This is a genomic window from Clostridioides sp. ES-S-0005-03, assembly GCF_020658455.1.
Classification (GTDB): Bacteria; Bacillota; Clostridia; order Peptostreptococcales; family Peptostreptococcaceae; genus Clostridioides.
Map to the genome: position 1 here is coordinate 749,728 of NZ_JACVWI010000001.1, position 57,671 is coordinate 807,398.

Sequence of the window (57,671 nt, forward strand, 5' to 3'; positions counted from 1 at the left end):
TGCACTCCTGATAAAAGTGAAAGTTGTTGGAGATTTGATATAATTTAAAGAAAATTTAAGTCTTTTTGAATATGTTTTAGATATAAAAAAATCGGTGCATAGTTTGTACCGATTTTTTATATTTATTAGTAGAGAACTCGTTTTTTTGCTTCTGCTATAGCTCTAGCAGCACTTTTTGCCTCAACTCTTTTTTCTTCCTCTCTTTTAAAAGCATTTATTGTATCATTTAAATTTTTATCGTGTTCATTTTTTTCTTTGTCTTCGTTTTCTCTGTAAACTAATACATAATCTATTATTGATTCATTTATTATTTGAGATATACTTTTATTTTCATTAATTCCTATTCTTTTAACTTCTTTAAGTAATGTTTCATCAATGTGAACTGTTGTTTGTTTTGTATTTTTTGCCATCTTAATCACCTCTTAAAAAAATTTTAACATTAAAATTTTTTCTAGTCAATAAATTTTAATGTTAAAATTCTTTAAAAGTTTTTATTTGTTTTTCTAAAACTTTCTATTTTGTTTATCATATTTTTTTTAATATTTTCTCCTAATACAGAAGATTTTAGTCTAGGATTTTCAATATGGTCATAAATTGGTTCTAGGAATTCAACTTCAACAGGAACAGAGTTAATTTTACCAATAGGTTGATATCCTTCATAAGTATCTTTTGAATTTTTTATGACTAATGGAACAATAGGACACTTTGCTTTATATGCTATTTTTAAGGCTCCACTTCTAAAATCTGATACTAGAGAATTTGGTTCTTTAATCCAGGTTAAATCTCCTTCTGGAAACACTGCCATACTCTGACCTGTAAGTATATTTTGTGAGGCTTCAGCAATACTTTTAATCCCTTCTCTATTATTTTTTCTGTTTACATATACACATCGTAACAACTTCGCCCATTCTTTAAATATAGGTATATTTCTCCAAACTGGCTCATCTGCAATTACACACCCAATTGGTCTTTCTACACTTGCTGCTAGGATAAAACTATCAAGCATACTTGAATGATTTACAACAAATAAGATTGGTTCTTTTGGTAATGTTTCTTTGCCAAGTATATTAAGGTCTATATTTACTATATCTAAAGATTTTTTAGCTTGTTTTTGCATAAATTCAAATTTTTCTTTTAAGCTAAATTTATCTGGATTTTTTTTGATTTTTATAAGTTTAGGTATAGAAGATGTAAAGCCTATGAGCTGATATGTAGCAAATTTTAAGTAATTATTCATAAAATTATCTCCTTAAAATAAAATTGTTTATTACTGTAAAGATTTTAACATAAAATGAAATTTAAGTCTATTTTAATTGGGATTTATAACTTACATTTAAAATAGACTTATTCTGAAGTTTTTATACTTATAATTTTATTAATAAAATTATATCAATAATGTAGTATTCTATTAGATTAGCTAAATAACCTTTAAATATTATTTTGTACAAATATAAGAATCCAATATAGTATTGTTTTAAATCTTATATTATGCTAAAATTTATTTGTATTTTATAAATTACAAAAATATATAGTTTAGTTTTCTAGGGTTCCGCATTTTATAATGGTCAGGTCCAAGAGAAAACGCACAGTTATTGTGTACACGGAAGGATAAAAGCCTGGGAGATATTTAATAATATTTCTGTAGGCTTTTTTATTTTTATATATTTTAAAGTTGAGGAGGTATTCTAATGAAAAAATTTGTTGTTGAGGATGAGTTTTGGAACCTATTTCCTAGTTCAAAGATAGGAGTTGTTATTTGTAAGGACATAGACAACTCTATAAAGGATAAAGAAGAATACAAGGAAATGATTTTGCAGGGAGAAAAAGAGGCATTAAAACACTTGAAGGATTTAGAATTTAGCAATAACCAAGTAATTAAAGTATGGAGAGAAGCATTCAAAAAATTTAAAACGAAAAAAGGAGCAAGGTCATCTATTGAGGCATTGCTAAAAAGAGTTCATAATGGAAATCATATAGCAACTATTAACCCCTTAGTGGATATTTACAATTCTATTTCGCTAAAATATGCATTGCCTTGTGGTGGAGAAGACATAGACAAATTTATGGGAGATATTAGGTTGACTAGAGCAGTTGGAAATGAAGAATTTATACCATTAGGAACAGAAGAAAACTCATCTCCATATGAAGGTGAGATAGTCTATAAAGATAATGAAGGTGCAATTTGTAGATGTTGGAATTGGCGTGAAGCAGTGAGGACAATGCTTACTGAAAATACAAATAATGCATTTTTATGTATTGAATTAGTAGATGAAAGTAGATTTGAAGAATTTGAGAATGCCTTGAATTATTTGGCGAAAACAGTTCAAGAAAATTTAGGTGGAACATGTAAAATTTCAATTTTAGATATTAATAATAAAGAAGTATCAATAAATTAATTTTGAGAGGATAGAGTAATGAGTGGTTTTAGTTATAAAGATATTTATATTGAGGATGGAAAAAGAGTATTAGAAGTAAATATACTTCCTGAAAAGTATTGTAACTTTGATTGTATATTCTGTCCTATTGGAAGGTCATATAATAAAGTGGATACACTTCAATCATTTGACAAGATGGATGACTCACTTAGAGAATTAGAAAGTATAATAGAAAAGCATAAGGCAGAACTAGTTTTCATTAATTCAAAAGGAGAATCACTATTGAATGATAAAATTTGTGATGTAATCGAGTTAGTAAAGCGCAAAAGAGTGCCTGTACGATTACTTTCTAATGGATATTTATTAGGTAAAGACGAATATATAGAAATAGCCAATATGTGTGATGAAGTCATTGGAGAGATAAAAACAATATCGGAAAAAGATTTTCAAAAAATTCAGAGACCAATTATAGGATATACTCTAGAAGAATATATTTCAAATATGATTTTATTTAATAAACAGTATAAAGGAAAATTTATTTTAGAAGTAACAATTATAAAGGAATATAATGATAATGAGGAATCTATTAATAAGATAAAAAGTATTATTTATGAATTATCTCCAGATAAAGTAATTGTTGAAAGAATGAACGATGAAAAATTTAAGCAAAAATTTGATATATCTAGTGAAAAATTTGATAAAATTTCAAAAACGTTATTAAACTTTTGAAAACATTAATGAAAAATATTTATATATGAAATAAAAATCTAATAGAGCTAATCTATTGGATTTTTTATATATAATATACTATATATCTTTACTGAATTAACCCTTATTTATGAAGAGTATTTTATATTTAGGAGAGGTTTTTTTTTATTTGTCCAAATAATATTATTTACTTAATTAATAATTATATTGTATATTACCAATAAAAAAAGACTCTTAAAAGAGTCTTTTCCGAAAAAATCTATATAATTATAATATAGTTATGTTTTCTGCTTGCTGACCTCTAGCACCTTTAACTATATCAAAGCTTACTTTTTGACCTTCTTCTAATGATTTAAATCCTGAAGTTTGTATAGCTGAGAAATGAGCAAATACATCATCTCCACCTTCTACTGTTATAAAACCAAATCCTTTTTCGTTGTTAAACCATTTCACTATTCCATTATTCATTAAAAATACTCCTATTAACCTATATCAAGATATACTTGATTTAATTGTGTATTACCACAAATACTATTGTATCATAGATTAATACAAATGTCTACTTAATTGTAATTTTTAGTTAACATTTTTTGCTTATGCTTAACCATAAAAAATTGAAAAGCTTTGTGTTACTATATATTGGTGTAAATGCAGATAAAATACTTTACTAACATTTAATTGACATAAATATTAAAATATAAAATTAAGAGATTTAAAAATCAATGTTTATTTGTGAAAAAAATAGATAGCTATTATTTTATATTGAATAATAGCTATCTATCTTAGAGAATATACAATTATGTATTAAGGTATTAATATTTTAATTTATATACAATATAAAATATATAAATATGATACTATTATAAAGCTAGAGAAGCCCATTTTTCACATTGAGAAATTCTTTTTCCATCATCACCTTGTTTTTTATCATATGCAAATTGAGTTAATATTTCACATGGAAATGTGTCACATAGGCCACAATGTGTAAGATTTTTATTCTCACAACATGATTTTACAGGACATTCTTCAGACCAAAAAGGTTTATCAATATTTGTACATCCAGCGCAATTTACATCTTCCTTATACTTACATTCACAACACAAAATTCCACATCTTGATTCTATCATTTTAAATCCTCCTCAAATATAAACTTTAATATAATCATATGTTAAAATTTATATTTCTCATTGTAAAAATCAGACAAATTTTTTATATAGGTTGTTGGATTAACACCACAAATAGATTTAAAATCATTTATAAAGTGAGATTGGTCATAATAACCTATATTTTGAGCTAAAGTTGTAAATGATATATTATTACTTTGTATTTCTTGTAGTACTGTATTTATACGTAATAATCTAAGGTATGTCTTAACACTCATACCAAGAGAATTATTAAAAATCCTATTTAAATGGCGTTCACTATAACAACTAATTTGAGCAATATTTTTAACAGACATAATAGAGTTTTGTTTCCTAGCATCTATAAGAATTGGTATTGTTAAATCTTTTATATTAGATTTAAATAAGTACGATAAAAATAACCTATCGAATTGTTTAATGAGTTCTTTAAGAGTATTGGACTTTTCAAAGATAGAATTAGTTTCGAAATCAAGTTGAGTGTTAAAGTCTTTAACAGGGATTATTAAATCGGCTGATTCTATCTGAGGAAAACCTGTTAAATAGTATACTCCACATGGAAGAAATTCAACAAATACTCTAAATAGTACATTTTCTATATCATTTTTTACAATAATAGTTTTTGTTGTAGCACCCCAAAATTTGCTAGTTATACCTTTTTTACTAAATTCAAATACGATACATCCACTGGCATCAGGTATCAATGTCAGGTTTTCTATAGAATTTTTATCTGGAAAAGTTATTGTATAGTGAGCTATATATGGTCTTAATAATTTGTGTGGTGAAATATATATATCATGATTGTGATTTTTTAGCATGTTTTTAATTTTTTCTATCATAAGTATATCCCCCTGATACTATTTAGTGATAAATAGATTAGTTTAATTTTAGTATTTTATGTAATAAAATATTCTGATAAAAAAGTTTTATTGAGAGTATAAAGTATATAGAATAATTATAAAATAAAGTCTAAAAATGTACAATTATTAAAAAAAATATATGCACTCATGAAACTTGTATATTAGATAGAGTTAGGTATAAACTAAACACAGAAAATAATGGTGTTACTTTTATAATAGATACATATAAAGATATTTTTAAGAATAAAATTTATTATTAAATAAAAAATAAGGGAGAGTGATTTAATAGAATGGCATCAAAACAAATACCAAGAAATAATTTAGAAAAGTTTTTAAGAATAAGAGTTCTATCACATACAGGCGACAAAATACATATAAAATTACCTGTAAATTTTGCAAAGAGAATGATTGAAAACAATGCTTTAGATTTATTTAATGGAAAAGATGATGTAGTTGATGGTAAAAAAGTTACTGAAATACTAGTTAAGGCATTTGACTATGATTTAACTGGAGAAGTGGTTCATCTAGAAAGAAAAAATGGGGATATTATTAAAGTATCAATTGTGCAATAAAATTAATTTATAGGAATTTCAATTTGATGTAATTATAAAAGGATTATATAAAAAATAAATTATTTTACCATGTTAAAAGCTATATAAATTTGTTATTTTGCAAATTTATATAGCTTTTTAAGTATTCTTATTATGTGTGATAGATATAAAATAATAGTATATTTATATAAGTTAAGTTTTCTGTATTCTCACTTGTAATATATATTTTAGAAGTATTTTGAAAGTTAAACAATTGGCAGTATATTCTATTTTTCTATTGAAAATGATATAATATAGCTACTAAGAGGGAGGAGGACAAAATTTTGAAGTTAAAAACCTATCAATTAATTCTGATTGTTTGTATGATTTTTCTTTCTTTTCCAATAAAAATTAACTCTGCTTCAGATAGGGTTCCAGTTAAAGTCGGGTATTATGATGATGGCGATTATATGAGTCGAAATGAAAATGGAGAGTATATAGGATTTAATTTTGAATACTTACAAGAAATTACTAAGTACACTAACTGGAAATATGAAATAGTAGATTGTAAAAGTTGGGAAAATGCTCTTGAAATGTTAAAATCAGGTGAGATAGATGTTCTTCCTAGTGTCTATTATACAAAAGAACGTACAAAAGAAATGCTTTTTCCAACACTACCAATGTGTAATATCTATACAACTTTAAATGTAAAAGTGGATGATACTCGTTATGATTATGAGGATTTTGATTCATTTCAGGATATGAAAGTAGGTGTTATTAGTAATAGTAAGGATGCTGAAAACTTTAAAGAATATTGTAAAACAAATGATTTTGAAGTTAAAATTATATCTTATAAAGAAACAGATGATTTATTAAGAGATTTAAAAAATGGAAATCTTGATGGTGTTGCTATAACACATCTTGGTCGGACTAGTACATTTAAAAGTGTAGCACAATTTTCTCCAGAGCCACTCTATACTGTGGTTTCAAATAAGAAACTGGATTTATTATCTCAACTGAATTCTGCTTTGAATACATTGACACTTAGGAATTCAAGTTATGAAACAAAATTATATAATAAATATTTTTCTATAAGTACTGCTCAGAAGCCAGTATTTACGAAAGATGAGCAAGAATATATACAACAATCTGGTGAAATTTCAGCTGTTTATGATTCTACAAAGATACCACTAGAATATGGTGATTCAAAAACAGGTGAGTTTTCTGGTGTGGTTGCTGATTTATTTAAGGAAATTACAAATAACACTGGTTTAAAATTTAGATTTGTTTCTGCAAAAAGTTATAGTGAAGCACTTCAAGTATCAAAAGATTCTAGAATATCTATAGTTTGTGGTATGGAAAACGATTATATTAACAACCAAAAAAACAATATAAGAACAACGCAGTATTATTTACGTGCTCCAGTAGTTTTAGTTAGTGGAGAAAAAGAAAATGAAATTAAAAAAGTGGCAGCTGTAAATGGTTCTTTAATTGGACAAAATATTACTGAAGATGGGAAACTAGATAGAACTATAGAGTATTATAATTCTCCAAAAGAATGTTTTGAGGCTGTATTAAAGGATAAAGTGGATGCTGTTTATGTAAATACATATATTGCAGATTATCTATTGTCCAATCCTCGTTATGAAAAATTTTCTGTTTCGACCTTGACAAACTATGCAGAAGAAATAAGTATTGGTATTTCTGATTCTGCAGATTCGAGGTTATTTTCTATACTAGATAAATGTATTCAATATATGTCAACAGAACAAATGGACAGAATAATTTTAAAAAATACGATAATTCAATATGATATAACTTGGCAAGATATTATCCACCAGCATCCAATGGCAATTATTGGAGGCGTTATTATAGTATCAGCTATTATTATTATACTTTTGAGTTTTCTACTTTTATTAAAGTCAAAAAATAATAAACGTATTGAGAGTTTGTTATACCGAGATAGTCTTACAGGAATTTGGAATTTAAATAAATTTTGTAAAGAAGCTATTAAGAGTTTAAGAAGTGCAGAAAGTGGTTCATATGTGATTGTTTATTTAGATATAAAACAATTTCGAATGATTAATGACACTTTAGGTTTTTCAGAAGGAGATGAAATACTTTGTGCATTAGCTAAAGCTTTACAAGATTCTGTATCTTTTGAAGAATCTTGTGCTCGCGTTTCTGCAGACCAATTTGTTATGTTATTAAAATACGATAGTTGGGAGTGCTTAGAAGAACGTCTCTTCAAGATTGATAATCAATTAAATGGTTGGGTAGAAAAAATGAGAAAAACTTACCAACTTATTCTTGTATTTGGTGTATATATAGTAGATGAAGTTGAAAAACATGATATATCTCTCATGCTTGACCTAGCAAATTATGCAAGAAGAAATACAGAAATAACTCACAAAAGTTGTGTTGTACTTTATGATATGACTATGAGAGAGGAAGGGTTACATCAAAGAAACTTAACAGATAGAATGCAAATAGCCTTAGAACATGGAGAGTTTGTTCCATACTTTCAACCAAAGGTAGATATGAATACAAATAAATTGGTAGGAAGTGAAGCATTGGTAAGATGGAATTATCCACATAAAGGTATAATAAGTCCTGCAAAATTCATTCCTTATTTTGAAAAAAATGGATTTGTGGTAGAAATTGACTTTTATATCTATGAAGAAGTCTGCAAAATGTTAAAGAGATGGATGGATTTGGGATTAAATATTAGTCCAGTATCCTGCAATTTTTCCAGAATTCATTTTAATAATGAAAGCTTCTCAGAAAAATTGATAGAAATAGCGGATTCCTATAAAATACCTCACAAATACCTTGAAATAGAAGTCACAGAAAGTATTTTTGTTGAAAATCTCAATCAGATTTTGAGTCATTTTAATCAACTAAGAGAATCAGAATTTCCTATTTCTATAGATGATTTTGGTTCTGGATATTCCTCTCTTGGCTTATTACAACAATTTTCTGTTGATATAATTAAGTTGGACCGTACATTTATACAAAAAGGAATGCATGGTAGTCGTGAACAAGCTGTCGTGCGTGGAGTGGTAAATATGGCAAAAGAATTAAATATGAAAGTTATATGTGAAGGGGTAGAAAGTATAGAACAAGTGAGAATACTAAAAAAAATTGGATGTTATTTGGCACAAGGATATTTTTATGCAAAGCCAATGCCACAAGATGATTTTGAGCAATTATTAAAAAATCCTGTGCTTAAAATTAAATCAAATGTTTAAGGTACTCGTTTATTATATAAGAGAAAAAGAAAAATACCTATTCTAAATTTATATTAACTAAATTGAAAAAGCTATAAATAATAGAATTATTATTTATAGCTTTTTATTATATTAAGTAGTTAATTAAAATTAAATACAAATTGTAGTCATTATATTTTCTGTTTAAGTTTTAAAACTTGTTTTACTATATTTGTTGAATGGTCAGAAATTCTTTCTAAGTTAGTAAGTAAGTCAAGGTAAAGTACACCAGCATCAATTGTACAACTACCATTATTTAATCTAATCATATGAGAATTTCTAAAAGTTTTTTCTAAGTAATTTACTTCATTTTCAACTTCTAAAACTTTGTTTGCTAATTCAAAATCTTTTACATCTAAAACTACTAAAGCATCCTTAAAGTTAGTCATAGTTTTATTGTATATTTCATAGATTTCTTTTATTGCACTATCAGAAAAGTTAACATTCATTTCTTTAACAGTCATAGCCAACTCAGCTATATTTTCAGCATGGTCAGATACTCTTTCGATATCATTTACTGTATTGAAAAGTAAATCTGTTCTAAATTGTTCATCATCTCTGAGTGGTTCTTTAGAAAGTTTTAACAAGTAATTTAATATATCTTTTTGCAATTTATTAACAACTTTTTCAGACTCAAAAGTTTTCTTAATATCCTCACTACTTTTATTTAAAAAACCTGCAATTGAATGTTCTAAAGAGTTTGTAGCTTTATGGCCCATTCTAACAACTTCTTGTACAGTATTACCAAGTGCTATAGATGGAGTACTAAACATTCTTTCATCTAAGTACTTAGTATTGTTTACAATTTCTGACTCAGTTTCCTTAATAGGTATAAGTTTATTTGCTAATTTAACTATGTATTTAGAAAATGGCAATAATATTATAACATTTGTAAGATTAAATAAAGTATGTGCATTTGCTATTTGTCTAGCTGTGTCAGTTGGGTCAAAATGAGTAACTATTGCTGATATAGGTTTATTTAAGACAAGCATAAATATTATTGTACCAATTACATTAAAGCTTAAATGCATTACAGCTGCACGTCTAGCATTTCTATTTGCACCAACACTTGATAAAAGTGAAGTAACACAAGTACCAATATTATCTCCATAAAGTATAGGTAAAGCAGCTGATAGAGGAAGTATTCCTTGAGAAGCTAAAGCTATTAGCATACCCATAGAAGCACTTGAACTTTGTATGATACCAGTGATTGCAAATCCTGCTAATATACCAAGGATAGGATTTTTACTAAAATATAAGAGTGTATCAGTAAATCCCTTATACTCAGCAAGTGGAGCTACTGCATCTTTCATAAATTCCATACCTGTAAATAATATACCAAAACCAATAAGTATTTCAGCTAAGTGTTTTGTTTTTTGATTTGATGTAAATAAATAAAATACTATACCTATACCTAATGCAATTGGGGCTATTCCTTCAAGATTAAATGAAACTAATTGGGCAGTAACAGTAGTACCTATATTTGCACCCATTATTACACCAATGGCTTGACTTAGATTCATTATTCCTGCATTTACAAACCCTACAACCATTACAGTAGTAGCACTTGAACTTTGTATGATACCTGTAACAACTGTACCCACCAATACACCCATAACAACATTACTTGTTAAGAGTTCGATGATTTTCTTTAATTTGTCTCCTGCCGATTTTTGTAAACCTTCTCCCATTAAACTCATTCCATAAAGAAAAAGTCCAAGTCCACCGATAAGACTAACTGCTATATTCACGATATTTCCTCCCTTAAGAAATTAATAAATTTTTTATATGAATTATAAACTTTATTAACTAAAATTTATCGTTTCCATAATATAGAATAACAAATTTTGTCAATTTAAATATTAACGTTTTGTTAAGTATAGGTTAAGAGAATGTTAAATCTTTAAGTTGTTGTTAATTTGAGAAAACTTATATCATATAGTAATTTAAATACTTAAGGTGATATTTAGCATATTTTGGATAAAGTCAACTTAACAAAGAATTAACTGTTTTCGTCAAAATATTTATAATTAAAAAATATCATCCTTTGCAGAATGATATTTTTTAATTATAAATATTTTTATATTCAATTGGTGTAAGGTTGTTGAACTTTTTAAAAACCATACTATAATAATTTTGGCTATTGAACCCAACAAATACAGCAACATCTAAAATAGACATGTCTTCTCGAAGCAAATATTTTTTACTTTTTTCGACTCGAACCTTATTGAGAAAGTTAGTAAATGTATATCCACTTTCTTTTTTAAATAGGGAGCAAAAATAACTTTTATTAAGTTGTAAATCATTACATATATCACTTACTGTTATATCCTCTGAGTAGTTTTTATGAATATAATCGATAGTTTTTTTTACATAAAAACTAAGAGCTGGTTTGTGTTTCATTTTATCATTACATATTTCTGATAAAAGATTTGATATATAATCTACACATGATAGAGGCTTAAATGGTATATCAGAAAACTCAATATCATTATTAATGCATGATTTAAAAGGCCCTATAACAAAATAGCCACTAGAAATATCAAATTTATGTATTGGCATAATTAAAAATTGTATGTCATTGCAAAAACTTAACATTATATAGGATAAGTTTTTATTAGATATAAAATCTGTGCTTTTTATATTATTGAATATGTTTAAACTTGAAAAGTATATTTCTAGTTTATCACTGTAGCCAACACTACAAAGTTCTTTTAAATCCTTATTAATCACTTTTGTTGGGATATTACAACAGTCAAAAAAATCATTAATGATAAGTTCTATATCATCTTTAAAACATTTCAAAAAATCACCTCATCTAAATTTATACAAATATTTTTATAAAAAAACAAATATAGTTAAGAATTTAAAAAACATATCGCGTAAAATAGTTATTGCGAATGATAATTAATTTCGTTAAATAATATTATGATGTAAGAGAGGTAAAAAGTCAATGAAAAAAATAGCTATTTATGGGAAGGGAGGAATTGGAAAATCAACAACAACTTCCAATTTATCTGCATCACTTTCTCATTTAGGATATAAGGTTATGCAAATAGGATGTGACCCTAAATCAGATTCTACTAAAAATTTAATGAAAGGAAAATTTATACCAACAGTTCTTAATGTAATGAAAGAGAAGAAAGATGATTTAAAACTTGAAGACATAGTATTTGAAGGATATGGTGGAGTATTATGTATTGAAGCAGGAGGCCCAACTCCAGGAGTAGGTTGCGCTGGAAGAGGCATAATAGCGGCCTTTGAAAAATTAGAAGAATTAAAGGCATTTGAAATATATAATCCAGATGTAGTAATTTACGATGTACTTGGAGACGTTGTTTGTGGAGGATTTTCAATGCCAATAAGAAATGGATTTGCAAATGAAGTGTATATAGTAACTTCTGGAGAAATGATGTCAATGTATGCTGCTAGTAACATATCTTTAGCTGTAGAGCAATTTAAAAATAGAGGATATGCTTCTTTAAAAGGACTCATATTAAACGCTAAAAATGTTGAGAATGAAATAGAATTAGTTGAAAAATTGGCTGATGAAATAAAAAGTAAAGTTTTTCACTATATCCCAAGAAATAAAATCATGCAACAGTCTGAGAATAATGGAAGAACCGTTATAGAAGAAGATAAAGATGATGAAATGTCACAAGTATATATAGAACTTGCAAATAAGATTATGCAAAGTAACTAGATAAATATAAGATTAAAATAGAAAATACAGATTTAAAATAAAGTTTATTATGGAGGAAATTTTTATGAAATTTAAAAAGATATGTTCAGTATTTTTACTTAGTGCATTAATATTAACAGGATGCTCAAAACCATCAAATGATGAGTCTGCAAATAAGGAGTCAAATAACAACGTAAAAGTTGTTTCAGCCACAGTAGCAGCAACACAAGTATTAGATAAATTAGATGCTACTTTAGTAGGTATTCCAACGACTAAATCTGAATTGCCAGAAAAATATAAAAATCTACCAGAAGTAGGACAAGCTATGAATCCTGACTTAGAAATTGTAGCATCTCTTGAGCCAGATGTATTTATAGTTGATAGTATGTTTAAAGAAAATGTTGAGAAGAGTATGAAAGAATATAACCTAGATACATTCTATTTTGAAACTGGAACATACACAAAGTTTCTTAAAAGTATAGAAAATTTAGGTAATAAAATAAATAAACAAGATGAAGCAGAAAAACTTATAAAAGAGCTAAAAGGAGTAGAAGAATTGGTCGTAGAAAAATCAAAAAAACAGGATAAAAAACCAAGAGTAGCTATTTTATTTGGTGGTGGAAATAGTTTTATGCTAGCTACAAAGAGCTCATATCTTGGTGATTTGGTTAAAACAGTAGGTGCTGAAAATATAGCTGATAACTTAACAGATAGTGTGGATTCAGATTATATACAATTTAGCTTAGAACAAATTATAAAAGAAAATCCAGATTACATACTTAGATTTGCACATGGGAATATAGAAGAGACTAAAAAAGCATTTGATGATTCTTTTGATAAAAATCCTGCATGGGCTACATTGAATGCAGTAAAAAATGGAAAAGTTATAGATTTAGACTCAAGTATATTTAATGTATCAGCAAATATACATGTCAAAGATTCAATAAATAAACTGGGAGATATCTTATATGGAGATAAATAGATTTTAGGTGAATAATATGGATAATAAAAAAGTCTTATTGATATTTACAGGGTTGATAACTGTAATTATTTTATTAATTGTTTTTTCTACTGTAGGGAGTGTAAATTTAAGTATTGGGGAAATATTTGATGCATTGATAAATGAAAATAATACAATGGTTACTACAATAGTTTATAAAATGAGGTTGCCTAGAAATATTTTAGCAGCGTTAGTTGGTGCAAATCTAGCAGTTTCAGGATTATTGTTACAAGCTGTTATGAAAAATCCATTAGCAGACCCTGGTATAACAGGTATATCTACAGGAGCAAGTGTAGCTGCTATTATAATATTGCTTTTATTTCCACAATATACAAGTATGTTACCAATAGTTGCTTTTATAGGAGGACTCATATCTTGTGGAGTAGTATATTTGATGGCGTATAAAAATGGGCTTAGACCAGAGCGAATTATACTAGCTGGAGTCGCTGTAAACACTATATTAGGTGGTGTTATATCGTATTTATCAACTATGTATAGTGAAAGAATTCAAAGTGCAATGTTGTGGTTAAACGGAAGTTTAGCCACAAAGACTTGGTTAGATGTAAATATGCTAATATGGTATTCTGTTATAGGATTGATAGGAGCAATTTTACTTATCAGAAGTGCAAATGTACTGCAACTAGGAGATGACGCAGCTACAAATCTTGGCTTCAATGTAAATAAAAGTAGGTTTCTAATCTCATTAGTAGCTATATTTTTAGCAGGTGTTTCTACCTCCATAGTTGGTGTCATCAGCTTTGTGGGTCTTATAGTACCACATATAACTCGTATGTTGCTTGGTAGTGACCATAAATATACGATACCATTTAGTATAGTACTAGGGAGTATAGTATTATTAATTGCAGATACATTAGCAAGAACAATAGGAGGCTCTATAGAGATTCCAGTAGGCGTTATTATGTCTATAATAGGGGGTCCATTCTTCTTATATTTATTAAGAAAGAGAGGCGGTTATTAATGTTCAATGTAAAAAATGTCAAAATAGGTTATGAAGATAAGATTATCATAGACAATTTGAGTGTGAGCATTAAGGAAAAAGAAGTAGTTTCTATATTAGGTCCAAATGGTTCAGGAAAATCTACGCTACTTAAATCCTTATCTAGAATTTTGAAAATTAAACAGGGTGACATATATATTGGTAAGAAAAATATGAAAGTCATGAGTAATAAAGAAATTTCGAGGAAAGTGGCATTACTAGCTCAACATAATGCCTCCTTAAAGGATATAAAAGTAAAGGATTTAATATATTATGGAAGAATACCACATAAAGGTTTTTTTGAAAGTAAAAATAAAAATGATGAAGAGATAGTAAATTGGGCAATGAGAAATACAGGTCTTGAAGCATATAAAGATAAATTGGTAAGCAATTTATCTGGAGGAGAAAGACAAAGAGTATGGTTAGCGATGGCACTTTGTCAAAAGCCAGATATACTTTTATTAGATGAACCTACAACATATTTAGATATATCTCATCAATTAGAACTAATGGAACTTGTAAAAGATATAAATAAAAAATTTGGAATGACTATAATTATGGTTCTACATGATATAAATCAAGCGAGCAAATACAGTGACAGACTTATTATTATGAATAATGGTGCTATAGTAGCGGATGGCCATCCTAATAACGTAATAAGTGAAGAAATAATAAAAGATGTTTATAAGGTAAAATGTGATATAGATATAGATCCAATTAGCAAAAAGCCTAGGATTCATCCAATAATGTTATGTAGAAGAACTAGTAGTATATAAAGTTTTAACATTTGAAATGACCACAGTTTAAAAATATAAAAAGTAATATAAGTGTAACTTTAAATTTATAAAGTTGTATAAGTAATAGGATTGGAAAGGAAAAAATATGTATACTTTAAATGTATTAAATAGATTAAAAGATATAGCATATGATAAAGATATAAAATCTTTATCATATGCTGTGTTTCCAGGGACTCATTGTCCATTGTTTGGAGTTGTATTAACTGCATCATATATAAAAAACATGGCTCTTGTGATAGTAGGAACAAATGAATGTACTTATTATAGTAAAAACTTTGCATATCATAGACAGTCTGGTCAAGATAGTGTTTATTCAGTAGTTCTAAAAGATAAAGATATAGTTTTTGGTGCAGAAAAAAAAGTAATAGAAGCTGTAAAGTATATTTCAGAAGTTGAAAAGTTTGATGCAATAATGATAGTAACTACATGTGTACCAGAGTTAATAGGTGAGGATTATAATGCTTTATCTGAGGAATTGGAAGAACTGATAGGTATCCCTGTTTTAGCAGTTAATACCGAACATTATACTTGTAATTCTCATATAATTGGAATGACTAGAGCTTTAAAGAGTTTATCATCAGTTATGGAGAATCATACAAATAAAAAAGGTGTTAATATTTTAGGGCATAGACAAGAGAATGTAGAAGATACAGAGCTTGTAAAGTTACTTTTTAAAGAAGGCGTAAAAATAAATTGTGTAATACCATCTAAATGTACTATAAGAGATATAAAAAGTGCATCTAGTGCTAAATTAAATATAGTAACAGACATGATAGCATTGGATTTAGCAGAAGATATGAAAAATAAATTTGGAATAGAATACATATATTTTGATAAAAACATGAAAGAGTCAATTATAATGGAAAACTATAATAAACTTTGTAACATTTTAGATATAGATGTACAAGATGAATTATTAGAACAAAGACAAAAATATACTTTGTTATTGAATAAATGTAGACTTCTAATGGAAGGTAAAAAGCTAATTTATGGGAATACACCAATGATGGTGTTTGAAACAGTGGATTTCTTAACAGAATTAGGGTTAGTGCCAGAATTTATACAAGTGCGTGAACTTTATGAACAAGATGGTTTATTTAAAGACAACATAATAAAAAAAGGACACAATCCATATATAAGCAGAATTGCGAATATAGCTCCACTTAGAAGTTTGTATGATACTATAAATGCAGATATTTATATAGGCCATGAAAATCCAATGTTATTAAAAGAAAAAGGACTTATGCAAATAACGTTAGACGAACATGCACAAAAAATAGGGTTTGAGCTTCCAATAGGCATAATGGAAACTTTAATTAAATTGTTTGATGTGGAGAAAGTTACAAGAAAGGAAGTGATTTAATATGGAAGTATATAAATATTTTCCAAATCCTTCTGATAGAATGGGAATAATATTTACAGTATCATCAATAAGTGAAGCCTGTGTCATAGAATTTGGCCCATCAGGAACAACTCACTATGCGATAGAAGCAATTGGAAGTTTAAATGGAGAAGACAAAGCAAAGATTTATTCAACTCATATGAGTGAAAGTGATGTTACGTTTGGAAATTATGATAGATTAGAAAAGGCTATAATTGAAATAGATAATAATATTAACCCAAAATATATATTTGTAATGGCTTCATCTGTATCTTCTATTATAGGTGTGGATATGGTAGGAATTTGCAATATCATAAGTGATTCTGTAAACTGTAAGTTAATCCCAATTACAACAGGTGGATTAAGAGAAGATTATAATCAAGGAGTTGAAGATTTTCTTTATATATTAGCAAAGGATGTAGTAAAAGAGAGCAATGAAAAAATTGATAGTTTTAATATAATTGGATGTAATATAGACCAATATAACTTTTTATCAGATTGTGAAGAAATTAAAAGGATGATAAAGACTTTTTTCAAAAAAGAAGTAAATGTAACCTTTACATCATACACATCAATAGATGAAATAGAAAATGCATCTAAATCTAGTTTAAATATAGTACTTAGGAAAGAAGGTATTAAAGCAGCAACTTTTATGAAGGATAAGTACAATATACCTTATGTGTATAAAAAGCCTTATGGAATAAAAAATACTGAAGAATTTATTAAAGACATACAAAAAGTAACTATGTGGGATTTGGATAAAAGTGCTTATGAAGCTGAAGTATCTAACATAAAAAGACAAGTATTTAATATAAAAAGGAAGTTTTATTTTTATAAGGAAAGCAAAAAATGTGCTGTATTTGGAGATTATGACACTGCTTTAGGATTTAAAGATTTATTGAATGAATTAGGTCTTGAAGTTGATAGAGTTAATATATTGCATAATACAGATTGTAATGACGAATCTGTATATATTGGAAATAATGAGTTAGAAAGAAATAAATATTTAAAAGAAAATGAGTTATTGGTTTTATTTGGAGATGGTACTAGTATTGATATGAGTCACAATTCAAAGTTAGATATACAGATAAGTAATCCAAACCTAAAAAGTGTAAATATATATCCATATACACCATTTATTGGATTAAGAGGAGTGCTTTACATAATTGAAAGAATACTTAATATATCACTATAAGATAGATTTATTAAAAGGTTAATACATATTTTCTCACAATAATTTATGAATTCTGTTAGGATTTGTAAGATATGGGATATAATATAAATAAGTAAATTTTATAAATAGATAATTTACTTGCTTTATTTTAATTATGTTGGAGAAGTGGGGGAATAGGTTATGGAAAGACTAATGGAGCTTTTAGAAAGAAAATTTTTAAAAGATGTAGAACTCTTAGAATTGGAAGATATAGAAAATGTAGTAGAGTGTAAAATGACACAGCCATACAATGCTCACTATAATGAATACTTAGTAAAAGTGAAAAATGGAGATATAATAGAAGAATATTTTGTGTATTTAAAACATAGATAGATGTAAAAGAGGTGTGTATTTTATTTGTAATATTACAAAATAAATACACACCTCTTTTAGTATTAGAGTGTAAAACTATAAAATTTTAATTTATATCTATTTGATATTTTCAACAATATCAGTTAATATTGAGTCTAAATCATTACTAATGTCTGTAACACCATTATGAGTAATATCTATGATTTCTTTAGTCATAGGAAGTTCACCTAGAAGTTTTAAATCTAAATCATTTAAAAACTTTTCAGTAGAGTCACCATCAAATAGTTTGATTTTTTTAGAACAATCAGGACATTGAATATAACTCATATTTTCAATAACTCCAAGAACATTTATGTTCATTTTTTTAGCCATATTAACAGCTTTTGATACAATCATAGATACCAAATCTTGAGGAACTGAAACCATAACTATTCCACTTATAGGTATAGATTGCATAACTGTTAATGCAACATCTCCAGTGCCTGGGGGCATGTCTATAAGTAAATAGTCTAGTTCTTCCCAAAGTACATCAGTATAAAATTGTTTTACAACTCCTCCAACTAGAGGTCCTCTCCAAACAACAGGTTCATTTTCATCATCTATCATAAGATTTATAGACATTACTTTTATGTTATTTGAATTTTCTACAGGATAAATATAAGAACCATCAGAATAAGCTTTTACATTTTTTAGACCCATAAGTCTAGGAATACTTGGTCCTGTTATATCAGAGTCTAATATACCAACTTTATATCCCATTTTATTTAGTTTATTAGCAAGTAAAGCAGTTACAGTCGATTTACCAACTCCACCTTTCCCACTCATAACACCAATTATTTTTCCAAATTTATTGTTAGGGTTATTTTCAATAGAACAATTTGATTGACTATTACAATTTCCCTTTGATGGACATGAATTACAATCTGCCATATCTATTACCTCCAATGTTTAGTATTTATTAGATTATTTGTAACCTACATATACTATTTTAGTACAATTAAACAATAAAGTCATTATTTAAAAGGAACTTAGAATATTTTCTATTAATCAAATAGTAATTTATTATAAAAAAAAGAAGGTAATAAAAAAATATAACCTTCTCAATAAAATGGTTGTTTCAATTGACCTATAGAGTTTAATCATATAAACATATAGGAAATATTTCAATATATTATACATAAATGGTCATTTTATAAGTATAACTGGGAATTATATATATTTTTTATAGAAGTTTGTTGAAAAACAATTAAAAATCATGAAGAAAAAAGATATAATTAGAAATGTAGTGATAAATTTAAAAATGTGGTAATAAATATTTTACTAAAAATGATAGCATTGAAATATTTTAAATAACATCAGGAGGTATATAGATGGAAATAAAACCAAGAAGTGCAAAAGTAGAAGAGTTTGATAAAGTAACAGGATTAATAAACTATGTGTTTAGAATATCAAGAAACTATAAGCCAACTATGGTGGAAGAGTTTCCCCTTTTATTGAATAAAGATAACATAGAAAATATGATTATAATATCAGAAAATGAAAAAGTAGTTTCAGATGTAAACTATTTGGTACAAGATGTATCTATTCAAGGAAATAAACTAAAGGTTGCAGCTATAGGTGGAGTATGCACACATCCAGATTATGAGAAGAAGGGATATTCATCTAAAATACTAGATAAAGCAGAAGAAAAAATGTTTTCTGATGGTGTAGATGTTTTAATTATTTCAGGGACAAGAAGTTTATATAGTAGAAGAAACTGTAGTGAAGTGAAGAGTTTCTATAAATATACAATAAAGCCAGAAAATATTGAAATACCATATGAAATAGTTGAATTTGATGAAACTAATTTTGAAAAAGATGCTGATTTAGATAAAATGATTGAATTATATAATCAAAATAGTACTAGATTTATAAGAACGAGAGATGAATTTAAAAAATTATTACATGCAGCTACTATTGCTTGGGGGCCAATTGATTATAAGAAAGTATTTATAAAAGAAAATAGTAATATAATAGGATATTTAATAATAAGAACAATAAAAAAAGAAGGTTCTATTATAGGAGAAGTGGTTGAAATAGGAGTGAATAATATAAATGTTGAAAATATATTAAAATATGTTACGAATAAATTTGGTTTAGAGTATTTAGACTATAAGGTACATGTAAGAAATCTAAAGGACCAATTAGGATGTAATGAACTAAAGTCTTTAGATTATCAACAAGGAACAATTAAAATAATAAATTACAGTAAATTATGTGATAATTTAAAAGGTTATTTTAATCAATATGTAGATTCTGAACTATTAGAGCATATTGAGTTTAAACAAGTTGAAAATAAATATATCATCAAATATAAGGAAGAGGAGCTTATGATAGAAAGTTTAGATAAACTTAACAAGCTATTTTTCGAAAGAAATGAAGAACAATACAATGAATTTAAACATTTAAAAAAAATATATGAATTTACTACAAAAGTATTTCCTATAGATTTTCCATGGACTGCAAATTTAAACTACCAATAATTATTATACTTTTTGCCTAAGATTTAAAAGAAATGTTCTTAGAGATGGCTTAAAGAAGTTGATTCAATTAGCTAATCAAAGAAGAGATTACCTACATCAAGTAACTTGAGTATAAAGTTATTTGGTATGGAAGATTAGTTCAATGAGTGTTGGAAAAGTACTTTTATGAAGGAATTTGAAAGGATGAGTATTATATGGACATACTTGAAAAAATAGCAGAATGTATATTAAATATGGGTGTAAATAATATAGAAGAGTTGGTAAAAGACGCTATAGAGGAAAATATTAATGTAGAGGATATATATGAATATGGGTTAAACAAGGGTATGATAGGTGCTTTAGATAAGTTTGAGAATAAAGAATACTATCTTTCAGAAGTGATAGTATGTACAGATGCATTAAACAAAGGTATTAGCATCTTAAAGGGCACTGGAAAGATAAAGAAAAAATCAAAGGGAGTAATTTTAATGTCTGTAGTAGAAGGTGACACCCACGAGATTGGAAAAAATATTGTAAAAGTAATGGTTGAAGCTACTGGATATAAAGTAATTGATTTAGGTGTAAATAGAAAAAGCGAAGATATAATAGAAGAAGCTATAAAAAACAATGTAGATATAATAGGTTTATCTTCAATGATGACAACGACAATGGAAAACATGAAATCAGTAATAAATAAGCTTAATAGACTTAATTTAAGTAAAAGGCCAAAGGTAATAATTGGTGGAGGTCCTGTAAGTATGGATTTTGCAGAAGAGATAGGTGCAGATGGATATAGTCCAAATGCTCCAAAAGCAGTTAAATTAATAGACAAACTTATAGGAGGAGAAATTTAAAATGTTTTCAGATATGACTTTATTGCAATATATAAATAGTGAAGATAGAGGATTTTTCCTGCCGGATATGGGTACAAATGGTTTATTTTTAATAAATAAAAAAGCATATGAAGTATATGATAGTGTAGATTTACAATTGGAATTAGCAAGAACTATGGACAAATATTTTGAATCAGATTTTATATATTCATTTTGTGATGGAATTACATTTTGTGAGACTCTGGGCTTAGAGACACTAAGACCAGATTACGATTTTCCAAGTGTATTGACACATACAATAACAGATAGTGAAAAGTTAAGAAAATTAGATGTACCAGACCCTTATACAAGTGGACGTATGCCACTCAATCTAGAAAGCTTGTCACTAATATCAAAAACCATAAAAAAACCATTGTATGAATCAATACAAGGTCCATTTACTCTTGCAGGTCAATTAGCTGGGGCTACACAACTTTTAAGGTGTATAATAACTGATAAAAAATTTGTGGAGGAGTTATTAGAATTCACTACTGAGTTAGTAAGGCGATATGCTGTGGCTGCAAATAAAGCAGGCGCAAAATATATTTCAATAGCAGAGCCAACATCAGTAACTTTAAACAAAGCTAGATTTGATGAATATATAGTAAAAAATTTAAATGAGATATATGATGAACTTGATTGTTGGAAAGGTATGCATATATGTGGAGACACAAGAGAGTTGTTAGATAATATGTTGAGTTGCAATGTAGATGCAGTAAGTTTAGACCAAATTCTAGACTATGAAGAGATTGCACCAAGAATTCCAAAAGATATAGTTTTAATTGGAAATTTAGACCCAATAAAACTTCTTGGACGTTCTACACCTGATAAAATCACAAAGGAAACACTAAAGTTGTTAAAAAAGATGAGAAAGTATGATAATTTCCTATGCGATTTTGGTTGTAACTGTTTAAATACAACACCAGTAGAAAATTTACAAGCAGCCATAAAAGCAGGCAGAATTAGTTATAAAGAATTAGATAGGATTGATATGAATGAGTTGGAATAACAGTAAAAATATGCCTTATTTAGAATTTATAGATTTAGAAAATATTTATATAAATAAAGATACAGTGCTAAAGTTTTTGGGATATTCTAATAGAAAAGTTCCAGAAATGATTAATGAAATAGTTGAAGAAGAAATAAAAAGTATAAAAAGCATATTGAATATTAAAGTTTATATAAGTGAAATTGATACTGATAAAATGCCTAAAGAGTGTAAAAAGGCATTTGCTATTTTATATACTATAGGAGATAAAATTGATATTAAGATGAACGACTACATGAAAAATTGTAATATGATGGCAGGTCTAGCACTAGACAAAATAGGTGTAGTATGTTTAGATTACATCAATGAGAAAATAAAAATGTATTTAAAGGAAACCTATAGTAATCTCAATATATCATACGAGATATATCCAGGAGATAAAGATTTTAAAGTTGAAAATCAAAAAGACATTTATGAATATATAAAAAATAAATACAATAATTTGGAAATAAAAATCAATGATTATCATCAATTGGCTCCTATAAAAAGTGTCGCGATGCTCATATTAATGGGTGATAAGGAAAATACTGAATCAAGATGCAGTAAATGTATTAGAAAGTGTTTTTAGAAATTTTTACAAGATTAAAGTTGATATTGGCAAGTTGCAATAATTTTTTTAGCTTAAATATACACTAGCTAAAAAAATTATTGCAAAATAATAAGATTCTACTTATAAATTATAATAAATTTTTTAATTCAATGAGAGTGTTTATTTCATAAGTTGGTATAGAACTAGTATAATTTATACTGTTATTGGAGTTTAGCCAACAAGTATCTATTCCTGAATTTATTCCTCCTAATATATCTGAAGTTAAACTATCACCAATCATCAAAGCAGAAGTTTTATCATAACAGTTAAACTTTTTAAATGCATATTTAAATATTTCTGGATTTGGTTTTGATACTTTTACTTCTTCTGATACAATCATTCCATCAATATATTTTTTTATTTCTGAGTTTTTAAGCCTATTATTTTGGACTTTAGAAATTCCGTTTGTTATTATGATAATTTTATATTTACTTTTAAGGTATGACAATACATCAAGTGTACCTGGCATTAAAAAAGTACATTCTGACAAAAGATTTAGGTACATTTTACTAAGAATTATAGGGTCAACATTTAATTTCATTTCCTTTGCAAAAAGTTCAAATCTAAGTAGCTTAAGCTCATCTAAAGTTATAGTGTTTTTTTCAAGGTCAAGCCAAAGCTTATCACTTATATTTCTATATATTTTTATACATTTTTCAAAGTTAAAATCCAATCCAAATTTAGATAAAAGTTTCTTGAAAGCATAAGATTCACTCTTTTTAAAATCAAATAAAGTATCATCTGCATCAAAAAATATAAATTTATATCTCTTCATAAGGTATACCCTTTATAGTATAACTGCAAAAACTACTTTGCTTTCACTATTAGAATCATTTTGCCATTTGTGCTTTGTTCCTAAAGGAACCTTAACACTATCACCTTTAAATAGAGTAAATTCATCATCATCCATAAATAGTTTGACTTCTCCTTCTAAAATGTATGCAATTTCATCTCCGTTATGAGTAATTCTATCAACACAAGAAGATGTATTTGGAGCCAAATCCATAATAGCAAATTCTAAGTTACCACTAGAATCTGGAATTAAAACTTCATATACAACATCATTACTTCCAGGTAAAATAACTTTCTTTCTACTATCGCGTCTCACTATTAAACTTTTTTTATCTACTTCAGATACAAAAAATGTAAATAGAGGAACATTTAGAGAAGAGGCTATAGATTTTAATGAGTTTACAGATGGATTAGCAAGACCTCGTTCTATTTGACTCAATAATGATGGTGTAACATCTGCTAGTTTTGCTAAATCTCGAATACTTAGATTTTGTTTTTTTCGAACTTCAGCTATTTTTTCTCCTAAATTTAAATCATTCATATAAATATCCTCTCTTTTTCGTTTTAAAAATATTACTTTAAAATAACCTAAATAAAAAGATTATATAGTATGAAATCATTATAACATATAAGATATAATTTTGAATAAATAATGTTAAATCTAATTGAATAAATTAAAATATAATTGACAAGTGGATACAGAATACTTAAAATATATTTAAATAAAATTAAATTAAGTAAAAAATAATTAACTTACTTTAAGATAGGAGGGAATAGTGTGCAAATAACAACTTTCGGAGCTATATTTGGCTTATTAGTAGCAATTATTTTAATTATAAAGAAATTTCAAGCTGTATATAGTTTAATGTTAGGGGCATTTGTTGGGGGAATAATTGGAGGAGCAAGTATAACAGAGACTGTAGATTTTATGGCAACTGGAGCTATGAATATCTCACCATCAATTCTTAGAGCTTTAGCATCAGGTGTATTGGCTGGAAGTCTAATAAAAACAGGAGCAGTTGATAAAATATCAGAACAAATCGTAAAGATATTAGGAGAAAAGAGAGCCTTACTTTCTATAGCTGCTTCAACAATGGTACTTGCAGGAGTAGGTGTAAATTTGGATGTATCTGTAATAACTGTAGCACCAATAGGCTTATACATAGGAAGAAAATTAAACTACTCTAAATTAGCAATACTTTTAGCTATGTTAGGTGGAGGTAAAGCAGGTAATATAATATCACCAAATCCAAATACCATTGCGGTAGCAGGAAATTTTTCTGTAAATCTATCTAGTGTTATGATAGCAAACGTAATTCCAGCAATTGTTGGTATTGTGATTACAGTTGTTTTGGCAAGTTTATTAATAAATAAAGGAAACAAGGTGGAATCATATGAACTCTTGGAGCAAAGAGAGGACTTACCAAGTTTGTTTAAGTCATTATGTGGTCCAATTGTAGCTATATTTTTATTGTTTTTAGGAAATATATCACCTATAGTAATAGACCCTATGGTTGCACTTCCTATAGGAGGAGTAGCGACCTTAATAGCTACAGGAAATTTGAAGAATACAAGAGAGTATTTATCTTTTGGATTATCTAAGATGCAAGGTGTATGCATATTATTACTCGGAACAGGGACTATTGCAGGTATTATACAAATGTCTGAATTACAACAGAGTACAATAGGTATACTACAATATTTAAATATGTCACAATTTTTATTAGCACCAATTTCAGGTATACTTATGTCACTGGCAACAGCATCATCAACAGCTGGAGCTACTATAGCATCATCAACTTTTTCTGATGCTATATTAAGTGGTGGATTATCGCCAATTTCAGGTGCATCAATTGTTAATGCAGGTTCTAGTGTATTTGAACAATTACCACATGGTTCATTATTTCATACTAGTGCAGGTAGTATAAATATGGATATAGGTGAAAGATTTAAATTGATTCCGTATGAAGCACTAATAGGAATAGTAATGACTATAGTTTCAACATCTATACAATTAATCTTATAATAAATATAAATATTTAATGAAAAAAGTAGGATTTTGTTATTAAATATTGAATTTATATAAAAAAGAAAGATTGGAGTTTTAAGGTGAATAAAAAAAAGATAGTAATTATAGGGATTATTTATTCATTTTTAGTTGTAGTTTTACTCGCAAATATGTATGTAGGTATGGAGTATAATTTGAATATATTTGAATATGTTAAGAAATCACTTCCATTTACAGAAGAGGAAAAACAATGGCTAAAAAAACATGAAAATTTAGTTTATAGTTCTGACCAGAGCTCTCCTCCTCTTAGATATAAAGGTCAAGAAGATGGTCAATACAAAGGAATTGTTGTTGATTTAATTAATTCCCTATCAATCCAAATAGGGAGAGATTTCTATTTTAAACCAAATACATGGTGGAAAGAATCCTTTGTAAATCCAGTGGATGATAGTATAAGATTTTTTGACTTAATTCCATCAAAAGAAAGAGCAAATAAGTTTGTATTTACTGACCCAATTTATACGTTAAGCGCAAATATATTGAAAGATAAAAAATCACAGAATATAAATAGTTATAGAGATTTAAAAGGAAAAACAATAGCAATACCAGAGGGTGACTATTCTATAAACTTTTTGAAACAAAGAGTTGATAATATAGATATTGTGTTGACTCCAGATATAAAGACTGGAGTCAATTATTTAATGTCAGGTAAAGTAGATGTAGTTGTTGGTGATGAACCAGTACTACAATACTATGTAATAAACTATGAACTTTCAGATAAATATAGTATTTTAAATACTCCTATTTATACCAAAAAGGCAGTTCTCGCTGTTCCTAAACAATATGAAGAATTAGTTGGTATTTTAAATAAGGGAATTTTTAAACTTCAGAAAAATGGTGTATATAAAGATTTAAATAAAAAATGGTATTCTATATATAATGAAGTTGATGATGTATTATATGATAGAGGAGTCATACCAATCATTTATATTTTTATAGGCATAATTTTGATATCTATTTATATTTTTTATAGTTATACATATTTATTAAAAATAGAAATAAAAAGGAAAACAGAAGAAGTAATAGAAAATAAGAAGGCTTTAGAGGCTACATTTAATAGTATCACAGACATAATAATGCTTATAGATGACAATTACAATATAGTTGAATCAAATAAAGTATTCTATGATTTTATCAATGAGACACAATATAAAAAAGAAGAATTAATTGATATAATAAAAAATATTATTGAGAATACATTTTCTGAAAATACACATGAAACAAGTGAAATAGAATTGAGTAATAAAATTTTGAAAATAAGTACTTTCCCTGTAGAATATAAAAAAAATAATGTTGAATATATAGTAGCTTTAATTAAAGACATAACTAATGATAAAATAATAGAAGCAAAGTTGTTGAGAGATAATAAAATGATATCTATAGGGCAACTAGCTTCTGGAGTAGCACATGAGATAAGAAACCCTCTAGGAATAATAAGAAATAATTGTTATCTTTTAAAAGATAATGTCACTATAGAAGAGGTAAATGATTGTGTAAAATCAATAGAAAGTAATGTAGATAGAGCAAGTAATATAATAACGAACTTATTAAATTTTGCAAGAATATCAGATGATAGTTTAGAAAATATAAATACAAGAAATTTTATTGAAAATATAGTCAAGCTTCAGTATAAAGTTTTACAGTTAAAAGATGTTGAAATAAATATAAACTGCAATAAGGATTTAGTGTGTTACATAAATGGAGAGTCTTTAAAACATGTATTTATAAATTTAATATCTAATTCAGTAGATGCAGTACATAAAGGCGGTAAAATTATTATAAATTGCTATGTGAAAGAGCGCTGTTTATTTATAGATTTTAAAGACAATGGTGATGGTATAAAAGAAAACGTTTTAAAGGATATATTTAATCCTTTTTATACTACAAAGCCGATTGGTGAAGGAACTGGATTAGGATTGTATATTACATATAATGAGATTAAAAAGAATAACGGAGATATAAGTGTCAAAAGTCAATTGGGAGTTGGTACTTGTTTTTATATAAAAATTCCACTAAATAAAGAGGTGACTATATGATGAAGATACTAGTAGTTGATGATGAATTAGAGTATGGAACAATAATGAAAAAAATTTTGCAAAAGAATGGATATGTGGTAGATATAGCACTAAGTGGAGAAGAAGCTGTGAGTATTATCAAAAAAAATAAAAATTATGATTTGATTTTGTCTGATGTTATGATGAAAAACATGGATGGAGTACAACTTTTAGATAAAATTAAATCTATTAATAAAAATATAGAAGTTATATTAGTTACTGGATATGGAAGTATTGAAAATGCAGTGGAAGCCATGAAAAGAGGAGCTTTATCTTATTTTATAAAAAGCAATCCTATTGAAACTTTATTAGAAGAAATTGAGAAAGTAAAAACAGAAAAAGAAGTAGTTTGTACACAAAAAAATAATTTGGACTTTACTTTAGAATCTAAAAATAAGGATTTTAATAATATAATAAAAATCGCAGAAAAGGCTGCTTGTAAAGATGTAAATATACTAATTCTTGGAGAATCTGGTGTAGGAAAAGATGTTTTAGCTAGATATATACATAGTCTAAGTCCAAGAAGAGATGAAATATTTGTACCTGTAAACTGTTGTTCTTTTTCTGAAAACTTATTAGAATCTGAGTTATTTGGACATGAAAAAGGTTCTTTTACTGGAGCAGTAGATAATAGAAAAGGCAGATTTGAACTTTCAAATAAGGGCACTTTATTTTTAGATGAAATAGGAGATATACCTCTAAATGTACAAGTAAAATTGTTAAGGACACTTGAAGATAAATCTATAGAGAGAATAGGAAGCAACAAGTCTATTAAAGTTGATTTTAGATTAATTTGTGCAATGAATAAAGAACCTAAAATAGAAATACTAAATGGTAATATAAGAGAAGATTTTTTTTATAGAATAAGTACAATAACAATAACTATACCACCTTTAAGAAATAGAAGAGAAGATTTAAATACACTTATAGACTTTTTCTTAAATAAATACCAGATTGAACATGATAAAAAAATATCCTCAATTGATAAAGAAGTAGTTGATTTTTTAATAAATTATGATTATCCAGGTAATATAAGAGAATTAAAAAATATAATCAATAGATTAGTAGTTTTAAGTGAAGGAAGTAAGTTATCAAAAGATAATTTAAACTTAATATCAAATAATATAAACATAGATGATAAAATAAGTATTAGACCTCTAAGAGAAATAAGAAAAGAATTTGAGTGTGAATATATTGAAAAGGTTCTATCTCTATGTGGAAATAATATTTCAAATACAGCAAAAAAATTGGAGATTAGCAGAAGACAATTAACTAATAAAATATCAGAGTACAATATTAAGTGAGAAAAAAACTTCTCATATACTGAGTAAAAAATTTCTCACAATTATTAAAAGATAAGTAGAAAAATTCTACTTATTTTTTTTATTATAATTTTTAAATTTAAGACTTACAATAATTATAGGTAAATTCAATGTTTATATAAGTAAAAAATGAAAATATCTATAGCATTAACATAAAAAAGCTATATTTTAAATAATTGGCATATAAAATGCTTTGTATATAAATAAACGTAATAATAGATATTTTTAATTGCGATTAAATGTATTAAGGGGGATTTTCATATGAAGTTAGAGCTAGGGAATATATTTATAAAAAACGTTGAATTTGGCGAGAAAACAGAAGTAAAAGATGGCATATTATACGTGAATGGTAAAGAAATAGAACAGATAGCTTTAGAAGATGAAAGAATTGTAAGTGTAAATGTTGAACTTGCAAGACCTGGTGAATCAATAAGAATAGCACCAGTTAAAGATGTTATAGAACCTAGAGTTAAAATTGGAGATGAAAGCAAAATATTTCCTGGAATTATTAACAAAGTAAAGACTGTAGGAAGTGGAAGAACTCATGTCCTTTCAGGAGCTTGTGTTATAACTTGTGGAAATATAGTCGGGTTTCAGGAAGGTGTAATTGATATGAGTGGTCCTACTGCTAAATATACACCTTTTTCAAAAACAAATAATGTATGTATTGTTATAAAAGCAAAAGAGGGAATAGAAACTCATGATTATGAAGAAGCAGCTAGAATAGTTGGATTAAAGATAGGCGCCTATATAGGAGAAGCAGGCAAGGAAATTGAACCAGATGAAATAATAGTATATGAAACAAAACCACTATTAAAACAAGTGAAAGAATATCCAGACCTACCAACAGTAGCATATGTTCATATGTTGCAATCACAGGGACTTTTACATGATACTTATTATTATGGAGTTGATGCTAAACAAATAGTTCCAACATTTATGTATCCAACTGAAATAATGGATGGAGCCATAATATCTGGTAATTGTGTTGCACCATGTGATAAAGTGACTACTTTCCACCATTTAAATAATCCAGTTATACATGACTTATATAAAAGACATGGAAAAGACTTAAATTTTATAGGTGTAATTTTAACTAATGAAAATGTATTTTTAGTTGACAAAGAAAGAAGTTCTGATATGGTTGCAAAGTTAGTAGAATTTTTAGGGGTTGATGGAGTATTAGTAACAGAAGAAGGATACGGAAATCCAGACACTGACCTTATGATGAATTGTAGAAAATGTAGTGAAGTTGGAGCAAGTGTAGTTTTAATAACTGATGAGTTTCCTGGAAAAGATGGAAAGAGTCAATCTATAGCAGATGCTACTAAAGAGGCAGATGCACTTGTTTCTTGTGGTCAGGGAAACTTAGTAGTCCATTTTCCTGCTATGAAAAAAGTTATAGGAACTTTGGATTATGTTGAAATGATGATTGGTGGGTATAAAGGATGCTTAAATGATGATGGAAGTATGGATGCAGAATTACAGATTATAATAGCATCAACTATAGCAAATGGTTACAATCATTTGACAGCAAGATATTATTAAATAAATATTTGAGTATAGGTTATTGTTAATACCATTATTAACTTAATTGATGTAATAACTATAAAGTGATTTGGAGGATTAAGATATGAGTAAAATCAGAGTTGTTCACTATATAAATAATTTCTTTGCTGGTATAGGAGGAGAAGAAAAAGCAGATATTCCACCAGAAAAAAGAAAGGGAGTAGTAGGACCTGGAATGGCATTTCAAAGTCAATTCAAAGATGAAGCAGAGATAGTTTCAACTGTAATTTGTGGAGACACATATTTTGGAGAAAATATTGAAAATGCTACTAGAGAACTTTTAAAAATGATAAAAGAAGAAAAACCTGATTTATTTATTGCAGGGCCAGCATTTAATGCAGGGAGATATGGAGTAGCCTGTGGAACTATTTGTAAAGCTGTTGAAGAAGAATTAAATATTCCTGTAGTTACAGGAATGTATAAAGAAAATCCAGGTGTAGATATGTTTAAACTAGATTTACACATAATAGCTACAGGAAATTCAGCAGCTAGTCTTAGAAAGGTAGTTCCAATAATGTCAAGACTAGGGATTAAATTAGTTAAGGGTGAAGAAGTAGGACCTCCCGAAGTAGAAGGATATATAATGAGGGGAATAAGAAAAAATTTCTTCCATGAATTTAGAGGTTCTGAAAGAGCAATTGAAATGCTGGTTAAGAAAATGAATGGAGAACAATTTGAAACTGAATATCCAATGCCAGAATTCGATAGAGTTACACCTGTAAAGGCTATCAAAGACTTATCTAAAATAAAACTTGCATTAGTAACTTCTGGGGGGATAGTTCCAACTGATAATCCAGATAAAATCGAATCTTCAAGTGCTACTAAGTATGGTATTTATGATTTAACAGGTATGAATTCTATGTCAAATAAAGATTTTACAACTATACATGGAGGTTATGATAGAGCATATGTACTTGAAAATCCAAACTTAGTTGTGCCATTAGATGTGGTTAGAGAATTTGAAAAAGATGGTGTGATTGGAGAGTTGGCAAATTACTTTATAACCACTACAGGTACTGGAACAAGTGTGGGTAATTCTAAGAGATTTGGAGAAGAATTTTCTAAAAAATTGGTAGAAGATAAAGTAGAGGCTGTAATTTTAACATCTACATGAGGCACTTGTACTCGTTGTGGAGCAACGATGGTAAAAGAGATTGAAAGAGCAGGTATAGCAGTTGTCCATGTTTGTACTGTAGTACCAATATCACTTACAATAGGAGCAAATAGAATTGTTCCAGCAGTAGGTATACCATACCCACTTGGGAATCCAAAGCTAGGAGAAGAAGAAAGTAAAAAAATTAGAAAGAACATAGTTTTAAAAGCCTTAAATTCATTAAAAGAAGATGTAGAAGACCAAACAGTATTTGAATAATAAAAATATAGCACAACACTTAAATTAAAATAGATGTCATGAAATAGTTTTTAAAAATTATTTTATGATATCTTTTTTTATTAAGTAATTTTAAGTAATTTTAAGTAATTTTAAGTAATTTAAAAATATTAAATATATTTGTTTGTTTTTAAATTTACTAGAATGGAAAATTAAATTTAGAGTATTGATACATAAATTTAAATTAGATATACTATGAAACGTAAAGTTATTCACTTTGGAACATATATTAAGCATACTAGAACAGATTAATTGAAAGAAAGAAGTTAACTTTATATAATAAAATAATATGAGAAAGAAGGTGTTACATATTGATTTCAATTGCTATTTGTGATGATGAATCGTATATGCTAAATGATTTAAAAGAAAATATAGAGCTATATATGAATAAAAATAATTTATTATATAATATAGAGCTTTTTGATAAAGCTGAGACTCTATTATATAATCATGAATTATTTGATATTATCTTTTTAGATATACAGATGGAAGGTATTAATGGAATGCAAGCAGCTAAAAAACTAAGGTCATATGATAATGATTGTTTTATAATTTTTGTGACAGTTTTAAAGGAATTTGTATATGATGCTTTTGAAGTAGATGCTATAAATTACTTGCTCAAACCATTATCTAATGAAAAACTATCTAAGACAATGGATAGAATAATTATAAAGCTGGATAGTAATGAAAAAAATTATATAACAATACAAAAAGGGCACTCATATTGGAGGTTAAAAATAGCAGATATTTTATATTGTGAAGTTATAAAAAGAAAGATTTATATCCATTTAAAAAAAGAAATTATTGATTATTATGAAACTATTGATAGTCTAGAAAGAAGTTTACCAATAAATTTTTTTAGATGTCATCGTAGTTATATAATTAATTTACAAGCTGTATATAGCTATGGAAATGGTAATGTAGTTATGGAAAATGGAGATATGATACCTGTTTCTAGGTTACGTCAACAAGAATTTTCTGAAGCTATGCTTGAAAATATGAAAAATAGGAGGAGATAGCATGGCTAATTTATCTTCTTCTAATGTATTATTAGAATATAGTATTTTGTTCGTTTTTGCAGTAGATAGAAGTCTAATGGCAGTATTGCAATATTACTTTCTAATTAGTTTTACAAATACTAAGTCGAAATTTGGGGACTGTAGTTTATACTTGTTAGTATCAGTTTTGTCAATTAGTATAAATACATATTTTAATTTATATAATTTATTTTATTCACGGCTTATATTTTTTCTACTGACTTTTTTGTTTGTAAAGTATGTAATAAAAAAATCTACAGTTTTATCTATAGTATTATCTCTATTAGTATATATAATTGAGCAGTTAGCATATGGATTTATAGCTCCATTTAATTACTTACTATTTATAAATAATACAGATATAAATATTTATAAATTTGTTATAAATACAGAGATTTCATTTTTTATTACGATTATAATAGTTGGATTTATATATTGGTATAGTGCTAAAAAATTTAATATTAAAACTGTAAAATTTGATAGATATTCAATAATTTTGATAATGCCATTGTTACTCATAATATTATTTTGGCAATCATTTGAGCATACTGGTTATTCAAGTTCAACGATAAATATCGATACAAAACTTCAAACTGTAAAATTATTAATGAATACATCTCTTACTAAAGAAATTCAAGCTTTCCTTTTTTCTTCAATTGGAATTATATGTGTTTTTTTCTCTTTATTTGAGTTTAAGAAATTGATGCAATATTTAAAAGAAGAGAAAAATAAGGCGATTTTAAACCAACAAATTCATTCTCAAAAAAATTACATTGAAGAAGCAAAATCTCGATTGTCACAAACGATGTCTTTTAGGCATGATTTTAATAATCATTTAGCTATTGTAAATGGATTGCTAAAAAAAGGCGAAATTTTAAAAGCACAAGAGTACTTAAATAAACTCGAAAAAATAACCAGTGACCTATCATTTTCTTGTAATACAGGAAATGTTGTAATTGATGCCCTTTTCAACAATAAATTAAGCATAGCAAAACAATTAGGAATACAGGTGTATTGTGACGTAATTATACCAAGTAATACTAGTATAAATGATGTTGACCTCTGTATAGTATTTGCCAATGCTATTGACAATGCAATTAAAGCTTGTAAATTTGTAGATAAACGAAATAGATATTTAAAACTATCAACTAAACTAGATGGTGGATTTTTTATGATAGAAATAAGGAATAGTTATAATGCAGCAAATAATTACACAAGTGGTTCAGGTATCGGAATTTCAAATATAAGAGAGGTTGCTAAGAAATACCAGGGAGCTATAAGTATAGAGAATACATCAGATTATTTTCAAATAAATATATTACTAATTATTTCATTACACTATACTGACATTTCAGAACAATTAACTTGAAAATAGAATTTGTAACCAATATTATATATGTAAATAAAAGTATATATAAATGAAAAATTTAACATATAGAAATAGGAGGTTACTAAAATGAAAATTGAAAGTATAAGTGGTCAGACACCAAGGATGTCTAATATAGACAGTTCAGGTAATAACCAAAGTGAAATACAAAGTTTAGAACAGCAAAAAAAAGTATTGCAAGAAGAATTGGAGAAAGTTAAAAACGATAAAAGTATTGATAATGAAATGGCTAAGTCAAAAATAGAAAATTTAAAAAAAGAAATAAAAGAAATCGAAAGTAAAATTCAAGAATTAAAAGAAAAGAAAGCACAAGAGTCAGAGGGAGGACAAAATACTGTTTCTGAAGTGAAGAATAGTACATTAGATAGAAAAGAAGAAAATTCTAATAATAAAAATGCAAAAACACCATATGATATTTTTGAAAAAAGCAATGAAGAAGAACAATGGGACAATACTTATAGTCTTGTTCAAGACGATAAAAATTTAAAAGTAAAATTTAATAGACCTATATAGTGTATCTAGAAAATCAACTTGTTGAAATATTAATTAGTATTTTATATTCTTAAGGAATAACAAATATGTATAAACAAACATAAAGAAGTGTTAAAACACGTAGTTTTAGCGATGTTTAAAATAAATTATTATAAACTAACTGACTGACATTGAACTGACAAAACCTATTTTTTTAAGTTTAACTGACAACTAGTTGACAGTCAGTTTTGTTTATTTGAATAATATTTTACTTAAATTATCAGATGCTTTTTTATCCATTTCTTCAAGCACATGAGAGTATCTATTCATAGTTATTTGTATATATTTATAACATAATTTTTCTGAAACAACTTTAATGTTAGTGTCTCCTAATAAAAGCAAACTTGCGTTTATATGTCTTGAATCATATATTCTATATCTCTTAAATTATTTTTTTAACTAAAGAAAATTATACTATGATAAAGAGAACTGATAGGTTTGAGACTATTTATAAGGTATTAGATTTTATTAATAGATAGATTAGAAGGTAGCAACTAGAATTAGTTGTTACCTTCTTTTTGTTTTAATCATTAACTATATTAGTTTTCATACAGTTATATATTTCTTTCTAATTAAATAATATAATACCACTGTTATAATAACTACTAATATTATTGCTAATATTGTAATATCTAATCTTCTTATTTATAAACCTATTGCTATATATTCAAGATCTATTACATAGGGATAAAGTACTTCTAGCTTAACCGTTCTTTTTCTATCTATATTTCCATATGTTGATTCTAGTTTATTAAAATATTTTTCACTGCAAAAACTAGTTTTAGGTTTAATCAAATATATTATTGTAGTTACTATTATAATTCCTACTCCAATAAGTATAAGATAGATATTACCAAAATTCATAGTAGATACCTCCTTTATAATATAATCATCAACTTATAATTAGATTAATTTTCCTAATAAAAGTATAACGAGTATAAAGAGTATCTAAAATATTACAAATATTAACAAAACACATAAAGCGATAGAATAATCTGTAACAATAAAAATAACGAAAATTATCATACTAAAACATAAGGCATGTTATAATTGTATTAAATAAGATTATTCATATACACTAGTACCCTTATAAAAAAGGGTGCTTATTTTTTTGGAATAAACATCAAAAGTGTTACTCGACACTCTTTAGATAGATTATTGTGTGAATATATTTATATTTGCTATGCAGAAAATTAAAATGAACTGTGATATAATAAAAATATTAGTGAGAAATGGAAAATGAGCGAAAGTAATTCTATGAAGCTTTGGCAAGCTGATAGCAATACAGTAGAATGAAATCCTATCAGGTAATGTATAACCAACCGCCTGTACTGAGTCTTTGGAGTTAAAGTAGTAGTATTAAATTTAAGTGTAATACAGGGAGTGATATATCTGAAATGAAAGTTATGTAATTAAGTTGAAAAATAATTCCAGACGATCAGATATACTATGAACGCCTGAAATTACAGTTCATAAAAAATTATCATGTGTTTGCGCTATCAAAATCCAAACTTCTTATGAGACTCCAAACAAAAATGTATATCTTCCATAAAAATATGTACTGTATGCTGATTGAATACGACATTCTTATCGATACAGTGGGAAAGTAGATATCAAGGATCTAGGAGTGGGTTGGACAATCTGATAATATAGAACAGCATGAAGTCATAAAGTATAATTGTATGGATGTAAAAGTTACTATTGATTTTCATAGTAGTCTAGATAAAGCTAGCATACCTATCTGGAATTCTTAGTGTGCAGACTTTAAGTATCACTTATTTGTGCTTGGACTTTCCTGTGTTTTGTAGTATAACTTCTCACTTAAAACTATTACATAATATGGTGGAAGACGCACGCCATTTTTATTACTTTTTGTGCCACAAGTGTTAGTGGCGGAATGGAGATTTCTATGTCAAAAGAAAAACAACATACCAATCACAAATGGGGAATTCTGTTCACCGTTGTAATCATGACTTTCATGACTACACTTGATACAAGTATTGTCAATATCGCATTACCAGTTATGATGTCGCAGATGAATGTGACTATGAGCAGTGTCGAATGGGTGGCCAGCATCTATCTTATTGTCACTTGTGCTACTATTCTGATTTTCGGACGATTGGGTGATACAATGGGAAAAGTCCCTATATTTCAGTTTGGTGTGCTATTGTTCACCATAAGCTCGCTGCTTTGCAGTATTACCCATTCATTGCCATTCTTGATTATGATGCGTGCTTTGCAGGGACTGGGCGGTGCGGCTGCGTTGGCGACCAATCAAGGGATTATCACTGAGTCCTTTCCTGCAGAGGAACGTGGCAAGGCGCTGGGATTTGTAGCCACTTTTGTGGCGCTGGGTAGTATGGCTGGACCAACGATTGGTGGATTGATTCTGAGCATACTACCATGGCCTTTTATCTTTATCATCAACATTCCTATTGGGTTTGTTTCACTGATAGTTGGGCTAAAGACCTTGCCACGCAGAAAGCTGGCGTACTCAGGTCGGATGGACATCAAAGGGGCACTGCTGATGACTATGTCCATCGTGTTGATTTTCATTCCTATCACGTTGTTGCAAAACGGTGTAACATGGTCGCTGATGCTCATGCTGGGGGTGGGCGTTTTGTTGCTTACTCTATTTTTCATTGTGGAGCGTTGTACCAAGGATCCTCTTATCCCTTTGAGGATTTTCCGTAATAAAATGTTCATAATTAATCTGATTACCATGCTCACTATTTTTATAGCGATTGGTGCCCACAACATTCTCCTGCCATTTTATTTGCAGGATGTACGAGCTTTCGGTCCAGGGCTCGCGGGGATACTGTTAACAGTAACTCCTGTTGTTATCGCAGTTGTGGGTCCACTTAGTGGTATCCTGTCCGACCGTATTGGATGCGAGTTGCCAACTATGTTAGGCCTGTTTTTCAATGCCACAGGTATGCTTCTGATTGTCTTTTTGACTAAGTTTACCCCTATCGCCATACTTGTATGTTTCCTATTTGTAATTGCGCTTGGAGCAGGACTTTTCCAGTCACCCAACAATTCTTTGGTCATGGGCAGTGTTTTAAATAGTGAGTTGGGGCTTGCTGGTAGCCTTGCTGGTCTTATGAGATACATGGGGATGTCCATAGGCGTTACGCTTAGCACTTCGATGTTATACAACCGCATGAGTGCAAAAATCGGATATCCAGTTACTAATTATGTACAAGGACGTCCAGATGTGTTTCTGTATGGTCTGCACTGGGTGTATGCCACTTTGGCAGCAATCGTTCTGTTGGGAGCGACTTTCACAGTAGTTCGATTTATCTATGCAAAAAGGAATAAAACTGTTTCCACTTAGGAAAACAGCCTCTAGATATAATACTGTGTAAAGGTATTGTTGTATAATGGATAAAAATACAATACCATCTAGAAAACGTCTTTTTTTGTATTTAATAGTAGCTATCTTTTTCTTGTGGATAAAATGTGAGAAACTTTTAAGAAAATTGTGGATAAAACATTTTACTGACATAAGTTTTTGGCTTTTATTTTAAAATGTTGAAATATCAACAAATAATTACATAAAAACAGAGAAGAGATTATTTTCTTAAGTAATAATTGCATAAATATACTATATTTATGTAAATTTACATATAGCTTTATAACTACTATTTATGAATTTCTATTTTAAATTTTATACCAAATATAAATATTAGTGACTATCCTCTTAAGGTTACTTGTGGTTTTAATGCAAATGTTTTTAATGCAAATAAAAAAAGAGATTTTAAAATCTCTTTTTTTATTTTTATTTTATATTAATTATTTTTTAAATTTATATTTTTTGCATCAGATTTTCTAATAGCTAAATCAAATCCTCTAAATCTAATCACTATAGGATCATTAAGAGGGGCTATTTTTTTTACTTCAACTTCAGTGCCATCTATTAATCCTAAAGCAAGAAGTCTCTTCATAAGTTTTTCATTCCCAGCTATATTATCTATAATTCCCTTTTGTCCAAGTTTTAAGTTGTAAACAGTCATTATTAACACCTCCTAATGAAAATCATTATCAAGTTCTATACTTATAATATATAATAAAAAAGCTAAATTGTCAATATATAACAAAAAATAAACATACTAGCTCAGTATGTTTATAAAAAATAGTATACAAGGGATACTAATGGCATCTAGTAAAAAACCACTTACTAAGGGAACAACCAAAAACGCTTTTGGAGAATCTCCGTATTTTTGTGTTAAAGAGCTCATATTGGCTAAAGCATTTGGAGTAGCACCTATTCCATGTCCAATTAAGCCACTTATTATGATGGCAGAATCAAAATCTTTTCCAAGTATCTTAAAACAAATAAAGATTGAAAATAAAATTATAAAGATTACTTGAAAAGTTACTATTAGAAGAATTGGAGGCAATAATGTTGATAATTCAAATAAATCTATATTCATAAGTGATAATGTTAGAAAAATTCCTAATGAAAGTTCTTTTAGAAACTCTATAAGTTTAAAATTTAACTCCAGTATATTTATTTTGTCATTTAAATTTCTAAAAATAACTGCTGAAAACATACAAGTCACAACAGAAGGTAAAAGAATGTTACATGTCATATAAAATATTCTGCTTATAATTTCTCCTGTATTTATACAAATAAATATAAGAAGAACTTGCTCCAAAAATATAGTAGGAGTTATCTTTTGGGACGAGTTATCTTGGATTATTTTATTCCTGTTTCTAAAAAATTTATTCATTACTCTCATTGAATCTTTTTTATATTTAAGACTTGATAAATCTGCTTTTGTTGAAGGTTGCAATTTATACTTTTCTATTAGAAATCTAGCAACAGGGCATCCCAATATCCCGCCTATAATAAGACCTATTGTTGCAGCAGATAAACCAACTCCAACTGCACCATTTATACCAAGACTTTCTATTGTAAGTCCAAATGCAGCCGAGTAACCATGACCACCTTCCATAGATATATTACCACACATAAGTCCCAAAAGTGGTTCAAGTTTTATAATTTTTGATATTGATATGGCTATGATATTTTGACAAAATGCTAATATTCCACATAAAATCCAATATCTAAATAATACACTACCACCTTTCTTTATAAGGTTTATGCTTATTTCAAGTCCAATAGTTGTAAAAAAGAAAGTTATGAAATTTGGCATTAAGTTTCCACTCACAGAGATATCTGCTATATGAAAGTATTTAAGAAATAAATTTAAAAAACAAAATAATAGACCTCCTATTACTGGTGCAGGTATACAGAAGTTATTTAAAAATTTAATCTTATTCTTTAACAGATTACCAATTAAAAAGAATAGCATAGATAAGGTTAAAGTTTGTATAGTATTAAAAGTTAAAGTAATCAAAATAAGTCCTCCTTTGTAATTTAAAAATTTAAAATTGCCTTTATATAATTTAAATTATTATGTAATGGAATTTTTACTATCAAATGTATATTAATAAATGTATATTAAAAAAAATCAATGGATATAATTAGATAATTATAAATTAAATGAGAATATTTTACTAATACACAGCTTTTAACATGAAAAATTTTAGTATATTGTTATAATAGAAATAAGACTTAAAAACTTATCAATAGAATATATTATTTATAAGTATAAAAGGAGGATAAAATGTTTGAAAATTTACCTAAGATAGAATTACATTGCCATTTAGATGGAAGTGTTAGAGTAGAAACTATATTTGATATAGCACTTAAAGAGAAAATAGACTTACCATCAGATAATATTGATGAAATAAAAAAATTATCAAAAGTTCCACATGATTGTACTTCACTTGATGAATATTTAAAAAAATTTGATTTACCTCTAAAAGTTATGCAATCTAAAGAAAGTTTAAAAAGAATTACTTTTGAACTTTTGGAGGATGTAAGTAAAGAAAATATTAAATATATAGAAATTAGATTTGCTCCATTACTTCATACTCAAAATGGGTTGAGTGCTAAAAGTATAATTGAAAGTGTGGTTGAAGGAATTAGAGATGCTGAAAGTATTTATGATGTAAAAGGGAATTTAATATTAGGTTGTATGAGAACAATGACCTCAGAAGAGGCATTGTTGGTAATTGAAGCAGGTAAATCTTTTATAAATAGAGGTGTTGTAGCAGTAGATTTATGTGGTCCAGAGAAGGACGGATTTTGCAGTGAATATGAAGAAGCTTTTAAATTGGCAAGAGATTATGGATATAAAGTTACAGTACATGCAGGAGAAGCTGCAAGTGGAAAAAATGTACTAGATGCTATAAATATTTTAAAGGCAGATAGAATTGGCCATGGTATAAAAATTAATGGAGAAAAAGATGCATATGATTTAGTTAAAAATAAAAAAGTATTACTGGAAATATGTCCAACCAGTAATGTACAAACTAAGACAGTAGATTCTTATAAAAGTCATCCATTTTACGATTTTTATAAAGATAATTTGAATGTAAGCATAAATACTGATAATAGAACTGTGTCAGATATAAGTTTAAATTCAGAACTAAATCTAATATTTGATATATTTAATCTAAATTTAGAAGACTATAAAATAATTTATAAAAACACAGTAGAAGCAAGTTTTACAGATAAGGAGACTAAAAAATATTTATACAGTCTAATTTAGTAGGTTAAATGAACTATAACTTTAAATCAATTAAGTAAGTTAATTAAATTTGTATTTTAGAGTAGGAGATAAATTTGAAAAATTATAAAGAGATTTCTTATAATGAATTAGCAAAAAAAGAATTAGAACAATGGAAGAAAGATATATTAAAAAAACCGTCTATATTTGATAAGGCGTCAAAAGATATACAAAATAAATTCAATGGAGTCTTGCCAGATAAATACCATGAAATAATGACTTCTTCAATAAAAGGAATGACAAAAACTGTATTGTTTGGATATAAATATGCGACAAAGACACCAATTAGAAATATATCTTTAGAGGAAAGGGAAAAGCTAGTTGATGAAAAGGCTAAAAATTATAAAACTACAGCAATGATTGAAGGAGCAGGTACAGGAGCTGGAGGGATTTTTTTAGGGCTTTCTGATTTTCCTCTACTTTTAGGTATTAAGATAAAATTTTTATACGATGTTGCTTCAATATATGGATATGATGTCAAAGACTATAGAGAAAGAATTTATATACTAAATATATTGCAGTTGGCCTTTTCTAGCCAATCTCATATAAATACAACATTTAAATTGATGGATAATTGGGATGAGTATATAAAAAATTTACCAAATGATATCAATGATTTTGATTGGAGAACATTTCAGCAAGAATACAGGGACTATTTAGATTTAGCCAAATTTTTGCAACTAATGCCTGGAATAGGAGCATTTGTAGGATTTTATGTGAATGGAAAATTAATTGATAAATTGCATGAAACAGCAGTATTTGCTTATAGATTGAGGATTAGAGAGTTTAATTAATAAGTGTTAAAATTTTAAAAATGACTATAAAATATATCTATATATATATTGATTTGCATTGATAAAAACAATGATGAGTGAAAGGTAAAGCATGATAAAATCTAATGTAGAGGTTTGTATTTTAATGGAAATATTTAAGTTTTACTGTTTAAAATACAAAATGAATTATAAAGAGAAGTAATTGGGAGGAATGTTTTCATGGCAAATTTACCAAAACAATTTGATAGTTTTAATGAAGCTAGACAAAAAGGATTTATAAATGCAAAGGAACTTAAAGAAAGTGGGAAAAAAATGGTTGGAGTGTTCTGTACATTTACTCCAGTTGAAATTCCAATGGCAGCAGGAGCAACAGTAGTAGGTGTTTGTGGAGTTAGTGAAGAACCAATTCCAGATGCAGAAAAAGTGTTACCAAGAAATCTTTGTCCTTTAATAAAATCAAGTTATGGACATGCAATAACAGATACATGTCCATATTTCTATTTTTCTGATTTATTAATAGGAGAAACTACCTGTGATGGCAAGAAAAAAATGTATGAAGAACTTGCAAAGGTTAAACCAACATATGTAATGCATTTACCAAATACTGCAAAAGGTGAGTTTGCTTATAAGCTTTGGAAAGATGAAATGATAAAATTAAAAGATGAAGTTGAAAAGTCTTTAGGAGTGACTATAACAGAAGATGATATAAGAGCTGCTATAAAAGATAAGAATGAAGAAAGAGAACTTCTAAAAGAGTTTTATGCACTTGGTAAATTACAACCATCTGCACTTACAGGTCTTGAACTTCATAATGTTCTATATCAAGCAGGTTTTAAATTTGACCGTGCTGAACTTAAACAATCTTTAAGAAAAGTTATAGATGATATGAAAGAAAGATATGAAAAAGGAGAATGTCCAATTACAAAAGATAAACCAAGAATTCTTATAACAGGTTCTCCAATTGGTGGAATAAGTGAAAAAATAGTTAAAACTTTAGAAGATGCTGGAGCATCAGTTGTTGCATATGAACTTTGTGGAGCTATAAGATCAAATGATTTATTAGTTGATGAAGAAAATGAAGATGTGTATGATGCTTTAACACAAAAATACATAAATATAGGTTGCTCTTGTATGATGAACAATGACCATAGAATTGAACTATTAGATAGAATAATAGATGAATATAATGTAGATGGTGTAATAGATGTAGTTTTACAAGCCTGTCATACATTTAATATAGAAAGTTACAGAGTAAGAGAATTTGTTACAAAAGAAAAAAATAAGCCATTTATGTCTCTTGAAACTGATTATTCAAAATCAGACACTGAACAATTAAGAACTAGATTTGAAGCGTTTGTGGAGATGTTATAGGAATAAATAATAGGAGGGTTTATGTTTAGTATAGGAGTGGACTCAGGGTCAGTAGCAACAAAAGGTGTGTTATTTGATGGTCAAAAAATTGTCAAAAAAATAATTATACCAACTGGATGGAGCCCTAAAAGTACATCTAAACAAGTTTATGAGTTGTTAAGCGATGGAATTGATAAAAAAGATATAAAAAAAGTAGTAGGCACAGGTTATGGCAGAGGAGTAATGGACTTTGCTGATAAGAAAGTAACAGAAATAACGTGTCACACTAGAGGAGTTTACTTTTTAAATGAGAATGTAAGGACTATTTTAGATGTAGGTGGCCAAGATAGTAAAGTTATAAATTTAGATAGAGATGGAAATGTATTTAATTTTATAATGAATGATAAGTGTGCTGCTGGTACTGGTAGGTTTTTAGAAATTACTTCTAATCTTTTGGGGAGTGATATAGAAAGTATTGATACACTAGCTCAAGGAAATGAACCAGTTAATATATCTAGTATGTGTACAGTTTTTGCAGAGTCAGAAATAGTAAGTCTCTTAGCTCAAAATATTTCTACTGGAGATGTAGCAGCAGGAATACTTAAATCTATTGCAAATAAGTCGACATCAATGCTAGCAAGAGGAGAAATAGTAGATGAAATTGCATTTACTGGAGGCCTTGCAAAGAGTAAAGTGTTAGTAAAAATGATAGAAGAAATATTAGATAAAAAAATATTTATTGCAGAAGATACTCAGATAATGGGGGCTCTAGGAGCTGCAGTAATTGGATTTAAATAAAAATATCTTAAATAATAAAATAAAAAGTTGAAGTTATCCAAGATAATTTCAGCTTTTTATTTTATTCTATTTATTTTTAAAGGAAAACTTTGGTATAATTGATTTAAATGATTATATATTTAGAAATAATCAATATTTAGTCATATATAGTATTAAATCTTTAAAAATTAGCTCGAAGTTAGGGGGAGAAAGTATGAAAAAGTTTGCTTCAAGAAAAGCATCAAGGTTTATTGCATTATTTTTAATTTCTATTTTAGTAATGTCAACGATTCCTGTGTCAGCTGAAAATGGAAATACATTGAATCAGATAAAAAAAGCTGAATACAGTGAGACCTATAAACAATATCTAGAAGATGCTAAAAATGGACGTACAGAAAAATATAATGGTATTATACCAAATCCATATCAATTGGAAGGTACTAAAGTTCAAAGCAAAGGAAGAACAGCTCCAGCATCTTATGACCCAAGAAAGTTAGGATTAATGACATCAATAAAAAATCAAGAAAATCTTGGAATATGCTGGGACTTTGCAGCTATGGCAACTTTAGAAAGTTTCCTGAAATTGAAGAATTATGGAGACTATGATTTATCAGAAGAACATTTAAGATGGTGGGCTTCAGAAGGTGAATATGGATGGACTGTAAATGATATGGATGGTGCTTTAAATTATGAAGCTATGGGATACTTAACATCTTGGTCAGGTCCTAAATTGGAAAAAGATATTCCATATAATGGTAAAATATCTAAAGCACAAGGAGCAACAAAACCAGCTAATATGAATACAGCACCAACTGTCTTTAATGTAACAGATGCTGTATGTGTAAGTAATGATATGAACTCTACAAAAAATGCTATATTACAGTATGGAGCAGTAACATCAGGTTATTATGAAGATATTAGGTATCAAAGTGAAGACCAAAATTCATATTATTGTCCAACAAAAAGTTTTAACACTAACCATGCTATTTCAGTTGTAGGTTGGGATGACAATTATTCTAAGGATAACTTTAATTCAAGCAATAGACCATCAAAAAATGGTGCATGGCTAATAAAAAATAGTTGGGGAGATTATAATTCTGAACGTGGATACTTCTGGATATCTTATGAAGATAAGACTCTTATGTCTGATATAGATAATTTCTCAATCAGAGGAGGTCAAAAACCAAATGATGATGAAAAAATGTATCAACATGACTATGCAAGTATTGTTCCTTTAATTTCAAACAAGATAACAGCTGCAAATGTATTTGACTTTAATAGGGGAGATGAGACTCTAAAGTCTGTAATGTTTTTAACTGAGAGTATAGGAGCTAAGTATGAAATATATTATGCTCCAGTAGTAAATAGCATACCTCAAGAAAATAACATGAAAAAATTAAAAGAGGGCACTACACAATATTCGGGATACATAACAGTTCCAATCGATTCTTTTGATATACCAGAAGGAAAAGGTGCTATAGTAGTTAGCATAGAAGATAAAAGTGGAGAATCAACTATAGGTTCAGAATCAAATGTTCCAGGTTACGATACGTTTAAAGCAAAAGCAAACTTAGGAGAAAGTTACATTATAGATAGTACTGGAAAATTCTATGATATAAATAGAGATAGCAAGTTTTATCCATGTAACTTTACTATAAAAGCTGTTACAGAAAAATCTTCTGGGGAAAGTATTCCAAATGAATCTTTAATTGGTAGTGATAGATATGAAACTGCCATTAAAGTTAGTCAAAATGGCTTTAGTTCTTCAGAAAATGTAGTTTTAGTAAATGGAAGTTCAATAGTGGATGCATTGGCAGCAACTCCTTTTACATCTGCTATCAATTCACCAATACTATTAACACAAAAGGAAGCTTTGAATTCAAAAACTAAAGCTGAAATACAGAGATTAGGTGCAAAAAAAGTATACTTAATAGGTGGAGAAAATTCCATAAGTAAAGAAACTGAACAACAATTAAAAAACTTAAATATATCAACTGAAAGAATATCAGGAAGTGACAGATATAAGACAAGCTTGCTATTAGCTCAAAAACTAAATAGTATAAAAAATGTTTCTCAAATAGCTGTTGTAAATGGTGTAAAAGGTTTGGCTGATGCAATTAGTGTAGGTGCAGCCGCAGCAGAAAATAATATTCCAATTATACTTGCAAATGAAAAAAGCGAATTACAAGGAGCAGATGAATTTTTAAACTCACTAAATATAGAGAAGTCTTATATTATTGGCGGTACAGTATCTTTATCAACTAGTTTGGAAAGTAAACTTAAAAATCCCACTAGATTATCTGGTAGTAGCAGAGACGAAACAAATTCAAAGATAATAGATAATTTTTATAAAAAAGATACTTTGAAAAATGCATATGTAGTTAAAAATGGAATCAAGAGTCAAAATGATTTAATAGATGGATTAGCAGTTGGCCCTTTAGGAGCAAAAAATGCGTCACCAGTAATTTTGGTTGGTGATAAATTAGCTGATAGTCAAAAAGATGTTCTTAAAAATAAAACTTTAGAAAAAGCAACTCAAGTTGGTGGAGGTGCAAATCAAAACGCCTTTAAGGAGTTAGTAAAATTAAAAAGTGCTAAATAAGATAGATACTAGTAGATTAATATATTTCTAGTAGAGAGTGTCAAATGTAAGCTGTAAATAGTTATTTTAATTATTGATAACTGAAACAATCAATAATTATAAGATTCTATTTACAGCTTAAAATATATGTATTAATATTTTAAGTGTATAAATAGAAAAGGGTTGTTTTTATATAGAAAGTCTTACATCCTATATAAAAACAACCTGTATTTAATTAACCTTTTTATATAGTTCTAATAGCTATTATAGAGCTAAGTGGTAAATATAGTGTGTAAGTCTCGTTTAAAGATGGATTAGATTCGTCTATATATCTTGAACAAAGTGTAATTGATAAGCTGTCTGCTTCTATAATTTCCCCATATAAAGGGCAACTGCTAAAATAAGAATTTACTTCAACATATTTATTTAAGTTTTCTTGAACAAAATCATAAAAACGATTTTTTGTAGTAGTAGTCATAAAATCAACTCCTTCATTTTTTATTAAAAATGGAACTTTTAAAAAGATAAATATGATTACTGCTATTAGAAACTAAGTTAAAAAATAAGCAAATAGATATGAAAATAGAATAATATATTATTTATATTTTAATTATAACATTATAGCATAAAAAAAGCTATATAAAATTCAGAATTTTCGAAGATTTTTAATGGAATTAAGAAATTTATTGACATTAAAGTGGAAATGAATTATATTGACTGTAAAGATTAATTTAGTCAAATAGGAGGTGAAAGGATGCCTAAATCATATTCTGATAAAGAAAGAGAATACATAGTTAAAAGACTTAAAGAAGAAGCGAGTTTGTGCATTGAGCAATATGGTATTAGAAAAACTACTGTTGATGAGCTTGTAAGACGAGCAAATATTCCAAAAGGAACTTTTTATCTGTTTTTTAAATCTAAAGAATTACTTTTTTTTGAAGTATTGAGAGATATACATGATTCAATACAAAATCAAATGTTATATGAATTAAAAAAACTTGATGACAGTGTTACATATGAGCAGTTGACAGATATATTTATGAAATTTTATAAGTTAGTTGATGATACTTCAATTTTAAATCTGTTAATTAATGGAGAATTTGAAATACTAATGCGAAAATTACCAGATTCTATAATTGAAGAACATTTTAAACATGATGATTTTGAAATTAGTAAGATGATATCTTATATTCCAAATGCAAAAAATAAAAGTGTAGAAAACTTTAGTGGTGCGTTTAGAGCAGTATTTCTTACTATGTTATACAAACATGAAGTTGGTGAGAATTGCTTTGATGATGCTTTAAGATTGATGATAAGAGGTCTAGTTATACAACTTATGGAATAAATTTTTAAACTTGTTTGCTAATATTTTTACTAAAAAGTATTAACAAACAAAAAAATTGATTTTTATTGACTATATAGTTAAAATAGTCAAATATATAAAAAGGCGGGATAAAAATGATTAAAGTTGATAATTTATCATTTAGTTATACAGATAAAAAATTTTTACAAAATATTAATTTTGAAGTAGGGAAAGGAGAAATACTAGGATTTTTAGGACCATCTGGAGCAGGTAAATCAACGTTACAAAAAATTCTAATTGGTATGATAACCAATTATGAAGGAAGTGTATTTGTAAATGGAATAGAAAGCAAAAAACATTCAAATAAATTTTATGAGAATATAGGCGTTGATTTTGAATTTCCTAGTTTATATGAAAAATTAACTGCAATAGAAAATTTAAAATACTTTGGATCTTTATATTCTAAAAAATTATTACCAATTGATGAACTACTAAAATCAGTAGGATTAGAAAGTGAAGCAAATAAAAAAATATCAGAATATTCAAAGGGTATGAAATCAAGACTAAATTTTATAAAAGCTTTATTACATAATCCAGATATATTGTTTTTAGATGAACCAACAAGTGGACTTGACCCATCAAATAGTAAGATTATGAAAAATATGATTTTGTCAGAAAAATCTAAAGGTAAAACTATTATTTTAACAACTCATAATATGTTGGATGCAACAGAACTTTGTGATAGGGTAGCATTCATTGTAAATGGGAAAATATCTGCATTAGATACACCACATAATCTTATTATGTCAAAAGGTGCTGTTAAAATTAGATATACATATTTTGATAATGAAGATTTTGATAATGAAGAAAAAACTTCTGAATGTTTTTTAAATGATACTAGTAATGACAAAAAATTAAATATGCTTATTAAGGAAAATAAGCTCTTATCAATACATAGCAGTGAACCGACATTAAATGATATTTTTATTGAGATAACAGGGAGGAATTTACAATGAGATTAAAAAATCTTATCTTAGGAGATGTAAAGTTTCAATTTAAATATGGATTTTATTTTTTATATGTTACTTTAAGTATTGTATATATTTGTTTGCTTAATGCCTTTCCACCATTATTGAGAGAAAAGGTAGCTATAATTATGATTTATTCTGACCCAGCAGCAATGGGACTATTTTTTATGGGAGCAATTGTACTTCTTGAGAAGAGTCAAAGAGTTTTAAATTCCCTAGCTGTATCTCCCATAAAAATATCAGAATATATTTTATCAAAGGTGATTTCATTGTCAATAATATCTAGTATTGTATCTATGGTAATTGCAATTACAGCAAATTTAAATAATATTTTGATAGTAATTATGGGAACTTTCTTTGCATCCATAATATTTTCATTACTTGGGCTTATACTTGCAAGTAGAGCATCAAGTTTAAATCAATTTATTGTTTTAACTATTCCTATTGAGATTGTCTGCTTTGTGCCACCAATAATTAATGTATTGATGGATTTAAGTGTATTCACCAACTTGTATCCTTTTAATATATGTATTTCTCTTATTAGTGGAGATAAAAATTCTTTAGTAACTAATATATTAATTTTAATATTGATGACTATAATAGTTTACTTTATAACATATTATTTTGTTTGTAGTATTTGGAAAAAGGTAGGTGGTATAAAGTTATGATAAAAATTATTAATGCTTTTAGACAAGAATTTGAGCAAATAAAAGGTGATGCTATGCTTTTTGTAGTATGTATTTCTCCAATATTATGTGGAGGACTTATAAAAGTTGGAATACCATTAATTCAAAATATATTAATTGATAGTTCTTATTATAAATTAACTTTAGAACCATATTTTTTAGTATTTGACTTGCTTTTAGCTTTTATAACACCTTTTATGTTCTTTTTTGTTTCTACTATGGTTATGTTAGGAGAAATTGATGATAATATTTCAAAGTATTTGATAATCACTCCTATTGGAAAAAGTGGTTATCTTATTTCAAGACTTGGAATACCAGCTATATTAGCCTTTGCCATTACAGTAATTTTATTATTAACTTTTTCGCTAACTAAAATTTCTTTTTTATTAAATTTGGCAATTTCTTTAGTATCTTTGACTCAGGGAATTATTATATCAATATTAATAATTTCTTTATCATCAAATAAATTAGAAGGTATGGCACTTACAAAGTTATCAGGACTTTTTATGTTAGGTATTCCAGCACCATTTTTTATTTTAAATAAAATACAATATATTTTACTTTTCTTACCATCATTTTGGTTAGCAAAGGCATTTAAAGATAGTAACTACATATATATTTTTATCTCATTTATTGTATCATTAATTTGGATTGTTTTATTACTTAAAAAATTCAATAAAAAAATATCTAGTTAAATAGATTATCAAAATAAATGTAAGGTTGACTTGACATAAAAATTAGAAAATGTTACAGTTTAAATGTAAGGTTAACATTACATGAATGGAGTATATATGAAAAATAAAATCAAGGTATTAAGAGAAAAATTGGGGTTAACACAAGAACAACTAGGAGAATTAGTAGGAACATCTAGGCAGGCTATAAATGCTATAGAGACTGGAAAAAATGAACCTTCAATATGGTTAGCATATGATATTTCAAGAGTTTTTAATGAACCAATAGAAAGTATATTTTTATTTGAACAAAGTGAGAGAAAATCAAGAGCTCAGATAAGTAGGGGGGAATATTATGGCTCTAAGAGAGATTAGAACTTTTGACGATGAAATTTTAAGAAAAAAGAGTAAGAATGTAGAAAAAGTAGATAATAAGATAAGAGACCTATTAAACGATATGGCAGAAACCATGTACAATACACCAAATGGTGGGGGTTTAGCTGGATGCCAAGTGGGAATATTAAAACGTTTAGTTGTTATAGATTTAGGAGAGGGACTTATTAAACTTGTCAATCCTGAAATTATTAAAGAAGAAGGAGAGCAAATTGTTGTTGAAGGTTGTTTAAGTTTTCCTGATGTATGGGGAAAATTAAAAAGACCTAAAAAAGTTACAGTTCAAGCTTTAAATGAGAATGGTGAGAAAATAATAATTAAAGGTTCAGGACTTATGGCAAAATGTCTTTGTCATGAGATAGACCATTTGGATGGCATAGTTTTTACAGATAAAATTATTGAACGTGTAAAACTATAAGGTAATTTAAGTACTAAATTTAGATAATATTTTATAGTGAGGAGTTAGATTATGAGATTATGGCATAAAGATTTGATTGATGTATTACCAAAAAATCAATTAGTAAGTCAATGGAGAGAACTATTCGCTATAAAAGGTTCTATAGAGAAAAAAGGTACTCCAAATCATCTATTAGTAAATAAAGTATTAAATTATAGTATTGATGAATTTAAATTTTATGCTAAAGTTGTACATGATGAAATGGTAAAAAGGGCTTATAGACCTAATGAAACTAAGTTTATAGAAATGCTAAAATGGAACAATAACAATTTCTCAATGGATGTATCTGTAGTATATAATCTAAATTTAGAAAATTTATATAGAGATTGGCATAATGAAATATATTTAAAGCAATGTCTATATAATTTAGAAGAAAAAGCAGTGTGTGGAGGAATATCCATGAATGAATGGGATATATTACTTTGTAAATACGGTGATGACTATGAATTATGGCATGGTAATAACTTACTTTAATTACTATAATTTAATATTATGGTATTATTAGATGTAAAGAGGTGATTGTTTGTATAATAAAGTAAAATATATTCCAATAAATTGTGAAACTGCTTGCAATAAACTAAAAAGAAGTATTCCATATAAATGGGATTTAAATATTTATCGTGGATGTGAACATGCATGTAAATATTGTTATGCTATCTATTCACATAAGTATATTAATTCTAATAATTATTTTGAAGATATCTATGTAAAAACAAATATAGTAGAAATGCTTGAGAAACAATTGAGTAGCAATAAGTGGAAGCGAGAAGTAATTAATATAGGTGGAGTGACAGATAGTTATCAACCTATAGAAGCTGAGTATAAAATTATGCCAGAAATATTGAATCTATTAATCAAATATAAAACCCCAGCAATTATTTCTACAAAATCGGATTTAATTTTAAGAGATTATGATTTGGTTGATAAATTATCTAGAATTACATATATTAACATAGCATCTACAATTACGACTGTAGATGAAAAGACACAAAAGCTCATTGAGCCAAATGGAGTAGATTCAATGAGAAGATTTGAAATGTTAAAAGAATTTAGAAAAACTAACGCTTCAGTTGGTCTTCATATTATGCCAATCATACCTTATATTACAGATAATTTTGATAACATAAATTCATTATTTAGATATGCAAAAGAAAGTAATGTACACTATGTGCTACCTGGAACTCTGTATTTAAGAGGTATAACTAGAGGTGTTTTTTTTGACTTCATTAAAAAAGAATTTCCTGATTTATTTGATAAATTATCAGTATTGTACAGTACAGGTTCAGCTAATAAAGAGTATAAAAACCAACTTTATAAAATGGTCAATCAACTTAGAAATAAGTATTCTTTATCAAGTAGTTATGACAAAGTAATGAAAGAAAAATTAAAACATTCAAGCGATATTCAGTTGTCTTTTTTTGATTAATTTTAGATACAATAGTGTACTTTTTAATTTAATATTATAAATTATTTAAACTGAAATTTATTGACAAATAGAGATAGTAAGTATACAATACATCTATAAAATAAAAATATGAAAGGATGATGTTGTTCGGGGTACTTGATATCATAAAATCGTTGATGTAAGTATTGCTGGAAAAGAGTAAATAAAATCAAATTTAATAAGTAAACAAAATAAAGCGATAGTTTTATTGTTGTGCTTAAAAATATTTGATTCTATTTTACTCTTATTTAAACTCATCTTTTTGAAGTTAAACCACAGAGTAAAATCTGTGGTTTTTTTATTTTATAAATAAATTTTAAGGAGTGGTATGTTTTGTTAAACAAATTATGCATGTATTTAGAAAAACCAGAACTTTATAAGGAAAGTAAAGTTAATTTTTGGGATGATGAATATATCTCAAAACAGTTATTAAAAGCACATTTAGATGTTGATTTTGAAGGAGCAAGTAGAAGTCTAGACTTTATTAATGATTCTGTAGATTGGATAGTTAAAGTTGCATCTCCAGATAAGTATCCAAATTTAATCGATTTAGGATGTGGTCCAGGATTATACTCAGAAAGATTTGCACAGAAAGGTTATAAAGTAACTGGAATTGATTTTTCAAAACGTTCTATTAATTATGCACAAAGTAGAAATGAAAAGAAAAATCTAAATATAACATATTTATTTCAAAGTTATTTAAATATGAATTACAGTGAAGCATTTGATATAGCTACTTTAATTTATTGTGATTATGGAGCTTTATCAACTAAAAACAGAAGTCTATTGATGGAGAATATTTACAAGAGTTTAAAACCTGGAGGAAAGTTGATATTAGATGTATTTACAATAAATAAATACGATGATTTTAAAGAAGTTAAAACATGGGAAATAAATGAAAATGGAGGCTTTTGGAGTAGTGAAAGATATATGTGTATACAAGATAATTGCAAATATAGTGATTACAATACATTAGAACAAACTCTTGTTATAACAGAAGGAAGTGCAAATGTATTTTATATTTGGAACAAATACTTTTCAAAAGAGAGTTTTTTTACAGAAATTAAAGATATTGGCTTTAAATCTATTGAAATTTTTAATAATGTCAAAGGTGAAGCATATTCTGATGATAGTATGACTATGGGATTTGTTTTACAAAAATAGTAAAAAAATAATGAATATATTTAAATGAATAAAAACTTGAAATCTACAATGATATCACATAAGAAAAGTATATATATTGAAATATGGACATTTTTATGTTATTTTTAATACATTATAAATTTGATTATATAAAAATAAAAGCAATATTTTTATTATTATTTTTTATATAAAATTTATTTGAATATATTTTTTTAACAGAATATGATATTAAAATTAATATATAGTTTAGAAGGATGTGGTATTAGTGCTAGAGATTCAAGGAAAATACAATAAAGCAAAAATATTTACAGATAATGTAGATAGTACAACAATAAGTCAAATAATAGAATTATGTAATCAGGAATTTACAACAAAATCTAAGATAAGAATAATGCCAGATTGTCATGCAGGTTCTGGCTGTGTAATAGGTACTGTAATGACAATACAAGATAAAATAGTCCCAAATCTTGTTGGAGTAGATATAGGGTGTGGGGTTATATGTGTAAATCTGGGTAAAGTTGATTTGAATTTGAAACAGATAGATGATTTTATAAGAAAAAAAATACCTCATGGATTTAATATAAATAAATATAGTAAAGCAAACTATAAAAAAGAGATAGAATCATTATATTGTATAAAAGGTATAGGAAAAGCTACAGAGGAATATAATCGAGCTATTGGAAGCCTTGGAGGGGGAAATCATTTTATTGAGTTAAATGAAGATAGTGAAAAAAATAAATATTTAATAATACACTCTGGTAGTAGAAATCTTGGCAATAGGGTAGCAAAATACTACCAAAAAAAAGCTTATGATTACTATGTCAGAATTAGCAATAGCTTTGAGGAAGACAGTAAAAGACTTGTTGAGCAGTACAAAAAGGAAAATAGAGAAGAAGAAATTCAGGATGCATTGATAACGCTTAAAGAAGAACATAATTTTACCCCTAAAATACCAAAAGATTTATGCTATTTAGAAGGAAAATTGATGGAAGATTATCTTCATGATATGGATATTATACAAAAATATGCTGAACTAAACAGAAATACAATGGCTAAAAGAATAATTGAAGAATGTATAGGTCTTAAGTTCAATGATTTAGACCATTTTCAAACTATACATAATTATATAGAAATTGAAAACAGAATACTAAGAAAAGGAGCTATAGCATCGTATGAAGGAAGAAAGTTATTGATTCCTATAAATATGAGAGATGGTGTTATCTTGGGAGTAGGAAAAGGAAATTTAGATTGGGTTAATTCTGCACCTCATGGAGCAGGACGTATACTTTCAAGAGGAGAAGCCAAAAGAAGTATAAATATGAAAGATTATGAAGATTCTATGAAAAATGTATTTACAACGAGTGTAAATATTAAAACCATTGATGAAGCACCTCAAGCGTATAAGCCAATTGATGAGATTGTAGAAAATATAAGAGAAACAGTTGACATAATTAATATATTGAAACCAATTTATAATTTTAAGTCAAATTAACAATTTGGAAGATTAAGATAATATAGTAATCTTAATCTATATAAAAAATAAAATTTATAAAAAAGGAGTACAAAAAATAGTACTCCTTTTTTATATGGAGGTTCAGAAATAAGGATTCATTCAATTATGAAAATAAATCCTTGGATATTTCTTAAAGAGAAACTTGACAATTGATAAGTAAAGATATAATATGTATAGTAACTAAACAGTAATGAAACTAAACAAATAGAGGTGAAAGTATGAGAGATTATTCTAAACTAATTACATCGATGGAACGTATTATTCACAAATACAATCAGTGGGAAGATAAAAAGCGAACTTATGGAACAGAGCTTCTATTATCAAAATCAGAAATTCATACAATATCAGCTGTTGGTGATAATCCTGGAATAAACATTACATCTCTTGCAGATGTTTTGGGTATTACAAAAGGAGCAGCTTCTCAGATGATTTATAAACTAGTAGATAAAGGAACTGTAGTAAAAAAAGTATCTCCTGATTCTGATACAGAAGTAGTTTTGAGCCTTACAGATGATGGAATGAAAAATTATAAAGCTCATCAAGAATATCATAAGCAAACTAATGATGAATCACTCAAACTGTTAGATGATATGCCAGAGCCTTTTTATGAGTATATGTTGAGTTATTTTTCTGCTTTTGAAGAAAGTATTGATAAAAAATTAGAAGAAAAGTAATGGCTGTGTGTGAAAAAATTGCTATCGTAGAGGGTAGCAATTATTTTTAAAAATATGTTTAGTAACTATACTGTATTGAAACAAAACATTTGAAAGGATGATTGATATGAATGGAAATCAAAAAAGAATCTATCTTTTAGAAAAAGAAGATGTAAGGAAATCACTGTTAAAATTAGGAATGCCTACTATGATGGGGATGATAGTATCAGCATTATATAATATTGTTGATGCTTTCTTTGTAGGTCGTTTGGGGACACTGCAAACTGCTGCAGTATCCTTAGTATATCCATTAACTATGGTTGGTACTGGAATAGGGTTGCTTTTTGGAAGTGGTGCAGGTTCTTATATTTCAAGGCTTCTTGGTAAAAAAGAATATGAGGAAGTAAAGGCTTGTAGTAGTATAGCTTTCTTTTCAGGTATATTTTTAATCACTGTTTTGGTTACAATTATGCTATTATTTTTTAATCCTCTTATGAATATTTTAGGGGCAACAGATAGCACACTTTATTATGTAAGAGAATATGGTTTGATATATATTTTGGGGCTTATATTCAATGTTTTAAATATAATGATGAATAATATGATAGTTGCAGAAGGGAGTTCTTCATTTAGTATGACTGCTATGTTGCTTGGTGGATTAACAAACTTCATATTAGACCCAGTTTTAATATTTGGATGTCATATGGGAGTTTCTGGTGCAGCTATTGCAACATTAATTTCACAACTTGTCTCTACCTCATTTTATGGATTTTATATTTTAAAAGGGCATACATTTTTGAAAATTTCTTTTAGTTATTTTAAAATCAAGCGT

55 protein-coding genes, 1 pseudogene and 1 riboswitch (2 of these 57 only partly in view) are annotated in these 57,671 nt (G+C 27.4%); of the genes and pseudogenes, 42 read left to right on the forward strand and 14 right to left on the reverse strand.

The features are described from left to right. Window positions 1–43 carry the final stretch of a hydantoinase/oxoprolinase family protein gene (locus tag IC218_RS03575; RefSeq protein ID WP_227433214.1) on the forward strand. The gene continues 1,502 nt to the left of window position 1, outside the view, so only the last 43 of its 1,545 coding nucleotides appear in the window; the start codon falls outside the window, past its left edge; the stop codon is at window positions 41–43. Window positions 44–125: 82 nt separating this feature from the next. Here IC218_RS03575 and IC218_RS03580 read toward each other — a convergent pair whose 3' ends face one another. Together IC218_RS03580 and IC218_RS03585 are read right to left on the reverse strand one after the other, a co-directional pair. Continuing rightward, on the reverse strand, window positions 126–410 hold the full coding sequence (locus IC218_RS03580) for a transcriptional regulator (RefSeq protein ID WP_227433215.1): 285 nt from the start codon (window positions 408–410) through the stop codon (window positions 126–128). 71 nt (window positions 411–481) lie between these two features. Beyond that, a complete protein-coding gene (locus IC218_RS03585; RefSeq protein WP_227433216.1) occupies window positions 482–1,237 on the reverse strand; it encodes a lysophospholipid acyltransferase family protein in 756 nt (251 codons plus the stop codon). A gap of 293 nt (window positions 1,238–1,530) precedes the next feature. Next, window positions 1,531–1,625: riboswitch (guanidine-I (ykkC/yxkD leader) on the forward strand. Between the two features lie 63 nt (window positions 1,626–1,688). Between IC218_RS03585 and IC218_RS03590 the strand changes: the two genes are divergently transcribed. Beyond that, window positions 1,689–2,396 carry a B3/4 domain-containing protein gene (locus tag IC218_RS03590; protein WP_227483234.1) on the forward strand — a complete coding sequence of 236 codons (708 nt, stop codon included), beginning with the start codon at window positions 1,689–1,691 and terminating at the stop codon, window positions 2,394–2,396. Window positions 2,397–2,414: 18 nt separating this feature from the next. Beyond that, entirely contained in the window at window positions 2,415–3,104 is a 690-nt protein-coding gene (locus IC218_RS03595) for a radical SAM protein (protein ID WP_227433217.1), read from the forward strand. A 246-nt stretch (window positions 3,105–3,350) separates the two neighbouring features. On the opposite strand, the gene IC218_RS03600 is transcribed toward IC218_RS03595, so the two are convergent. The 3 genes from IC218_RS03600 to IC218_RS03610 form a co-directional block, all read right to left on the reverse strand. After that, a complete protein-coding gene (locus IC218_RS03600; protein WP_227433218.1) occupies window positions 3,351–3,551 on the reverse strand; it encodes a cold-shock protein in 201 nt (66 codons plus the stop codon). Window positions 3,552–3,943: 392 nt separating this feature from the next. Next, complete coding sequence (locus tag IC218_RS03605) at window positions 3,944–4,210, reverse strand: DUF3795 domain-containing protein (protein WP_227433219.1); 267 nt, start codon at window positions 4,208–4,210, stop codon at window positions 3,944–3,946. A gap of 41 nt (window positions 4,211–4,251) precedes the next feature. Then, on the reverse strand, window positions 4,252–5,061 hold the full coding sequence (locus tag IC218_RS03610) for a helix-turn-helix transcriptional regulator (RefSeq protein WP_227823824.1): 810 nt from the start codon (window positions 5,059–5,061) through the stop codon (window positions 4,252–4,254). Window positions 5,062–5,372: 311 nt separating this feature from the next. On the opposite strand from IC218_RS03610, the gene IC218_RS03615 reads away from it, so the two are divergent. Continuing rightward, the gene (locus IC218_RS03615) at window positions 5,373–5,654 is read left to right on the forward strand and encodes a hypothetical protein (protein ID WP_004454426.1); all 282 of its coding nucleotides are present in this window, start codon (window positions 5,373–5,375) and stop codon (window positions 5,652–5,654) included. 302 nt (window positions 5,655–5,956) lie between these two features. Continuing rightward, on the forward strand, window positions 5,957–8,863 hold the full coding sequence (locus IC218_RS03620) for an EAL domain-containing protein (RefSeq protein ID WP_227823825.1): 2,907 nt from the start codon (window positions 5,957–5,959) through the stop codon (window positions 8,861–8,863). A 149-nt stretch (window positions 8,864–9,012) separates the two neighbouring features. Here the strand turns inward: IC218_RS03620 and IC218_RS03625 are convergent, their stop codons facing one another. Together IC218_RS03625 and IC218_RS03630 are read right to left on the reverse strand one after the other, a co-directional pair. Then, a complete protein-coding gene (locus IC218_RS03625; RefSeq protein WP_227823826.1) occupies window positions 9,013–10,632 on the reverse strand; it encodes a Na/Pi cotransporter family protein in 1,620 nt (539 codons plus the stop codon). 313 nt (window positions 10,633–10,945) lie between these two features. Further along, the gene (locus IC218_RS03630) at window positions 10,946–11,686 is read right to left on the reverse strand and encodes a helix-turn-helix transcriptional regulator (RefSeq protein ID WP_227433223.1); all 741 of its coding nucleotides are present in this window, start codon (window positions 11,684–11,686) and stop codon (window positions 10,946–10,948) included. Window positions 11,687–11,834: 148 nt separating this feature from the next. Here IC218_RS03630 and IC218_RS03635 point away from each other — a divergent pair, with 148 nt between their 5' ends. The 7 genes from IC218_RS03635 (at window position 11,835) to IC218_RS03665 (ending at window position 18,284) form a co-directional block, all read left to right on the forward strand. Then, window positions 11,835–12,584: an AAA family ATPase gene (locus tag IC218_RS03635; protein ID WP_227433224.1), complete on the forward strand. Its 750-nt coding sequence runs from the start codon at window positions 11,835–11,837 to the stop codon at window positions 12,582–12,584. Window positions 12,585–12,648: 64 nt separating this feature from the next. Beyond that, complete coding sequence (locus IC218_RS03640) at window positions 12,649–13,545, forward strand: ABC transporter substrate-binding protein (RefSeq protein ID WP_227433225.1); 897 nt, start codon at window positions 12,649–12,651, stop codon at window positions 13,543–13,545. A 16-nt stretch (window positions 13,546–13,561) separates the two neighbouring features. Next, window positions 13,562–14,542 carry a FecCD family ABC transporter permease gene (locus tag IC218_RS03645; protein ID WP_227823827.1) on the forward strand — a complete coding sequence of 327 codons (981 nt, stop codon included), beginning with the start codon at window positions 13,562–13,564 and terminating at the stop codon, window positions 14,540–14,542. Next, window positions 14,542–15,336: an ABC transporter ATP-binding protein gene (locus IC218_RS03650; RefSeq protein WP_227433227.1), complete on the forward strand. Its 795-nt coding sequence runs from the start codon at window positions 14,542–14,544 to the stop codon at window positions 15,334–15,336. The genes IC218_RS03645 and IC218_RS03650 overlap by 1 nt, the downstream gene beginning before the upstream one ends. 106 nt (window positions 15,337–15,442) lie before the next feature. After that, window positions 15,443–16,720, forward strand: coding sequence for a nitrogenase component 1 (locus IC218_RS03655; protein WP_227823828.1), 1,278 nt, complete (start codon window positions 15,443–15,445; stop codon window positions 16,718–16,720). Window position 16,721: 1 nt separating this feature from the next. Beyond that, a complete protein-coding gene (locus IC218_RS03660; RefSeq protein ID WP_227823829.1) occupies window positions 16,722–17,933 on the forward strand; it encodes a nitrogenase component 1 in 1,212 nt (403 codons plus the stop codon). A gap of 159 nt (window positions 17,934–18,092) precedes the next feature. After that, complete coding sequence (locus tag IC218_RS03665) at window positions 18,093–18,284, forward strand: hypothetical protein (protein ID WP_227433230.1); 192 nt, start codon at window positions 18,093–18,095, stop codon at window positions 18,282–18,284. Window positions 18,285–18,380: 96 nt separating this feature from the next. Here the strand turns inward: IC218_RS03665 and IC218_RS03670 are convergent, their stop codons facing one another. After that, window positions 18,381–19,193: an Mrp/NBP35 family ATP-binding protein gene (locus IC218_RS03670; protein ID WP_227483229.1), complete on the reverse strand. Its 813-nt coding sequence runs from the start codon at window positions 19,191–19,193 to the stop codon at window positions 18,381–18,383. Window positions 19,194–19,633: 440 nt separating this feature from the next. On the opposite strand from IC218_RS03670, the gene IC218_RS03675 reads away from it, so the two are divergent. The 4 genes from IC218_RS03675 (at window position 19,634) to IC218_RS03690 (ending at window position 23,252) form a co-directional block, all read left to right on the forward strand. After that, a complete protein-coding gene (locus IC218_RS03675; protein WP_227823830.1) occupies window positions 19,634–20,785 on the forward strand; it encodes a GNAT family N-acetyltransferase in 1,152 nt (383 codons plus the stop codon). Window positions 20,786–20,979: 194 nt separating this feature from the next. Then, window positions 20,980–21,618, forward strand: coding sequence for a B12-binding domain-containing protein (locus tag IC218_RS03680; RefSeq protein ID WP_227433233.1), 639 nt, complete (start codon window positions 20,980–20,982; stop codon window positions 21,616–21,618). A 1-nt stretch (window position 21,619) separates the two neighbouring features. Next, the gene (locus IC218_RS03685) at window positions 21,620–22,645 is read left to right on the forward strand and encodes a uroporphyrinogen decarboxylase family protein (RefSeq protein ID WP_227823831.1); all 1,026 of its coding nucleotides are present in this window, start codon (window positions 21,620–21,622) and stop codon (window positions 22,643–22,645) included. Beyond that, on the forward strand, window positions 22,632–23,252 hold the full coding sequence (locus IC218_RS03690) for a hypothetical protein (protein WP_227483225.1): 621 nt from the start codon (window positions 22,632–22,634) through the stop codon (window positions 23,250–23,252). Before IC218_RS03685 ends, IC218_RS03690 begins: the two co-directional genes overlap by 14 nt. A 109-nt stretch (window positions 23,253–23,361) precedes the next feature. On the opposite strand, the gene IC218_RS03695 is transcribed toward IC218_RS03690, so the two are convergent. Further along, window positions 23,362–24,048 (reverse strand): YjjG family noncanonical pyrimidine nucleotidase, encoded by a 687-nt coding sequence (locus IC218_RS03695; RefSeq protein WP_227483224.1) that lies wholly within the window; start codon window positions 24,046–24,048, stop codon window positions 23,362–23,364. A 12-nt stretch (window positions 24,049–24,060) separates the two neighbouring features. Further along, window positions 24,061–24,606: a helix-turn-helix domain-containing protein gene (locus IC218_RS03700; RefSeq protein ID WP_227823832.1), complete on the reverse strand. Its 546-nt coding sequence runs from the start codon at window positions 24,604–24,606 to the stop codon at window positions 24,061–24,063. A 237-nt stretch (window positions 24,607–24,843) separates the two neighbouring features. Here IC218_RS03700 and IC218_RS03705 point away from each other — a divergent pair, with 237 nt between their 5' ends. From IC218_RS03705 to IC218_RS03740, 8 genes are all read left to right on the forward strand, one after another. After that, the gene (locus tag IC218_RS03705; RefSeq protein WP_227823833.1) at window positions 24,844–26,091 is read left to right on the forward strand and encodes a GntP family permease; all 1,248 of its coding nucleotides are present in this window, start codon (window positions 24,844–24,846) and stop codon (window positions 26,089–26,091) included. An 83-nt stretch (window positions 26,092–26,174) separates the two neighbouring features. Further along, complete coding sequence (locus tag IC218_RS03710; RefSeq protein WP_227823834.1) at window positions 26,175–28,169, forward strand: ATP-binding protein; 1,995 nt, start codon at window positions 26,175–26,177, stop codon at window positions 28,167–28,169. After that, complete coding sequence (locus IC218_RS03715) at window positions 28,166–29,491, forward strand: sigma-54-dependent transcriptional regulator (protein WP_227823835.1); 1,326 nt, start codon at window positions 28,166–28,168, stop codon at window positions 29,489–29,491. Before IC218_RS03710 ends, IC218_RS03715 begins: the two co-directional genes overlap by 4 nt. 279 nt (window positions 29,492–29,770) lie before the next feature. Next, on the forward strand, window positions 29,771–31,057 hold the full coding sequence (gene grdG / locus IC218_RS03720) for a sarcosine reductase complex component B subunit alpha (RefSeq protein WP_227823836.1): 1,287 nt from the start codon (window positions 29,771–29,773) through the stop codon (window positions 31,055–31,057). An 85-nt stretch (window positions 31,058–31,142) separates the two neighbouring features. After that, entirely contained in the window at window positions 31,143–32,450 is a 1,308-nt protein-coding gene (gene grdF / locus IC218_RS03725) for a sarcosine reductase complex component B subunit beta (protein WP_227483219.1), read from the forward strand. A 329-nt stretch (window positions 32,451–32,779) separates the two neighbouring features. Next, window positions 32,780–33,487, forward strand: a complete 708-nt coding sequence (locus tag IC218_RS03730) for a LytR/AlgR family response regulator transcription factor (protein ID WP_227823837.1) — start codon at window positions 32,780–32,782, stop codon at window positions 33,485–33,487. Window position 33,488: 1 nt separating this feature from the next. Then, on the forward strand, window positions 33,489–34,874 hold the full coding sequence (locus tag IC218_RS03735; protein WP_227823838.1) for a sensor histidine kinase: 1,386 nt from the start codon (window positions 33,489–33,491) through the stop codon (window positions 34,872–34,874). Window positions 34,875–34,961: 87 nt separating this feature from the next. Next, entirely contained in the window at window positions 34,962–35,405 is a 444-nt protein-coding gene (locus IC218_RS03740; RefSeq protein ID WP_227433245.1) for a FlxA-like family protein, read from the forward strand. A gap of 564 nt (window positions 35,406–35,969) precedes the next feature. Here the strand turns inward: IC218_RS03740 and IC218_RS03745 are convergent. Further along, a pseudogene (locus tag IC218_RS03745) lies at window positions 35,970–36,287 on the reverse strand (hypothetical protein). Window positions 36,288–37,332: 1,045 nt separating this feature from the next. Between IC218_RS03745 and IC218_RS03750 the strand changes: the two are divergent. Further along, window positions 37,333–38,760, forward strand: a complete 1,428-nt coding sequence (locus tag IC218_RS03750; protein WP_227823839.1) for an MFS transporter — start codon at window positions 37,333–37,335, stop codon at window positions 38,758–38,760. Between the two features lie 454 nt (window positions 38,761–39,214). On the opposite strand, the gene IC218_RS03755 is transcribed toward IC218_RS03750, so the two are convergent. Together IC218_RS03755 and IC218_RS03760 are read right to left on the reverse strand one after the other, a co-directional pair. Next, window positions 39,215–39,439 (reverse strand): FeoA family protein, encoded by a 225-nt coding sequence (locus IC218_RS03755; protein ID WP_003423664.1) that lies wholly within the window; start codon window positions 39,437–39,439, stop codon window positions 39,215–39,217. A gap of 96 nt (window positions 39,440–39,535) precedes the next feature. Next, the gene (locus IC218_RS03760; RefSeq protein ID WP_227823840.1) at window positions 39,536–40,789 is read right to left on the reverse strand and encodes a sodium/glutamate symporter; all 1,254 of its coding nucleotides are present in this window, start codon (window positions 40,787–40,789) and stop codon (window positions 39,536–39,538) included. Window positions 40,790–41,059: 270 nt separating this feature from the next. Between IC218_RS03760 and add the strand changes: the two genes are divergently transcribed. The 5 genes from add to IC218_RS03785 all read left to right on the forward strand — a co-directional run bounded on the left by add (window position 41,060) and on the right by IC218_RS03785 (window position 47,569). Next, a complete protein-coding gene (add, locus tag IC218_RS03765) occupies window positions 41,060–42,049 on the forward strand; it encodes an adenosine deaminase (protein ID WP_227823841.1) in 990 nt (329 codons plus the stop codon). Window positions 42,050–42,123: 74 nt separating this feature from the next. Beyond that, the gene (locus tag IC218_RS03770) at window positions 42,124–42,861 is read left to right on the forward strand and encodes an EcsC family protein (protein ID WP_227823842.1); all 738 of its coding nucleotides are present in this window, start codon (window positions 42,124–42,126) and stop codon (window positions 42,859–42,861) included. Between the two features lie 198 nt (window positions 42,862–43,059). Further along, window positions 43,060–44,211 carry a double-cubane-cluster-containing anaerobic reductase gene (locus IC218_RS03775; protein ID WP_227483213.1) on the forward strand — a complete coding sequence of 384 codons (1,152 nt, stop codon included), beginning with the start codon at window positions 43,060–43,062 and terminating at the stop codon, window positions 44,209–44,211. A 21-nt stretch (window positions 44,212–44,232) separates the two neighbouring features. After that, window positions 44,233–44,988: an acyl-CoA dehydratase activase gene (locus tag IC218_RS03780; protein WP_227433252.1), complete on the forward strand. Its 756-nt coding sequence runs from the start codon at window positions 44,233–44,235 to the stop codon at window positions 44,986–44,988. Window positions 44,989–45,181: 193 nt separating this feature from the next. Next, on the forward strand, window positions 45,182–47,569 hold the full coding sequence (locus tag IC218_RS03785) for a cell wall-binding repeat-containing protein (protein WP_227433253.1): 2,388 nt from the start codon (window positions 45,182–45,184) through the stop codon (window positions 47,567–47,569). 223 nt (window positions 47,570–47,792) lie between these two features. Here IC218_RS03785 and IC218_RS03790 read toward each other — a convergent pair whose 3' ends face one another. Beyond that, window positions 47,793–48,026 carry an ATPase gene (locus tag IC218_RS03790; protein ID WP_227433254.1) on the reverse strand — a complete coding sequence of 78 codons (234 nt, stop codon included), beginning with the start codon at window positions 48,024–48,026 and terminating at the stop codon, window positions 47,793–47,795. 276 nt (window positions 48,027–48,302) lie between these two features. Between IC218_RS03790 and IC218_RS03795 the strand changes: the two genes are divergently transcribed. The 12 genes from IC218_RS03795 to IC218_RS03850 all read left to right on the forward strand — a co-directional run. After that, window positions 48,303–48,893 (forward strand): TetR/AcrR family transcriptional regulator, encoded by a 591-nt coding sequence (locus tag IC218_RS03795; protein ID WP_227823843.1) that lies wholly within the window; start codon window positions 48,303–48,305, stop codon window positions 48,891–48,893. Between the two features lie 113 nt (window positions 48,894–49,006). After that, window positions 49,007–49,867 carry an ABC transporter ATP-binding protein gene (locus IC218_RS03800; protein WP_227823844.1) on the forward strand — a complete coding sequence of 287 codons (861 nt, stop codon included), beginning with the start codon at window positions 49,007–49,009 and terminating at the stop codon, window positions 49,865–49,867. Next, complete coding sequence (locus IC218_RS03805; protein ID WP_227483155.1) at window positions 49,864–50,547, forward strand: ABC transporter permease; 684 nt, start codon at window positions 49,864–49,866, stop codon at window positions 50,545–50,547. The genes IC218_RS03800 and IC218_RS03805 overlap by 4 nt, the downstream gene beginning before the upstream one ends. After that, window positions 50,544–51,260 carry an ABC transporter permease gene (locus IC218_RS03810; protein ID WP_227823845.1) on the forward strand — a complete coding sequence of 239 codons (717 nt, stop codon included), beginning with the start codon at window positions 50,544–50,546 and terminating at the stop codon, window positions 51,258–51,260. Before IC218_RS03805 ends, IC218_RS03810 begins: the two co-directional genes overlap by 4 nt. A 96-nt stretch (window positions 51,261–51,356) precedes the next feature. Beyond that, window positions 51,357–51,611 (forward strand): helix-turn-helix transcriptional regulator, encoded by a 255-nt coding sequence (locus IC218_RS03815; protein ID WP_227483153.1) that lies wholly within the window; start codon window positions 51,357–51,359, stop codon window positions 51,609–51,611. Further along, complete coding sequence (gene def, locus IC218_RS03820) at window positions 51,592–52,047, forward strand: peptide deformylase (protein WP_227435871.1); 456 nt, start codon at window positions 51,592–51,594, stop codon at window positions 52,045–52,047. Before IC218_RS03815 ends, def begins: the two co-directional genes overlap by 20 nt. A gap of 51 nt (window positions 52,048–52,098) precedes the next feature. Further along, window positions 52,099–52,560, forward strand: coding sequence for a pyrimidine dimer DNA glycosylase/endonuclease V (locus tag IC218_RS03825; protein WP_227435873.1), 462 nt, complete (start codon window positions 52,099–52,101; stop codon window positions 52,558–52,560). A 49-nt stretch (window positions 52,561–52,609) separates the two neighbouring features. After that, entirely contained in the window at window positions 52,610–53,512 is a 903-nt protein-coding gene (locus IC218_RS03830; RefSeq protein ID WP_227823846.1) for an SPL family radical SAM protein, read from the forward strand. Between the two features lie 351 nt (window positions 53,513–53,863). After that, window positions 53,864–54,694, forward strand: a complete 831-nt coding sequence (locus IC218_RS03835; protein WP_227823847.1) for a class I SAM-dependent methyltransferase — start codon at window positions 53,864–53,866, stop codon at window positions 54,692–54,694. 244 nt (window positions 54,695–54,938) lie between these two features. Beyond that, complete coding sequence (locus tag IC218_RS03840) at window positions 54,939–56,165, forward strand: RtcB family protein (RefSeq protein ID WP_227435886.1); 1,227 nt, start codon at window positions 54,939–54,941, stop codon at window positions 56,163–56,165. A gap of 239 nt (window positions 56,166–56,404) precedes the next feature. Beyond that, entirely contained in the window at window positions 56,405–56,860 is a 456-nt protein-coding gene (locus IC218_RS03845) for a MarR family winged helix-turn-helix transcriptional regulator (protein WP_227823848.1), read from the forward strand. A 106-nt stretch (window positions 56,861–56,966) separates the two neighbouring features. Further along, on the forward strand, window positions 56,967–57,671 hold the 5' portion of the coding sequence (locus tag IC218_RS03850; protein ID WP_227435890.1) for an MATE family efflux transporter. Its footprint extends 639 nt past the window's final position; the window shows 705 of its 1,344 coding nt (coding positions 1–705); the start codon lies at window positions 56,967–56,969; its stop codon lies beyond the right edge, outside the window.

What these genes read in the sequence shown, in the direction of transcription:
- IC218_RS03580 (WP_227433215.1), bottom strand. Translation starts at nt 410, where the DNA reads ATGGCAAAAAATACAAAACAAACAACAGTTCACATTGATGAAACATTA.
- IC218_RS03585 (WP_227433216.1), bottom strand. Translation starts at nt 1,237, where the DNA reads ATGAATAATTACTTAAAATTTGCTACATATCAGCTCATAGGCTTTACA.
- IC218_RS03590 (WP_227483234.1), top strand. Translation starts at nt 1,689, where the DNA reads ATGAAAAAATTTGTTGTTGAGGATGAGTTTTGGAACCTATTTCCTAGT.
- IC218_RS03595 (WP_227433217.1), top strand. Translation starts at nt 2,415, where the DNA reads ATGAGTGGTTTTAGTTATAAAGATATTTATATTGAGGATGGAAAAAGA.
- IC218_RS03600 (WP_227433218.1), bottom strand. Translation starts at nt 3,551, where the DNA reads ATGAATAATGGAATAGTGAAATGGTTTAACAACGAAAAAGGATTTGGT.
- IC218_RS03605 (WP_227433219.1), bottom strand. Translation starts at nt 4,210, where the DNA reads ATGATAGAATCAAGATGTGGAATTTTGTGTTGTGAATGTAAGTATAAG.
- IC218_RS03610 (WP_227823824.1), bottom strand. Translation starts at nt 5,061, where the DNA reads ATGATAGAAAAAATTAAAAACATGCTAAAAAATCACAATCATGATATA.
- IC218_RS03615 (WP_004454426.1), top strand. Translation starts at nt 5,373, where the DNA reads ATGGCATCAAAACAAATACCAAGAAATAATTTAGAAAAGTTTTTAAGA.
- IC218_RS03635 (WP_227433224.1), top strand. Translation starts at nt 11,835, where the DNA reads ATGAAAAAAATAGCTATTTATGGGAAGGGAGGAATTGGAAAATCAACA.
- IC218_RS03640 (WP_227433225.1), top strand. Translation starts at nt 12,649, where the DNA reads ATGAAATTTAAAAAGATATGTTCAGTATTTTTACTTAGTGCATTAATA.
- IC218_RS03645 (WP_227823827.1), top strand. Translation starts at nt 13,562, where the DNA reads ATGGATAATAAAAAAGTCTTATTGATATTTACAGGGTTGATAACTGTA.
- IC218_RS03650 (WP_227433227.1), top strand. Translation starts at nt 14,542, where the DNA reads ATGTTCAATGTAAAAAATGTCAAAATAGGTTATGAAGATAAGATTATC.
- IC218_RS03655 (WP_227823828.1), top strand. Translation starts at nt 15,443, where the DNA reads ATGTATACTTTAAATGTATTAAATAGATTAAAAGATATAGCATATGAT.
- IC218_RS03660 (WP_227823829.1), top strand. Translation starts at nt 16,722, where the DNA reads ATGGAAGTATATAAATATTTTCCAAATCCTTCTGATAGAATGGGAATA.
- IC218_RS03665 (WP_227433230.1), top strand. Translation starts at nt 18,093, where the DNA reads ATGGAAAGACTAATGGAGCTTTTAGAAAGAAAATTTTTAAAAGATGTA.
- IC218_RS03670 (WP_227483229.1), bottom strand. Translation starts at nt 19,193, where the DNA reads ATGGCAGATTGTAATTCATGTCCATCAAAGGGAAATTGTAATAGTCAA.
- IC218_RS03675 (WP_227823830.1), top strand. Translation starts at nt 19,634, where the DNA reads ATGGAAATAAAACCAAGAAGTGCAAAAGTAGAAGAGTTTGATAAAGTA.
- IC218_RS03680 (WP_227433233.1), top strand. Translation starts at nt 20,980, where the DNA reads ATGGACATACTTGAAAAAATAGCAGAATGTATATTAAATATGGGTGTA.
- IC218_RS03685 (WP_227823831.1), top strand. Translation starts at nt 21,620, where the DNA reads ATGTTTTCAGATATGACTTTATTGCAATATATAAATAGTGAAGATAGA.
- IC218_RS03690 (WP_227483225.1), top strand. Translation starts at nt 22,632, where the DNA reads ATGAGTTGGAATAACAGTAAAAATATGCCTTATTTAGAATTTATAGAT.
- IC218_RS03695 (WP_227483224.1), bottom strand. Translation starts at nt 24,048, where the DNA reads ATGAAGAGATATAAATTTATATTTTTTGATGCAGATGATACTTTATTT.
- IC218_RS03700 (WP_227823832.1), bottom strand. Translation starts at nt 24,606, where the DNA reads ATGAATGATTTAAATTTAGGAGAAAAAATAGCTGAAGTTCGAAAAAAA.
- IC218_RS03715 (WP_227823835.1), top strand. Translation starts at nt 28,166, where the DNA reads ATGATGAAGATACTAGTAGTTGATGATGAATTAGAGTATGGAACAATA.
- grdG (WP_227823836.1), top strand. Translation starts at nt 29,771, where the DNA reads ATGAAGTTAGAGCTAGGGAATATATTTATAAAAAACGTTGAATTTGGC.
- IC218_RS03735 (WP_227823838.1), top strand. Translation starts at nt 33,489, where the DNA reads ATGGCTAATTTATCTTCTTCTAATGTATTATTAGAATATAGTATTTTG.
- IC218_RS03740 (WP_227433245.1), top strand. Translation starts at nt 34,962, where the DNA reads ATGAAAATTGAAAGTATAAGTGGTCAGACACCAAGGATGTCTAATATA.
- IC218_RS03750 (WP_227823839.1), top strand. Translation starts at nt 37,333, where the DNA reads ATGTCAAAAGAAAAACAACATACCAATCACAAATGGGGAATTCTGTTC.
- IC218_RS03755 (WP_003423664.1), bottom strand. Translation starts at nt 39,439, where the DNA reads ATGACTGTTTACAACTTAAAACTTGGACAAAAGGGAATTATAGATAAT.
- add (WP_227823841.1), top strand. Translation starts at nt 41,060, where the DNA reads ATGTTTGAAAATTTACCTAAGATAGAATTACATTGCCATTTAGATGGA.
- IC218_RS03775 (WP_227483213.1), top strand. Translation starts at nt 43,060, where the DNA reads ATGGCAAATTTACCAAAACAATTTGATAGTTTTAATGAAGCTAGACAA.
- IC218_RS03780 (WP_227433252.1), top strand. Translation starts at nt 44,233, where the DNA reads ATGTTTAGTATAGGAGTGGACTCAGGGTCAGTAGCAACAAAAGGTGTG.
- IC218_RS03785 (WP_227433253.1), top strand. Translation starts at nt 45,182, where the DNA reads ATGAAAAAGTTTGCTTCAAGAAAAGCATCAAGGTTTATTGCATTATTT.
- IC218_RS03790 (WP_227433254.1), bottom strand. Translation starts at nt 48,026, where the DNA reads ATGACTACTACTACAAAAAATCGTTTTTATGATTTTGTTCAAGAAAAC.
- IC218_RS03795 (WP_227823843.1), top strand. Translation starts at nt 48,303, where the DNA reads ATGCCTAAATCATATTCTGATAAAGAAAGAGAATACATAGTTAAAAGA.
- IC218_RS03800 (WP_227823844.1), top strand. Translation starts at nt 49,007, where the DNA reads ATGATTAAAGTTGATAATTTATCATTTAGTTATACAGATAAAAAATTT.
- IC218_RS03805 (WP_227483155.1), top strand. Translation starts at nt 49,864, where the DNA reads ATGAGATTAAAAAATCTTATCTTAGGAGATGTAAAGTTTCAATTTAAA.
- IC218_RS03810 (WP_227823845.1), top strand. Translation starts at nt 50,544, where the DNA reads ATGATAAAAATTATTAATGCTTTTAGACAAGAATTTGAGCAAATAAAA.
- IC218_RS03815 (WP_227483153.1), top strand. Translation starts at nt 51,357, where the DNA reads ATGAAAAATAAAATCAAGGTATTAAGAGAAAAATTGGGGTTAACACAA.
- def (WP_227435871.1), top strand. Translation starts at nt 51,592, where the DNA reads ATGGCTCTAAGAGAGATTAGAACTTTTGACGATGAAATTTTAAGAAAA.
- IC218_RS03825 (WP_227435873.1), top strand. Translation starts at nt 52,099, where the DNA reads ATGAGATTATGGCATAAAGATTTGATTGATGTATTACCAAAAAATCAA.
- IC218_RS03845 (WP_227823848.1), top strand. Translation starts at nt 56,405, where the DNA reads ATGAGAGATTATTCTAAACTAATTACATCGATGGAACGTATTATTCAC.